Annotated in this window: 50 protein-coding genes and 1 pseudogene (1 of these 51 cut by a window edge); 37 read left to right on the forward strand and 14 right to left on the reverse strand. The window is 63.6% G+C overall.

Translation table 11 applies throughout. The annotated features are described in order from the left end of the window. Positions 1 to 95 carry the 3' end of a DUF2938 domain-containing protein gene (locus RS897_RS08905; protein WP_315836202.1) on the forward strand. The gene continues 400 nt to the left of window position 1, outside the view, so 95 of the gene's 495 nt are visible here — the last part of the coding sequence; the start codon falls outside the window, past its left edge; it ends in the stop codon at positions 93 to 95. A 21-nt stretch (positions 96 to 116) separates the two neighbouring features. On the opposite strand, the pseudogene RS897_RS08910 reads toward RS897_RS08905, so the two are convergent. After that, positions 117 to 2151, reverse strand: a pseudogene (locus RS897_RS08910) (YgiQ family radical SAM protein). 139 nt (positions 2152 to 2290) lie between these two features. Between RS897_RS08910 and RS897_RS08915 the strand changes: the two are divergent. Both RS897_RS08915 and RS897_RS08920 read left to right on the forward strand, forming a co-directional pair. Next, positions 2291 to 2947, forward strand: a complete 657-nt coding sequence (locus tag RS897_RS08915) for an HAD hydrolase-like protein (RefSeq protein WP_315836203.1) — start codon at positions 2291 to 2293, stop codon at positions 2945 to 2947. A gap of 329 nt (positions 2948 to 3276) precedes the next feature. Further along, on the forward strand, positions 3277 to 4320 hold the full coding sequence (locus tag RS897_RS08920) for a hypothetical protein (protein WP_315836204.1): 1044 nt from the start codon (positions 3277 to 3279) through the stop codon (positions 4318 to 4320). Between the two features lie 101 nt (positions 4321 to 4421). On the opposite strand, the gene RS897_RS08925 is transcribed toward RS897_RS08920, so the two are convergent. Further along, positions 4422 to 5486 carry a ketopantoate reductase family protein gene (locus tag RS897_RS08925; protein ID WP_315836205.1) on the reverse strand — a complete coding sequence of 355 codons (1065 nt, stop codon included), beginning with the start codon at positions 5484 to 5486 and terminating at the stop codon, positions 4422 to 4424. Positions 5487 to 5640: 154 nt separating this feature from the next. Between RS897_RS08925 and RS897_RS08930 the strand changes: the two genes are divergently transcribed. After that, positions 5641 to 6033 carry a TfoX/Sxy family protein gene (locus tag RS897_RS08930; protein ID WP_315836206.1) on the forward strand — a complete coding sequence of 131 codons (393 nt, stop codon included), beginning with the start codon at positions 5641 to 5643 and terminating at the stop codon, positions 6031 to 6033. 138 nt (positions 6034 to 6171) lie between these two features. After that, on the forward strand, positions 6172 to 6942 hold the full coding sequence (locus tag RS897_RS08935; RefSeq protein ID WP_315836207.1) for a C13 family peptidase: 771 nt from the start codon (positions 6172 to 6174) through the stop codon (positions 6940 to 6942). Between the two features lie 20 nt (positions 6943 to 6962). On the opposite strand, the gene RS897_RS08940 is transcribed toward RS897_RS08935, so the two are convergent. From RS897_RS08940 to RS897_RS08950, 3 genes are read right to left on the reverse strand one after another with little or no spacing between them, the layout of a single operon-like run. Further along, the gene (locus tag RS897_RS08940; RefSeq protein WP_315836208.1) at positions 6963 to 8363 is read right to left on the reverse strand and encodes an NCS2 family permease; all 1401 of its coding nucleotides are present in this window, start codon (positions 8361 to 8363) and stop codon (positions 6963 to 6965) included. A gap of 22 nt (positions 8364 to 8385) precedes the next feature. After that, entirely contained in the window at positions 8386 to 10275 is a 1890-nt protein-coding gene (locus tag RS897_RS08945; protein ID WP_315836209.1) for an adenine deaminase, read from the reverse strand. A gap of 17 nt (positions 10276 to 10292) precedes the next feature. After that, positions 10293 to 10961 (reverse strand): TetR/AcrR family transcriptional regulator, encoded by a 669-nt coding sequence (locus RS897_RS08950; protein WP_315836210.1) that lies wholly within the window; start codon positions 10959 to 10961, stop codon positions 10293 to 10295. 421 nt (positions 10962 to 11382) lie between these two features. Between RS897_RS08950 and RS897_RS08955 the strand changes: the two genes are divergently transcribed. From RS897_RS08955 to RS897_RS08975, 5 genes are all read left to right on the forward strand, one after another. Continuing rightward, positions 11383 to 11826, forward strand: a complete 444-nt coding sequence (locus RS897_RS08955) for a DUF4118 domain-containing protein (protein ID WP_315836211.1) — start codon at positions 11383 to 11385, stop codon at positions 11824 to 11826. Positions 11827 to 11931: 105 nt separating this feature from the next. Next, the gene (locus tag RS897_RS08960) at positions 11932 to 13554 is read left to right on the forward strand and encodes an oleate hydratase (RefSeq protein ID WP_315836212.1); all 1623 of its coding nucleotides are present in this window, start codon (positions 11932 to 11934) and stop codon (positions 13552 to 13554) included. A gap of 136 nt (positions 13555 to 13690) precedes the next feature. After that, entirely contained in the window at positions 13691 to 14563 is an 873-nt protein-coding gene (locus tag RS897_RS08965) for a DUF4118 domain-containing protein (protein ID WP_315838567.1), read from the forward strand. 169 nt (positions 14564 to 14732) lie between these two features. Further along, complete coding sequence (locus RS897_RS08970; protein ID WP_315836213.1) at positions 14733 to 15515, forward strand: class II aldolase/adducin family protein; 783 nt, start codon at positions 14733 to 14735, stop codon at positions 15513 to 15515. 43 nt (positions 15516 to 15558) lie between these two features. Further along, on the forward strand, positions 15559 to 16020 hold the full coding sequence (locus tag RS897_RS08975) for an SUKH-3 domain-containing protein (protein ID WP_315836214.1): 462 nt from the start codon (positions 15559 to 15561) through the stop codon (positions 16018 to 16020). A 48-nt stretch (positions 16021 to 16068) separates the two neighbouring features. Here RS897_RS08975 and RS897_RS08980 read toward each other — a convergent pair whose 3' ends face one another. From RS897_RS08980 to RS897_RS08990, 3 genes are all read right to left on the reverse strand, one after another. Next, positions 16069 to 16845, reverse strand: a complete 777-nt coding sequence (locus RS897_RS08980) for an NYN domain-containing protein (protein ID WP_315836215.1) — start codon at positions 16843 to 16845, stop codon at positions 16069 to 16071. 129 nt (positions 16846 to 16974) lie between these two features. Continuing rightward, positions 16975 to 17694 (reverse strand): DNA-3-methyladenine glycosylase I, encoded by a 720-nt coding sequence (locus tag RS897_RS08985; protein ID WP_315836216.1) that lies wholly within the window; start codon positions 17692 to 17694, stop codon positions 16975 to 16977. A gap of 38 nt (positions 17695 to 17732) precedes the next feature. Next, complete coding sequence (locus RS897_RS08990) at positions 17733 to 18032, reverse strand: hypothetical protein (RefSeq protein WP_315836217.1); 300 nt, start codon at positions 18030 to 18032, stop codon at positions 17733 to 17735. 189 nt (positions 18033 to 18221) lie between these two features. Between RS897_RS08990 and RS897_RS08995 the strand changes: the two genes are divergently transcribed. From RS897_RS08995 to RS897_RS09015, 5 genes are all read left to right on the forward strand, one after another. Beyond that, a complete protein-coding gene (locus RS897_RS08995; protein WP_315836218.1) occupies positions 18222 to 19826 on the forward strand; it encodes an ABC transporter substrate-binding protein in 1605 nt (534 codons plus the stop codon). 59 nt (positions 19827 to 19885) lie between these two features. Further along, a complete protein-coding gene (locus RS897_RS09000) occupies positions 19886 to 21292 on the forward strand; it encodes an amidase (RefSeq protein ID WP_315836219.1) in 1407 nt (468 codons plus the stop codon). Between the two features lie 219 nt (positions 21293 to 21511). Beyond that, a complete protein-coding gene (gene atzD, locus RS897_RS09005) occupies positions 21512 to 22627 on the forward strand; it encodes a cyanuric acid amidohydrolase (protein ID WP_315836220.1) in 1116 nt (371 codons plus the stop codon). Between the two features lie 164 nt (positions 22628 to 22791). Beyond that, the gene (locus tag RS897_RS09010; RefSeq protein ID WP_315836221.1) at positions 22792 to 23439 is read left to right on the forward strand and encodes a TetR/AcrR family transcriptional regulator; all 648 of its coding nucleotides are present in this window, start codon (positions 22792 to 22794) and stop codon (positions 23437 to 23439) included. 169 nt (positions 23440 to 23608) lie between these two features. Further along, positions 23609 to 24964: an extracellular solute-binding protein gene (locus tag RS897_RS09015; protein WP_315836222.1), complete on the forward strand. Its 1356-nt coding sequence runs from the start codon at positions 23609 to 23611 to the stop codon at positions 24962 to 24964. A 164-nt stretch (positions 24965 to 25128) separates the two neighbouring features. Here RS897_RS09015 and RS897_RS09020 read toward each other — a convergent pair whose 3' ends face one another. Beyond that, positions 25129 to 26307, reverse strand: a complete 1179-nt coding sequence (locus RS897_RS09020) for an integrase core domain-containing protein (protein WP_315836058.1) — start codon at positions 26305 to 26307, stop codon at positions 25129 to 25131. A gap of 304 nt (positions 26308 to 26611) precedes the next feature. On the opposite strand from RS897_RS09020, the gene RS897_RS09025 reads away from it, so the two are divergent. From RS897_RS09025 to RS897_RS09050, 6 genes are read left to right on the forward strand one after another with little or no spacing between them, the layout of a single operon-like run. Then, complete coding sequence (locus RS897_RS09025; protein ID WP_315836223.1) at positions 26612 to 27538, forward strand: carbohydrate ABC transporter permease; 927 nt, start codon at positions 26612 to 26614, stop codon at positions 27536 to 27538. A gap of 1 nt (position 27539) precedes the next feature. After that, positions 27540 to 28511, forward strand: a complete 972-nt coding sequence (locus tag RS897_RS09030; RefSeq protein ID WP_315836224.1) for a carbohydrate ABC transporter permease — start codon at positions 27540 to 27542, stop codon at positions 28509 to 28511. Positions 28512 to 28522: 11 nt separating this feature from the next. After that, positions 28523 to 29620 (forward strand): ABC transporter ATP-binding protein, encoded by a 1098-nt coding sequence (locus tag RS897_RS09035; RefSeq protein ID WP_315836225.1) that lies wholly within the window; start codon positions 28523 to 28525, stop codon positions 29618 to 29620. Positions 29621 to 29625: 5 nt separating this feature from the next. Next, entirely contained in the window at positions 29626 to 30504 is an 879-nt protein-coding gene (locus RS897_RS09040) for an FAD binding domain-containing protein (protein WP_315836226.1), read from the forward strand. Beyond that, complete coding sequence (locus RS897_RS09045) at positions 30501 to 30986, forward strand: (2Fe-2S)-binding protein (protein ID WP_315836227.1); 486 nt, start codon at positions 30501 to 30503, stop codon at positions 30984 to 30986. The genes RS897_RS09040 and RS897_RS09045 overlap by 4 nt, the downstream gene beginning before the upstream one ends. Continuing rightward, positions 30983 to 33343: a xanthine dehydrogenase family protein molybdopterin-binding subunit gene (locus tag RS897_RS09050; protein ID WP_315836228.1), complete on the forward strand. Its 2361-nt coding sequence runs from the start codon at positions 30983 to 30985 to the stop codon at positions 33341 to 33343. Before RS897_RS09045 ends, RS897_RS09050 begins: the two co-directional genes overlap by 4 nt. A gap of 63 nt (positions 33344 to 33406) precedes the next feature. Here RS897_RS09050 and RS897_RS09055 read toward each other — a convergent pair whose 3' ends face one another. Together RS897_RS09055 and RS897_RS09060 are read right to left on the reverse strand one after the other, a co-directional pair. Then, on the reverse strand, positions 33407 to 34591 hold the full coding sequence (locus RS897_RS09055) for a mandelate racemase/muconate lactonizing enzyme family protein (protein ID WP_315836229.1): 1185 nt from the start codon (positions 34589 to 34591) through the stop codon (positions 33407 to 33409). 55 nt (positions 34592 to 34646) lie between these two features. Then, positions 34647 to 35516, reverse strand: coding sequence for a sulfurtransferase (locus RS897_RS09060; protein WP_315836230.1), 870 nt, complete (start codon positions 35514 to 35516; stop codon positions 34647 to 34649). 310 nt (positions 35517 to 35826) lie between these two features. Here RS897_RS09060 and RS897_RS09065 point away from each other — a divergent pair, with 310 nt between their 5' ends. From RS897_RS09065 to RS897_RS09085, 5 genes are all read left to right on the forward strand, one after another. After that, the gene (locus RS897_RS09065; RefSeq protein ID WP_315836231.1) at positions 35827 to 36978 is read left to right on the forward strand and encodes a hypothetical protein; all 1152 of its coding nucleotides are present in this window, start codon (positions 35827 to 35829) and stop codon (positions 36976 to 36978) included. Positions 36979 to 37440: 462 nt separating this feature from the next. Next, complete coding sequence (locus tag RS897_RS09070) at positions 37441 to 38169, forward strand: QcrA and Rieske domain-containing protein (RefSeq protein WP_407654456.1); 729 nt, start codon at positions 37441 to 37443, stop codon at positions 38167 to 38169. A gap of 81 nt (positions 38170 to 38250) precedes the next feature. Further along, positions 38251 to 39981 (forward strand): methanol/ethanol family PQQ-dependent dehydrogenase, encoded by a 1731-nt coding sequence (locus RS897_RS09075; RefSeq protein WP_315836232.1) that lies wholly within the window; start codon positions 38251 to 38253, stop codon positions 39979 to 39981. 330 nt (positions 39982 to 40311) lie between these two features. Further along, on the forward strand, positions 40312 to 40761 hold the full coding sequence (locus RS897_RS09080) for a (2Fe-2S)-binding protein (RefSeq protein ID WP_315836233.1): 450 nt from the start codon (positions 40312 to 40314) through the stop codon (positions 40759 to 40761). A 2-nt stretch (positions 40762 to 40763) separates the two neighbouring features. Beyond that, entirely contained in the window at positions 40764 to 43067 is a 2304-nt protein-coding gene (locus RS897_RS09085; RefSeq protein WP_315836234.1) for a xanthine dehydrogenase family protein molybdopterin-binding subunit, read from the forward strand. A 176-nt stretch (positions 43068 to 43243) separates the two neighbouring features. On the opposite strand, the gene RS897_RS09090 is transcribed toward RS897_RS09085, so the two are convergent. Further along, positions 43244 to 43639: a PaaI family thioesterase gene (locus RS897_RS09090; protein ID WP_315836235.1), complete on the reverse strand. Its 396-nt coding sequence runs from the start codon at positions 43637 to 43639 to the stop codon at positions 43244 to 43246. 88 nt (positions 43640 to 43727) lie between these two features. Then, the gene (locus RS897_RS09095; RefSeq protein ID WP_315836236.1) at positions 43728 to 44198 is read right to left on the reverse strand and encodes an Lrp/AsnC family transcriptional regulator; all 471 of its coding nucleotides are present in this window, start codon (positions 44196 to 44198) and stop codon (positions 43728 to 43730) included. A gap of 193 nt (positions 44199 to 44391) precedes the next feature. Here RS897_RS09095 and RS897_RS09100 point away from each other — a divergent pair, with 193 nt between their 5' ends. The 6 genes from RS897_RS09100 to RS897_RS09125 all read left to right on the forward strand — a co-directional run bounded on the left by RS897_RS09100 (position 44392) and on the right by RS897_RS09125 (position 51680). After that, positions 44392 to 45114 (forward strand): aspartate/glutamate racemase family protein, encoded by a 723-nt coding sequence (locus RS897_RS09100; protein WP_315836237.1) that lies wholly within the window; start codon positions 44392 to 44394, stop codon positions 45112 to 45114. Between the two features lie 138 nt (positions 45115 to 45252). Beyond that, positions 45253 to 47550: a molybdopterin-dependent oxidoreductase gene (locus RS897_RS09105; RefSeq protein WP_315836238.1), complete on the forward strand. Its 2298-nt coding sequence runs from the start codon at positions 45253 to 45255 to the stop codon at positions 47548 to 47550. Positions 47551 to 47622: 72 nt separating this feature from the next. Beyond that, entirely contained in the window at positions 47623 to 48564 is a 942-nt protein-coding gene (locus RS897_RS09110) for a 4-hydroxy-tetrahydrodipicolinate synthase family protein (protein WP_315836239.1), read from the forward strand. Positions 48565 to 48579: 15 nt separating this feature from the next. Further along, positions 48580 to 49359: an SDR family oxidoreductase gene (locus RS897_RS09115; RefSeq protein WP_315836240.1), complete on the forward strand. Its 780-nt coding sequence runs from the start codon at positions 48580 to 48582 to the stop codon at positions 49357 to 49359. 25 nt (positions 49360 to 49384) lie between these two features. Then, positions 49385 to 50359, forward strand: a complete 975-nt coding sequence (locus tag RS897_RS09120; RefSeq protein ID WP_315836241.1) for a Bug family tripartite tricarboxylate transporter substrate binding protein — start codon at positions 49385 to 49387, stop codon at positions 50357 to 50359. Positions 50360 to 50429: 70 nt separating this feature from the next. Further along, the gene (locus tag RS897_RS09125; protein WP_315836242.1) at positions 50430 to 51680 is read left to right on the forward strand and encodes a D-amino acid dehydrogenase; all 1251 of its coding nucleotides are present in this window, start codon (positions 50430 to 50432) and stop codon (positions 51678 to 51680) included. A 1-nt stretch (position 51681) separates the two neighbouring features. Here the strand turns inward: RS897_RS09125 and RS897_RS09130 are convergent, their stop codons facing one another. Continuing rightward, the gene (locus tag RS897_RS09130) at positions 51682 to 52431 is read right to left on the reverse strand and encodes a TetR family transcriptional regulator (RefSeq protein ID WP_315836243.1); all 750 of its coding nucleotides are present in this window, start codon (positions 52429 to 52431) and stop codon (positions 51682 to 51684) included. Between the two features lie 321 nt (positions 52432 to 52752). Here RS897_RS09130 and RS897_RS09135 point away from each other — a divergent pair, with 321 nt between their 5' ends. From RS897_RS09135 to RS897_RS09155, 5 genes are read left to right on the forward strand one after another with little or no spacing between them, the layout of a single operon-like run. Continuing rightward, positions 52753 to 54084 (forward strand): ABC transporter substrate-binding protein, encoded by a 1332-nt coding sequence (locus RS897_RS09135; protein WP_315836244.1) that lies wholly within the window; start codon positions 52753 to 52755, stop codon positions 54082 to 54084. Position 54085: 1 nt separating this feature from the next. Next, a complete protein-coding gene (locus RS897_RS09140) occupies positions 54086 to 55036 on the forward strand; it encodes a carbohydrate ABC transporter permease (RefSeq protein ID WP_315836245.1) in 951 nt (316 codons plus the stop codon). Continuing rightward, positions 55036 to 55953: a carbohydrate ABC transporter permease gene (locus RS897_RS09145; protein WP_315836246.1), complete on the forward strand. Its 918-nt coding sequence runs from the start codon at positions 55036 to 55038 to the stop codon at positions 55951 to 55953. Before RS897_RS09140 ends, RS897_RS09145 begins: the two co-directional genes overlap by 1 nt. A gap of 3 nt (positions 55954 to 55956) precedes the next feature. Next, positions 55957 to 57117, forward strand: a complete 1161-nt coding sequence (locus tag RS897_RS09150; RefSeq protein ID WP_315836247.1) for an ABC transporter ATP-binding protein — start codon at positions 55957 to 55959, stop codon at positions 57115 to 57117. A 19-nt stretch (positions 57118 to 57136) separates the two neighbouring features. Then, on the forward strand, positions 57137 to 57670 hold the full coding sequence (locus RS897_RS09155; RefSeq protein WP_315836248.1) for a cupin domain-containing protein: 534 nt from the start codon (positions 57137 to 57139) through the stop codon (positions 57668 to 57670). The last annotated feature ends 1 nt before the right edge of the window (position 57671 follow it).

Consider the following 57671-nt stretch of genomic DNA (forward strand, 5'->3'; position numbering starts at 1 on the left):
ATCTCGCGCGGCTCAGGAGCCTCATCACCCACGTCGTTTTCGGGATCGGCCTGTTTGTCGCGGCGGAGGCATGGTCGCGGCTGAACGGACACTGAGCGCCCGCGCTGCGCGCCGCCTCATTTCCTGATCGGCACGCCTTTGGTGGTGAAGCGCTGGGCCTTGCCGCCGCGATGCAGCGGACGTCGGGTACCGGCGGCCTTGCCGGTGCCGGGCGGCTGGTGGTTCGGCACCAGCTGGTCGGGGCGCGGGCCGATCAGGTCGGCGCGGCCCATGTCGCGCAGCGCTTCGCGCAACACCGGCCAGTTGTCGGGGTCGTGATAACGCAGGAACGCCTTGTGCAGCCGGCGTTGCCGCAGCCCCTTGATCGCCTCGACCTTGTCGCTGGCGCCGCGGCGCACGCCGCGCAGTGGATTGACTTCGGTGTGGTACATGGCGGTGGCGGTCGCCATCGGCGACGGCAGGAAGGTCTGCACCTGGTCGGCGCGATAACGGTTCTTCTTCAGCCACAGCGCGAGGTGCATCATGTCCTCGTCGGTGGTGCCCGGATGCGCCGCGATGAAATACGGGATCAGGTAATATTTCTTGCCGGCCTGTTCGGCCGCCGCCTCGAACATCTCCTTGAAGCGTTCGTAAGCACCGATCCCCGGCTTCATCATCTTGTCGAGCGGGCCGCGCTCGGTGTGTTCGGGCGCGATCTTCAGATAACCGCCGACGTGATGGGTGACGAGCTCCTTGACGTATTCCGGACTCTTCACCGCGAGGTCGTAACGCACGCCGGAGGCGACCATCACCTTCTTGACGCCCTTGGTCTCGCGCACCTTGCGATAGAGCCGGATCAGATCGTCGTGCGAGGTGTTCAGGTTCGGGCAGATGTCGGGGAAGACGCAGGACGGCAGCCGGCACGCCTTCTCGATCTTCGGATCCTTGCAGGCCATCCGGTACATGTTGGCGGTGGGACCGCCGATGTCGGAGATCACGCCGGTGAAGCCCGGCGTCTTGTCGCGGATCAGCTCGATCTCGCGCAGGATCGAGCCCTCCGAGCGGTTCTGGATGATGCGCCCCTCATGCTCGGTGATGGAGCAGAAGGTGCAGCCGCCGAAACAGCCGCGCATGATCGTCACCGAGAACTTGATCATGTCCCAGGCCGGAATCTTGACGTCGCCGTAGGAGGGATGCGGCGCGCGGGCGTAGGGCAGATCGTACACCGCGTCCATCTCGTCCGATGTCAGCGGGATCGGCGGCGGGTTCAGCCACAGGTCGCGGTCGCCGTGGCGCTGCACCAGCGGCCGCGCATTGCCGGGGTTGCTCTCCCGGTGCAGCAAGCACGCGCGAGGCGCGGGCATAGGCTTCCTTGTCCTGCTCGACCTGCTCGCAGGCCGGCAGCCGGATCACGGTGGCCCCGGGCTGGCGGGATGCCCCCTCGTCGGCGGAGTCGAGATCGTCGGCGTGGAGTTCCGCGTAGTCCTCGGGCACCCGGCGGAATAGCACGACGCCACGGACGGACTCCAGATCACGCGGCGTCTCGCCGGCGGCAAGCCGGTTCGCGACTTCCACGACAGCCCGCTCGGCATTGCCATACAGCAGCAGATCCGCCTTGGCGTCGGCCAGGATCGAACGGCGCACCTTGTCGGACCAGTAATCGTAATGCGCGATACGGCGCAGTGACGCCTCGATGCCGCCGAGCACGATCGGCACATCCTTGAACGCCTCGCGGCAGCGCTGGGCGTAGACGATGGTGCAGCGATCCGGACGCGCACCGCCCTCGCCGCCCGGCGTGTAGGCATCGTCGTGGCGCAGCCGGCGGTCCGCGGTGTAGCGGTTGACCATCGAATCCATGTTGCCGCCGGTGACGCCGAAAAACACCCGCGGCTTGCCCAGCGCCTTGAACGGCTCGGCCGATTGCCAGTCGGGCTGCGCGATGATGCCGACCCGGAAGCCCTGGGCCTCCAGCAGCCGGCCGATGATCGCCATGCCGAAGCTCGGATGATCGACATAGGCATCGCCCGTCACCAGCACGATGTCGCAGGCGTCCCAGCCCAGCGCCGTCATCTCGGCGCGGCTCATCGGCAGGAACGGCGCCGCCTTGCCGGCGCGCGCGCGATCAAGCGCCCCGGACATCAGCGGCTTCACGGCGGTGGATGCGGTAGCCATTGCAGTGTTCATGGGGCCCACGCATAAGGCCCCGGCGTCGCGAATTCAACTGGCCGTCACCGGTCGAGGCGAAATATTGCCGACATCTCAATGACATAAATGTTCATGATTTTATTCCGAATGGTTCACCTCGGGCCCCATGCCGTACTCTCTCGTCATTTTTGATCTCGACGGCACGCTCGCCGACAGCTTTCCCTGGTTCCTCACCGTGGTGAACGGGGTGGCGCGGGACTACGAGTTTCGCCCAATCCGGGACGAAGACATCGAACCGCTGCGCCGGGCGCGTTCGCGCGATATCCTGCGCCACCTCGAGGTGCCCCGGTGGAAATTGCCAGCGATCGCGCGCCACTTGCGCGCGCTCAAGCGCGAGCAGATCGACACAATCTCCCTGTTCCCCGGCGTGCCGGCGATGCTTCGCACGCTGCGTGATGCCCGACTGACGCTGGCACTCGTCAGTTCGGACAGCGAGGACAATGCGCGGCGCCAGCTTGGCGCGCATGCCGCATGCTTCTCATCCTTCGCCTGCGGCGCGTCGCTGTTCGGCAAGGCGGCGAAGTTCAAAACCATCATGCGCCGCACCGGTGTCGCCACCGCCCAGGCGATCGCGATCGGCGATGAAGTGCGTGACATCGAGGCGGCCCGTGCCGCCGGCATCAGCTGCGGTGCGGTGACCTGGGGTTATGCGGCATCGGAAACGCTGGTCGCGATGAAACCGGACCTGCTGTTCGAGAAGGTGGACGATATCGCGGCGCAGCTAACGTCGCGGATCACAACAGGTCCAGCAGTCGGGGGTTGATTGCTCATCTGCACGCTTTGCGCGCGCTGAGAGGCCGTTGTGATCTGGATCACAATTCCTGAACATTCTTGTCTGGTAGCCAAGTCGCGTCGCTCCGATGGATTTTATCCTGGCACGGAGACGAAGGCCGGCTTGTCGCGGAGCCGGTCAAGCCTGGGACACTGACGTCGTATCAGCGCGAAGACACGACATGCCGATCAGTCACAACTCGCACGCTTTCACGAGTCTGACGCTCTTCAGGGCGGGACGGCGCACGCCCCGGCCTTGGCCATCATCCGCGTTTTGAGTTTTCAAATCGCACAAACAACCTCATTTCACTGGAGACGCAAATGTCCAATCAGATCGATTTTCCCACCAAACCCTTTTACATCATGTCCAAGATCGGACGCTCGAACTGGGTGCTCACGATCACCCCGCAAGGCGCCGTGGTGCTGCAGGCGCTCACCTCAACCGCGGATCAGATCTGGACCGCAACGCCGGATCCCCGCGGCGGCGCTTTCCTTCGCCATGTCAGCACCGGCCTGGTGCTCGCCTGCGGCGTCATCAAGATCTTCGGCATGCAGTATCCCGGCGGGCCGTTGAAGGCGGTGAACATCAGCTCCGCCGATGCCACGCAGCTCTGGCGCGCCGAGGACCTGGGCGACAACTGGGCCGGAATCAACACGTTCCTGAACTGGGAAGCCAAGATCAATGTCTACGGCTCCAATGTGCATGGAACGATCGGCGTGTTTCACTGGGATGGCGGCGCCGACAACGAGGAGTGGCGGCTGGTCACCGAGCTCGGCGAGGTCACCGTCGATTCCGTCGACTATGACATGACCAAGGCGGTCGCTGACCTCGGGATGCCGCCATCGCATTGTGCGGTGACCACCGTCGACAACACCCTGGGCGGCAAGGACATCACCAGCACCTATTCGCTGGCGCGCACGGTCACCACCCAGCGCTCGATCACGAACTCCCAGTCCGACACCATCGGGCACAAATACACCCAGACCTTCAGCATCAAGGGCGGCATCGAGAAGGTGGTCGAAGTCTCGGCATCGGCTTCGTTCGAGGAATCCGACAGCAAGACGATCTCACTGACCGACCAGAAGATCAACACGGACACCGTGACCGACACGATCACGACCCAAGTCAGCGTCCCCGCAGGCAAGAAGTACGCGTACCATGTGGTGGTGTATTACGGTAAGGTCAGCGTGCCTTATACCGCCCACATGACATTCCAGTCGTCGACGCCCGGGGCGAAGCCCGTGAAGCTTACGACGCAAGGCATCTTCACCGGCGTCAACAAGACCAACAATGAAATTGTTGTCCGCGACATCACCTCCGCGCAGCCAGACAAACAGAAGCTTGTCGAGAGCGTGCCGGCGTAAGCCGTCTGCGTCACTGATGCACCAGCAAAAAGCGAGAGCCGCCGGACCAATATCCGGCGGCTCTGAATATAGCGGCGTTCGACGCGTGTCGGGTGTGAGTGCTACTGCGCGCCGGATCCGCCGGACACGATCTTCTCGCTCAGCTTCTGATCGACCACCTGCACGGTGCGGTCGATCTCCGCATTGGGCATGTCGAGCTGATGCGAGATCAGTTTCACCAGCAGGTCGACGCGCTCGATGAAGGGCGCGCCGGCGGCCACCGCGCGGGCCGCGGACGAGGGCTTGAGCAGGCTTTCCGCCGCCTTGGCGTATTTCGCGAACGGCACCTGATCCTGCGCGTCCGCGCCCAGCTTCCGGGCGACGGCATCGACATGGTCATAGATCGACTGCGACAGATCGAGATCGCCATGCACCGCATCGCGGATCGGCCGCGGCTCCTGCGGCGTGATGCAGCGATAGTTGCCGGTCAGCAGCATCGACCATTTCGCGAGCGGCACGAACAGCGAATCGAACACCTTGAGTTTGACCGGAACGTCCTGGCCATCCAGCGTCACCGCGTCGATGTCGGCTTCGAGCTCGCGCAGCAACCGGGTGTGTTTTTCATCGGCAAAGGCCGACGCCTTGAAGTTGGTGGGCAGGCCGACATGCAGCACGTTGGCTTCTTCGTCCGGCGGACGGAAGGCCTGCGGATCTGGCGAACACAGCGTCACCAGCCCCGGCGTGAAGCGCTCCCAGACCTGCGCATTGGTGTAGGCCTCTTCGAGGTCCATCCCTTCGAGCGCCGGAATCCGCTTCAGATAAGGCAAGGGCGGCATGTTCATGATCGACAGGCACGGCAGTTTCGCCACCGCGATCTTGACCATCAGAACGCGGATGGTGTGGTTGGTGTATTGCGGCTCCTGCATCGCGAGGCCAACCAGATCGTAGCGCGACACGTCGACCTGGTCCGGCGACGTCGCGTCCAGCTTTCCCGGCAGGTCGCGCGAGAAGATGGAGCGGTGCGTCGGTTCGTCGCGCAGCTTGATGCGGACTTCGGTGCCTTCACGGTTGATCAGTTCGGCCGTCTTCTTGCGGCACACCAGGGTCACGTTGTGACCGGCCATCAGCAGCTTCGTTCCCAGCAGCGAGCCGTAGGAGGCTCCCAGAATCAGAATATTACGCGCCATGCTTCCTCTTCCAGCGATTGTGTGCAATTTTTCTGCAACTTACCGCCGATCGATGGGCATTACAATCGCATAGCGATTCTCAGGTTTCGTTCTCTGGGCTCGCAAGATTCTTATGCCGAGCCCATTTCAGGACGGGCGCGCCAAAGAGGTGAGCATGGTCGCCAGCGACAGCTTTGCCGAGTTCCTGCACGAGCAGCTCGCGCCGCTCGGTCATGTCACGATGCGGCGGATGTTCGGCAAGACCGGCGTGTTCTGCGATAGCGTCATGCTTGCCATGGTGAGAGATAACACGCTCTACTTTCGTGTCGACGACGACAACAAGGCGGCCTTCAAGGAAGCCGAAGCTTTTCCGCCGCTCGACTACGCGAAGAAAGCCGGCACCATCGACCTTGCCTTCTGGCGTGCGCCGGAGCGGCTGTTCGACGAACCCGACGAACTCATCAGCTGGGCGCGACTGGCGCTGGCGGCGGCACAGCGGGTCGCGGCCAAGCGAGAACGCGTAGCACCGCGAATGTCAAAGCCTCGACGACGAGGGCAAGCGCGCTGAAGCCGTCCCACGGCCAGACTCCATGCGAGCCCGATCTGGTGCGACCACGGCGCGATTACTTGCCCAGCCCCATGATCCGCCGCAATTCCATTGTGCTGCCATGCTATCTATGGTGGCGACCTTGAAACGAGGTTTGTCATGACGTCTGAATCTTCGAGCGGCAAGTTTTATCAATCCTGGGCCGGCCGGCGCGGCGTGCTGCTGATCGCACTCGCCTTGGCCATCGCCTCGCTGGTTTCGCCGGCGCTTGCCGTCGAGGCTGTGCGCAAGGTGAGTGTGGTCTCCTTCGGACTGTTCGGCGATCAGGGCGTGTTCCGGCGCGAGGCCACCGGCGCGGCTGAGATCGTCGCCGGCCGTTTCGGCAACGGCCCGGTCAGCGTGAAATACAATTCGAAGACCGGTGGAGCTGCGACAATCGAGACCCTGGCCACGTCATTGCAAGCGGCGGCCAACGGAATGGACGCCAACAACGACGTCCTGTTCGTGATCCTCACCTCGCACGGCTCCCCCGATGGCCTTGCGGTCAAGGCGGGACGACTCTCGCAAACACTGACGCCGTCTCGTCTCGCCGGCATGCTGGCGCGCACAGGTGTGCGACACAAGGTGGTGGTGATCTCGGCCTGCTATTCCGGCGCCTTTATCCCGCGTCTGGCGAACCCTGATGTGCTGGTCATCACCGCGGCCGATGCGGAGCATCCTTCGTTCGGTTGCGAAGACAGGGCCAAGTGGACCTATTTCGGCGACGCCTTTTTCAACATCGCACTGCGGCGCGCCGGAAACCTGAACGACGCCTTCGCTGTTGCGCGCGCGCTGGTTCGCAAACGAGAGCAGCGCGAACGCTTCACACCGTCGAATCCCCTGATGGCCGGCGGAGCCAACGTGCAGCCGCTGCTGGTTGCGCGCCCTTGAGCGGCGGCGCGGCGCCCACCTCACATCACCTGCGCCGTGACCACCCCGTAGAGCACGAACACCGCGCCGAGGCCCCAGACCATCGCGGGAATTTGCGCGCGGCGGCCGAGGGTAACCTCGAGCGCCAGATAACTCAGCGTGCCTAGCGCCATGCCGTTGATGAGGTTGTTGGTCAGCACCGTCACCAGCAGCGTCAGCACGATGGGAACGGCGTTGGAGAGCTCCATCATGTCGATGCGGGCGAGGCCCTGCATCATCAGCACGCCGACCAGCACCAGCGCCGGCGCGGTAGCCTGCGGCGGGATGATGACGAAGACCGGCCAAAAAAACAGCGCCAGACAAAAGAAGCCGGCCACCGTCAGCGAGGTCAGGCCGGTGCGTCCGCCGGCCTGCACGCCGGTGATGGATTCGATATAGGCGGTGACCACCGACGTGCCGAGCACCGGCCCGACGATGGTGGCGGTGGCGTCGGTGGCGAAAGCCGCGGTGGCGTTCGGGATCGATCCATCGCCGCGGCGCAGATTGGCGGCGCCGGTGACGCCGATCAGGGTGCCCAGCGTCGAGAAGAATTCGGCGCACAGGAAATAGAACAGCAACGGCAGCCCCGTCACGAAATGGGTGAAGAGATAACCGGCATCGAGGGCGGCGAAGGTGCTCGTCGGCCAGCGTGGCCACGACAGGATGGCGGACGGCATCGACGTCACCATCTTGCCGTTGCCGGCGGGTACAAAGAAGCCGATCACGGTGAGCAGCGCGATCGACAGGATGAGAGCGCCGGGCACGCGGCGCGCGATCAGCACCGGGGTCAGCAGCAGGCCGGCCAGCGTCAAGAGCACCGGCGGGCTGCGCAGCGATCCCATGGCGATATAGGTGGAAGGGTTCTGCACGATGAAGCCCGCGCCGCGCAGCGCGATGAACACGATCAGGGTGCCGACCGCGGCCTGGATGCCGATCTTCAGGGTTTCCGGAACATCGTTGGCGACGCGCTCGCGCAGCCGGGAGAGGCTGAGGATCAGGAACAGCACCCCGGTGAACGCGACCATCGCCAACGCTCCCTGCCAGGGCACGCCCATCTGCTTCACCAGCACATAGGTGAAGATGACATTGGAGCCCATGGCGGGCGCCACCGCGAGCGGCAGATTGGCGGTGAGCCCCATCATCACCGAGCCGAAGATCGCCGCAAGCGCCGTGGCGCTGACGAGATCGGCGCGGTCCATCCCGGCACCGGACATGATCGCCGGGTTGACCGCGATGATATAGGCCATTGCCGCGAAGGTGGTAGCCCCGGCCACCACCTCGCGACTGATGCTGGTGCCGCGCTCGGTGAGGTGGAAGAAGCTGTCGACCGTGCCTGTCTTTGGCGCGGTCGGATCGGAGGCGAGACCATTGCTTTGAACTGGTGGTGGCGTCATCTCGTTCATGCTGTCCCTCCGATCGGTGCCGTCACCAGACCACCGGATGCGCCTGGCCGGTCTGCACATTGATGAAGCCGAGCGGCGCCTGCTCGCAGGGCGCAACCAGCACCCAGCTCCATGGCGCACACGTCAGCGTCGCGAACATCAGGCGTTCCGGAAATCCCGGGAACCAGCGCGGCCGATAGGTCGGCTCATACATCCAGTCCACCTTGCGCCCCTCCGCATAGAGCGCCTGCATATCGGCATCGAGCGCTTCCGCCGGGCGGCAGCTCATCAGGCCGCCGACCTCGAAACGGACGGTCGAGACAAGCTCGCCCTCGCGCACCAGCGCCCAGCCGCCTTGCAGTTCGACCAATGCATTGACGGCCTTGGCCATCGCCGCGTCGGAGGAGCCGACCACCCAGATGTTGTGCTTGTCATGCGCCACCGAACAGGCGACCGCGGTGTCCGGCGTGCGCGGGCCGCAGCCACGCCAGAACATTTTCGAGACACGGCCTTCGCCGGAGAAACGATCGACAATGGCGAATTTGGTGATGGCCTGGCTCTCGTCCCGCTGCACCGCGCCGTCACGCACCGGCAGCTCCAGGGTGTAGAAGTCGGGATTCCAGTGGAACGGGCGGATCACCGCGGCCTTCATGGTGGCGCGGCCGGGCTCGGCGGCGAGCACGAAGTCCTGCGGCTTGATTTCGCGATTGATATTGACCGTCCTGGTCGCCCATTCCGGCCATCGGATCTCCGGCACCAGGCCGGTGTAACGGGGGCCCTCCGATACCTGTGCGCCGTCGGCCCACACTTCGGCGATGGTGAGCTTTTTGACATCCGACAGCAGCACCACATCGCCGAAACGTCCCGGCGACAGACTGCCGACATACGGCGTGAGGCGCATGTGGCGTGCCGGATTGATGGTGAGGCATTGGATTGCGATCTCAGGCGAAAGACCCGCTTCGATCGCCACACGCGCATTGTGATCGCTGGCGCCGGTTTCCAGCGTATGAGTGGCGCTGCGATCGTCGGTGGTGAACGCGATCTGCGACCAGTCCTGCAGGCCCTTCGCCAGCAGCCAGGCGACAATCTCCGCCATGGCGTAGACGCGCAGTTCGACGAACAGGCCGCGGGTCAGCTTGTCCCAGGTTTCCTCCGGCGTCTGCACTTCATGGTCGGAGGCGAGGCCGGCCGCGGCAAAGGCGTTGATGGAGGGCAGATCGCGCAGGCCCGAGGCATGGCCTTCGACCACGCCGCGCGCCGCGAACGTGGCCTCGATCATGGCCCAAATCCGCTGGTAGGAGGGATTGTCCGGATTCCACACCGCGGGCCAGTCCATCACCTCATCAAGGCCGGTGACCATCAGGCTCTGGCTCATGAAGCGCGCCTGCTCCTCGCCGCCATACCAGCCGCCGCCCCACTCATAGGCGGTGGGCGGCACCGCCGATCCCGGCTGCGGAAAGATTTTCAGCGGCGATCCCTGCTTGCGCGCCTCGAACCAGAAATCGAGATTGCGCGCACCGTTGACGTTGGAGAACTCGTGGCTGGCTTCGCAGGTCCAGGTGTTGCCGCGCGGCAGCACCAGCGCCGCTTCCCATTCCGGTGTCAGATGCGAGCTCTCGATGTGCTTGTGCACTTCGCCGAAACCGGGGACGGCGGCGAGATCCGGCCGGTGCACGCGTTCACGGACTTCGCCGGGATAGCTGCCCGCCGGCCCGACCCAGGCGATGCGGCGTCCCTTGAACACGATCTCCTGGTCCTCGCTCCAGCTGCGGCTGTGCACATCGAGCAGGCGCCCGACCCGCAGGGCCCGGTCGGCCGGACGGTGGCCCAGCGCGGTGAGCACCAGATCCTGGCGGATGCGAATCTCGTCGGGCGCGCTGATCAGCAGATCGTCCGGGATCCCGCTCCGGGATGATTTGGTTGCGGACGTCATGGTGTTTCTCCCCACTGTTATTTCGGCGCTTTCGTGCGCGCCGTTTTCGCCTTCGGCGATCGTCCGCCGCTGCCACCAGCCAGCCGCGCCGCGGCCGCGTCGCGCCGATGCACATCTTTCAACAGTGTCGTCAGCGCCCATTCCATCGCGTCCGCAATCTCCGTGCTCGACATGCCGAAATCCTCGCGCAACGCGCTCCAGGCCAGCACGTTGTTGAGATAGGCCGCCAGCGCCTCGGCCTGGCGGGCCTCCTTCGGTTTCAGGTGCCGGGTCAGCGGCGCCATCGCCACGTGATGGTGCTCGATCAGGCGCTGCCGGAAGCCGGCCCGCACGGTGCGGCCGACCCGGGTCAGTGCAATGGCGCGGGCGAGATGCGGATGGCGGTCGAAGCTTTTGCACAGCTTGCGGAAAATGCCGGGCAATTGCTCCGGCGAAGTGAACGGAACGTAGCCGAAGACATTGTGCTCGATCCACTCGCCGGCCGCCGCGAGCAGCTCCGCACGGGTCTTGAAATGCCGGTAGATGGTGCGCTCGGCGACGTTGGCCCGCTTGGCGATCGCCGCCATGGAGACGTCGTCGGCCGCCTCGTCCTCCAGAGTTTCGACAAAGGCGGCCACGATGCGCTGGCGCGTCAGCGCAGCGTATTCGTCCCGCAGGTCGGACTTCTGTCGCTTGGCTGTACTCATGTCATAAGTCTGACATTGGTCGGCGAGGGGCGGCAAGACCAGATTTCAGGCAGCGGCGCCGCGAGAGTGGGCGTGCCGGCGCATGACTCGGCGCATGACATGGGGCTCGGCAACACTTGGCGTCTGCAGCAGTGTCCAGGTGCAGGGACGCAGACGTCGTGGTTGACAGGCCACGGCCCGGATGTCCCGCGCGGCCCTGGCGTCTCCTCACTGACCCGTGAATTGTATAATTATATCGACCGCATATGCGTAGGGAACCTGAAGTTCCTATCTGGAGTTTCCACACGGTGGAGACGTCTCGGCATCGCTCAGCACCCTGGGACTTGGCCTTTGGGACTCGGCCTTTGGGACTCGGCCTCCGGGACAGTGTGGTCAAGCATGCGTCTTTTTCTAAAGGAACATCGCCATGAGCGATCAGAGAATGACGTCGCAGCGCGAGATCAGGCCACTCACCGGCACTGATCCCATTCCGGCGCTGGACCTGTTCAAGGCGCCGCTGGTCTTGCGATACCTTGCGGCATTCCTGATGACCGCCCTGGCGACGGTGGTGGCTGTCGCCGTCGACAGCAATGTGACGATCCCGAACCTCTCGCTGGTGTTCGTGATTCCCGTCATCATTGCCGCTGTTACGTTCGGCTTCGGCTCTTCCTTCTTTTCGGCGATCCTCGGCGCTCTCGCCTACAATTTCTTCCTCACCGAGCCGCGCTACACACTTGGCCAAAGCCGGAGCAATGGAACACATACACGGTCGGAACAGGCACAGAGAGAAGAGCGAAGGCGATCGTTTGTCTGCGGCTCGCATCACAAAGTTCGACAGCGTCACCAAATTACTAAACCGCTGGTCATTCAGACAACTCCTTCTTAAGTGAAAATCCGGATCGGCCGCAAACGCATTGCACTCCCGGACGGGATGCTGTCAGCTCACACATCGAAGATGCACACCAGCGACAAACGAGAAAGGGATACGAAAATGACCCTTAACGCGACGTCGGCCCAAAACGACAACGCCCACAGCATCTCGGTGGGCAGAAAAGCCTACCTGATCGGCAGCGGCATCGCCTCGCTCGCAGCCGCCGCCTACCTCATCAAAGAGGGAGGTTTTGCCGGCACTGACATCACCATCTTCGAGGAATCCGCGGGATATGGCGGCAGCCTGGACGCCAAGGGAAACCCCAGCGACGGCTACTCCATGCGCGGCGGCCGCATGTTCGAAGAGAAATTCAACTGCACCTACGATCTGCTGTCCTTCATTCCCGCCATCAGCAATCCCAAAAAATCGGCCAAGGACGAACTGATGGAATTCCATCAGGAGTTCTTCTGGAACGACAAGGCGCGCCTTGTTGCCAATGGTGCGATTGTCGATGTCGCCGACCTCGGCTTCAGCGAAAGGGATCGCCTGGATCTGGTCGAACTTTGCGCAACACCCGAGGCGCTACTCGGGACAAAAACCATCGAGCAGTGGTTCAAGCCGGATTTCTTCAAGAGCAATTTCTGGTTCATCTGGTGCACCACCTTTGCCTTTGAACCCTGGCATAGCGCAGTGGAGTTCAAGCGGTATTGCCTGCGGTTCACCCATTTGTTCTCGACCATCGACACCATGGCGGGGATCTATCGCACCCAATTCAACCAATATGACGCCATGGTCCGGCCGATCGTGGCATGGCTGACCGGACACGGCGTCAAGTTCGCGATGAACACGGAGGTGACGGACATCGATGTGGCCATCGATGGAGCCGAGAAGCGCGCGACGCACCTGCGCTATGCGCAAGGTGGCGGGGGACATGTCGTCGTACTGGCGACGGACGACCTGGTGTTCGTCACCAACGGCAGCATGACCGCCGACACCTCCTACGGCTCGAACACGGCAGCGCCTGTGCTTCGCACCGAAAAAGCCGGTAGCTCCTGGAAACTCTGGCAGACGCTGGCCGCCAAGACTCCCGCGTTCGGTCACCCTGCCGCGTTCTGCTCGGATATCGCCAAATCGAAATGGGAGTCGTTCACGGTCACCGCGCGGGATTCGACTTTCTTCGGTCTGCTGGAGGTGTTCTCGGGCAGCGAGGCCGGAAAGGGCGGCCTGGTTACCATCAAGGATTCGAACTGGCTGCTGACCGTGGTGCTGAACCATCAGCCGCATTATTACGAACAGCCCAAGGACGTCTGGGTCTGGTGGGGCTATGGCCTGTTTCCCGACCGCGTGGGGAACTTCGTTCACAAGACCATGGTGGAGTGCACCGGCGAGGAGCTCCTGACCGAGCTGCTGTCCCATCTGAGATTTACCGAGAAGGCGCCCCATATCATCGGCACGTCCAGGATCATCACTGCGATGATGCCATACATTACCAGCCAATTCATGCCGCGCACCGGCAAGGACCGGCCGAAAGTCATTCCGGACGGATCGAAGAACCTCGCCTTCATCGGTCAATATTGCGAAATCCCCGACGATGTCGTGTTCACGGTCGAATATTCGGTGCGCTCCGCCCAGATCGCCGTGTTCGGCCTTCTCGATCTGGCGAGACCGGTCTCTCCCTTCTATAAGGGCCAGCACGATCCGCGCATCCTGTTCGACGCCCTCAAAATGCTGCACCGGAGATAGCGACGGTCCCTTCGAAAAGCCCCGGTGTCGGCGAGCGGTCTTGGAAACGATCCGGCAAACACAGATGCGAGAGCGGCCGTAATTTCAGGCCATGCGGCGCCGGAACGCGCTACAATGCCGCGACGGTCTGGTGGCCATGGGCCTTGCTGAAGAGAACATTGCTATGAGCACTCAGAGAGTGACGCCGCAGCGCGAGATCAGGCCGCTCACCGACACTGATCCCATTCCGGCGCTGGACCTGTTCAAGGCGCCGCTGGTCCTGCGATACCTTGCGGCATTCCTGATGACCGCCCTGGCGACGGTGGTGGCGGTCGCCGTCGACAGCAATGTGACGATCCCGAACCTCTCGCTCGTGTTCGTGATTCCCGTCATCATTGCCGCTGTTACGTTCGGCTTCGGCTCTTCCTTCTTTTCGGCAATCCTCGGCGCTCTCGCCTACAATTTCTTCCTCACCGAGCCGCGCTACACACTCAATGTCGACGACCCGGCCAACATATGGGCCATTGCGCTGCTGTTCGTTGTCGGATGCATCGCGAGTCCCGTGGCCTCGATCGCCCGACGCAGGGCCGACGACGCGGCGCGCCTGAGACAACAAGCTGCAGTGCTCCGGAGTTATAGCCGCGATACCCTGGCGGCCGGTGGTACAAAAGCGATCATCGTCAACACCGCCAACGCTCTTGAAGCCCTCTTCCACGTCCCCGTTGCCGTCATCACAATGTCAGGGCCTGCCGTGGATCTCGTCGAGCGACGCGGCAATCTTGAGCTGCTCCAGGCAGAACTCGAGGCGGGGCAATCGACCCTGACCACCGGGAAAGCCTTCCCGGCTGGACTGTACCCGTTCGATACCTCGCGGTTCGATTTCTGGCCTGTGGCAACCTCCATGGGGCAACAGGCCATCATTGGACTGGCATTTGATCCCGACGAACGGCCGCTTAAACCCGGTGTTCTGGTCGACATTGTCGGGAGCGTTCTTGCCCTTGCTCTCGACCGGCAGCATCTCAAAGCTTGATCTGACGTGTAACTCGCGGTTCAGGTTCGAGCCGCAAACGGAGATGGGAGACCGGCCATAATTTCAGGCACGGCGCCCGCGGACCGCGCTACACTGCCGGGATAAAAGAACCGTCCGGGCGGTCCTTTGCAGAGCCGCGGCGCGGACATCAGCCTCAGGGAGAAGACCTATGCAGTTCCGGGTTTCGCCGACGTCACTCAAGGAGTGCAGTGCCGAGGAGTGGGAGGCGCGGGTTGATCTCGCGGCCGCGCATCGGCTGGCCGTCATGCACGGCTTCAACGAGGGCATCTTCAACCACCTGACCTTCGTGGTTCCCGGACATAGCGACCGCTATTACCAGATCCCGTTCGGCATGCACTGGTCCGAGGTGAAGGCGTCATCCTTCATGGAGGTCGGCATCGACGACGGCGAGGTCAAACGCGGTGCGGGCGATGTCGAGCGCTCCTGCTATTGCATCCATGCGCCGATCCACAAGGCCTTGCCGCAGGCCAAGGCGGTATTCCACACCCACATGCCCTATGCCAGCGCGCTGACGCGGCTGGAAGATCCGCGCATCAAGGAGATCGGCCAGACCGAAGTGGGGATGATGGGCCGGATCGCCTATGACGACGAATACACCGGCCCCGCCTTCGATCCCGAAGAAGGCCGGCGCCTCGCCAAAGTGATCGGCGACAAGACCGTGCTGTTCATGGCCAATCACGGCATCAGCACCGTGGGCGAGACCGTGGCCGACGCCTATGACCGGCTCTATTATATCGAGCGCGCGGCGCAGGTGCAGATCTATGCGATGTGGACGGGCCAGCCGCTGAAGCAGCTTCCCGCCGCCGTGGTCGAAAAGACCAAGCGGGAGATCGGCGGTAACCGACGCTATGACGGCCCCTCGCCGGCGCAGCGGCACTTCGATGCCTTGAAGCGTATCCTGGATCGGCAGGAGCCGGATTACGCGTCTTAATGGCCGGCGCACGGCAGCGCTCGTTGGATTGAGGGGCGAGTTGATGATCGAAGTGCCTGCAAGTGCGCGACCGTTGTTTGTCGCGGCGGGGTGGCGTCCGGGCCGGAGGACTGCTGCGGCCCCCGACGTGAGACACGACCATCCTGCTGCGGCCGTCTTGGCCGAACTCGGTGGGTTGCTGGTAGGCCACCTCACATTTCAGCCGCTCCCTCCGGACGATCTTATTTTCGACGTGTGGGAAAAACTGCTCTCCACACAGTTGGTCGGCGTAGCCGAGACCCGTCATGGCTATGCGGGGCTGTACATGGACAGTTCCGGCCGCTGCTTTGGCCACACAATTGTGGACGACGGATTCTATTTTGAAGGGGCGTCGTTCGGCGAGGCAATCGAAGGCTTGCTGCTCGGTCGACGTTCCCGGCCGATGCTTCGCCCGGAGCAAAGCACGGTATGGTGCTATGGGGAGGAAATCAGGGCTGACGATCCGAGAGTGTACAGGTATCGATAGGGAAACGATGACTGCCCGTGTCGCTCTCTCAGGTGGCCACCCGTCGCCTCAGCGACCGGCGCCTCTGGTGCGCGATCTCGTTTTCGCGGCCCCACTCCTGTTCTCTCTCTTGGCCCTGATGCGCATCTGTCCGCCTTCGACCTGCTCGATGTCGAATGCATTTGTCTTTCGGACAAGGTCGCTCAGTTTGCCGAAGCCATAGGTGCGGACGTCGAAATCCGACACCAGGTTCGACAATTGCTTGCCCACGTCGCGCAGGCGAACCCAGCCGTCTTCGCTCTCGAGTTGCGCCACGGCTTTGCTGAGAATCGGGACGGCCGCGTTCGGCGGTTCCAGTGATGTCGACTTGGAAGCCGGCTCGGGCCCCGACGCCCGCGGCTCCGGCAGCAGGTTTTCGGTGTAAATGAACCTGCGGCAGGCCTGCCGGAAACTCTCCGGGGTTTTCTGGGCGCCAAAGCCATAGACGTCGGCGCCCTGCTCACGCAGGCGAGAGGCCAGGCGGGTAAAATCGCTGTCCGACGACACCAGGCAGAAGCCATCGAAGCGGCCGCTGTGCAGCAGATCCATCGCATCGATCACCAGCGCGATATCGGACGCATTCTTGCCCGTGGTGTAGGCGAACTGCTGATAGGGGTCGATCGCAAACCGCTGCAGGATGTCCGCCCACGACTTCAGCCGCTGATTGGAAAAGTCGCCATAGATGCGGCGAACGCTGGCCTCGCCGAACTTGGCGACCTCCTCGAACAGACCTTCCGCAATCCGCGGCGAGGTATTGTCCGCATCGATGAGAACGGCAAAACGGGGCAGCCGCTGATCACTGGTCATGTCGTGACAATCCTGCTCACCAAGCGAAAACGTCGCGCCACAGCTAGGCACGAACATCCGTGCTTCACAAGGGCAGGCTTTCGCCGGCCCGGATGGCGTCGCAGCCGTGGGACTCGCGCGATCCGACCATCAATCCTCGGCCCCCATGAAACCTGCAAGCTTCTCGGCGTCGTAGTTTTCGCCGATCGACATGGCGCAAATGCGGGACAGGTGTATGTAGGGCAAGCCCGTCTCCTCGTGCCAGGCATTGAACTGGGCCTGCACCTTGGCGAGATCGCGTTTCGATGTCACGGTCTCGGCGATATCGAGCCCGGCATCACGCAGGCAGATCACCACATCCTTTGATGTGACGAATCCATCCCAGCCGAGAAATCGCAGCAGCATCTGACCGGTGTTGCCGCCAAGCCTGCTGCCGCGCTTCACCAGCAGTTCAAGCAATCCGATTTGGTCAGAGGACGGCCACTTGGCCAGCATCTTGCCGAAACTGCCGTGCTCCTTCGCGATATCACGGACGAAGCTGGCGTTGGCCCGCACCGACATGATCTTGGCGCCGTTGCGCACGATGCCGGTGTCCTTCATCAAGGCATCCCAGAACTCGTCGGGCTGCAGCGAGAGGCGGCCGGGTGCGAAACCAACAAATGCCTCTTCGAATCCCGGCCACTTTGTCTCGATCACACTCCAGGCGAAGCCCGCCGAGAACACCCGCCGGGTCATCTCGGCGAGAACGCGATCATCGCCAAGCTTGGCAAGTGCCTTCGGATTGGGCGCGGGCGGAAGCAGCAGGCTCAGCGCCTTGGGGCCGCCTTTGCGTTTTTCGGCACGGGCGCGGATGGTCTTGAACGGCGTCATGATATTCCCCTGTGAAAAATACCGCTCCTCACCTTCGATCAAGCCCGCCCGGCGTCCCGCGAGCTGACCAGGACAGCAGCGACAGTGACGACAATCAGCGCATCCATCTGGTCATCACAACGCTTAAGCGCCTCGTGCGCCAAATCGGTGAGGTCGTCGGCTGCGTCAGGTGAGGACGGGCGCCACGGGAACGCAGCCAGTTTTGTTCCTTCCATCTTGGCGCGGACTTCATCGATCAGTGACAGAATGCTTATGACGGTCTCGACAGGATTTGATGCCCCCATGATGGCCCTTTCCGACTGGTTATCCGGACCACCAAGAATGATGTCCGGCAACATTGCGCGATAAATCGTCCGACTCCGGCGCCGATTTGATCACACGCACGCTCCGGTTTCATCATCTTCGTCGCACATGCGATTGCGATCATTTGAGCGGAGACCAACCCTCGCTGGCCTGAAACTTGCCTCGTTGTCTCCGTCATACGCCCGCCGCGATCCACGTGATCGCCGCATGTCGGAGATCATCCCATGCTCATTGCTCGCCTGTCCGCCGCTTTCGCGCTCACCGCCCTGCTGCTGTCGCAACAACCGGCCATGGCCGAGACGACCCTGCGCATCGCCATGACCGCATCCGACATTCCCACCACCACCGGAATGCCGAATAACGGCTTCGAGGGCATGCGTTTTCTCGGTTATCCGATCTTCGAGGGACTGGTGCTGTGGGACCTGACCCGGACCGATCGACTGGCGACCCTGCGCCCGGGACTCGCGGAGACATGGGAACAGAACCCGGAAGACAACAAGACCTGGATCTTCCATCTGCGCCATGGCGTGAAATTCCATGACGGCACCGATTTCAACGCCGACGCCGTGATCTGGAATCTCGACCGTTATTTCAACAGCGAGAGCCCGCAATTCGAGCCGCCGGGGTCCGGCATCACGCGGTCGCGCGTGCCGCTGATGGGCAGCTACAAGAAGATCGACGACTTCACCGTCGCCATCACCACCACGACGCCGGCATCGTATTTCCCCTATATGGCGGTCTATATCCTGTTCACCTCGCCGGCGTCGTTCGAGAAGGCCGAGCGCAACTGGGGCAAGGTCGCCACCCTGCCGGCCGCGGGCACCGGCCCGTTCCGCATCACCAAGCTGGTGCCGCGGCAGGAGGCCGATCTCGCGCGCTTCGACGGCTACTGGGACACCGCCAGGAAGGCGAAAGTCGATACCGTGGTGCTGATGCCGATCCACGAAGTGAACTCGCGGCTGGCCGCGCTGCGCTCCGGCCAGGTCGACTGGATCGAAGTGCCGCCGCCCGACGGCATCGCCTCGCTGAAGTCGGCGGGATTCACCGTCACCACCGGCTCCTATCCCCATGTCTGGCCGTGGTTCTACAACATCGGCGCGACCGACAGCCCGTTCAAGGACGTCAGGGTGCGCCAGGCCCTGAACTATTGCATCGATCGCGACGGCCTGGTGGCGTTCCTCAACGGCACGGCGGAGCCGTCGGTCGGCTGGCTCAAGACCAGCGATCCGAATTTCGGCGCGCCGGTCAATCGCTATAAGTTCGACCCCGCCAAGGGCAAGGCGCTGCTGGCCGAGGCCGGATACACCGCGGCCAAACCACTCTCGTTCAAGACCATGATTTCGAGTTCCGGCTCGGGGCAGATGCTGCCGATGCCCATGAACGAATTCCTGCAGCAGAACCTCAAGGAGGCCTGCGGCGTCAATGTGCAGATCGACGTGGTGGAATGGCAGGTGCTGCTGACGGCCGCCCGTGCGACGCCGGACAGCCCGAGCCTGCAGGGCGCGATGTCGCTCAATGTCAGCTCGCCCTCGTCCGACGTCGGCGTCATGGCGCGCTATTTCTCATCGGCCAATTTTTCGCCCAAGGGCTTCAATTTCGAGCAGTGGAAGGATGACGCGTTCGACGATGCGTTGAAGACGCTGGCCGAAGCCACCGACCCCGCTGCGATCGCCCAGGCCACGCGCAAGGCGCATGAGCGCCTGATCGACAATCCGCCCTGGCTCTACATCTTGCACGACCTCAACCCGCGCGCGATGAGCCCGAAGGTCAAAGGCTTTGTCTCCCCGCAATCCTGGTTTGTCGATTTGACCCTTGTCAGCATGCAGTGATCGGCGTGCAATACGTTTGATATCGATACCAAGAAGAAAAACACGAAAGAGCAAAGCCGATGAATGACGCCAGCCCTGCCGCCACCGATCCGTCCCTGCTTCCGGCCGCCACCCTCGCGCAAGAGATCGCCGCCAGACGCCTGTCGCCCGTCGATGTGGTCGATGCGCTGCTGGCGCGTATCGAGACGCTCGAACCCAAGCTGCATGCGTTTGTCGCCGTCTATGGCTCCGGCGCGCGGCTTGCAGCGGAAGCGGCACACAAGGCGATCCGCTCCGGCCATGCCGTCGGACCGCTGCATGGCGTGCCGATCGCGCTGAAGGATCTGATCGAACTCGAGGGACAGATCACCACCGGCGGCTCCGCCAACTGGCGCACCCGCCGCTCGGCCGTGACGGCGACCATCGCGCGGCGCATGATATCGGCCGGCATGATCGTGCTCGGCAAGACCCACACCGTCGAGTTTGCCTATGGCGGCTGGGGCACCAACCAGCACATGGGCACACCCTGGAATCCGTGGGACATGGCAACGCCCCGCACACCCGGCGGATCGAGCAGCGGCTCTGGTGTCGCGGTCGCGGCGCGCCTGGCGCCATGGGCGATCGGCACCGACACCGGCGGATCGGTGCGGCTGCCCGCCGCCTATTGCGGGCTGACCGGGCTGAAGGTGACGATCGGGCGCATCAGTACCCATGGCATCCTTCCGCTCAGCACGTCATTCGACACGCCCGGACCGATGACGCGGTCGGTCGAGGATGCGGCGCTGCTCTACAATCTGCTGCAAGGGCCCGATCCGCTCGATCCGAACACCCGCGGCATTTTGCCGGCCGATCCCCAACCGACGCTGAAGCGCGGCGTGCGCGGGCTCCGCCTGGGACGCATGCCGGCGGCCGAGCGTGAGGGCGTCGCCGCGGACATGCTGGCAGCGTATGACCGCTCGCTTGACGTGCTCGCAGGTCTCGGGGCCGAGATCGTCGACATTGTGCTTCCGTTCCGGTTCGTCGATTGCGTCGCCGCCTACGCCATCGTGCAGGCGGAGGCTTATTTCAATGCCGGCCATCTGGCGCAGGACGTGTCGCTGCAACTCGGTGACGCCGTGCGCAAACGCGTGTTGGCCGGTGCAAAGGTATCCGCGCAGGATTATCTCGCCAACCGCAGGGTGCAGCAGGATTTCAAGCAGGCGATGAACCATGCGCTTGACGGCATCGATGCCCTGCTGACGCCGACCACCGAGACTGCTGCCATCCCGCTTGCCGAGGTCGACGAAGATAAAGTGCCATCGCGCTTTACCCGTTTCGGCAATCTACTGGAGATGTGCGCCCTGGCGCTGCCGAACGGCGCCACGGCAACAGGCTTGCCACTGTCGCTGCAGATCACGTGCCGCGGTTATGACGAAGCCACCGCACTGCGCATCGGTCACGCCTATCAGCAGGCTACCGATTGGCATCAACGGGCGCCGCCGGTGTGACGCACACGATGTGGAAAACTGATCAGCATATTCTGCGTCATCACCGGGCTTGACCCGGTGATCCAGCTTAAGACCTTCGCTATGATTTGGTGAAGAAAGCTGGATTGTGACAGCGACTTGGCGCAAGCCAGGTCGCTGAGTTCAAGCCCGGCAATGACGACGTGGGGATGATAAGCTCGCAAAACCCAATCGCATGTTCGATTAAGGAAGAAAATTCAGATGACACGCACGACCTCCATCGACGTCATCCGAATTCCGACCAAAGGCCCCGGCGATGTCTCGGGGCTGGTGAAGCTGATCGAAACCGGAAAGCTTCAACCATCAGCAATCCTTGCGATCCTCGGCAAGACCGAGGGCAATGGCGGGGTGAATGATTTCACCCGGGAATACGCGACAGCTGCGCTCTGCAGCGCGCTTGCGCCTTATCTCAAGCTGCCGCCGCATGACGTCGAGGCCAGGATTGCCTTCGTCATGTCGGGTGGCACCGAAGGTGTGCTCAGTCCGCATCTCATCGTGTTCACGCGCGCAGTACATGCTGAACACGCTACCGCCATCACCGGCAAACGCCTGAGCATCGGCATCGCGCAGACCCGCGATTTCCTGCCCGAGGAGATCGGACGCCAGGCGCAGATCGAGGAGACCGCCGACGCGGTGCGCCGCGCCATGGCGGATGCCGGCATCGACGATGTCCGAGACGTGCACTTTGTGCAGATCAAGTGCCCGCTGCTGACCATGGAGCGGATCGCGGCGGCTTACACGCGCGGCCGAACCACCGCGACCATCGGCACCTACACATCGATGGCGTATTCGCGCGGCGCCTCCGCGCTTGGCGTGGCGCTGGCGCTTGGCGAGATCGACAAAGCCGTGCGCGACGACCAGGTCTTGAAGGATTGGGAGCTGTTCTCCTCGGTGGCCTCCACCTCCTCCGGCATCGAGCTGATGCATAATGTGGTGATCGTGATGGGCAACTCGACGGCTGCGGCAAGCCCCTTCGTCATCGGCCATGCGGTGATGAGCGACGCCATCGATGCGGCCGCGGTGATGGATGCACTGGACAGCGTCGGCCTCGGCCGGGAGGCCACCGATCCGGCTGCACAACGGCGGCTGGTGAATGTTTTCGCCAAGGCGGAAGCCGCGCCGGACGGAACGGTGCGCGGACAACGCCACACCATGCTGGAAGACACCGACATCAGTTCCACCCGCCACGCCCGCGCCGCGGTCGGCGGGCTGATCGCCGGCCTGTCAGGCACCAGCGCCGTCTATGTCTCGGGCGGCGCTGAACACCAGGGCCCGCCAGGCGGCGGCCCCGTGGCGGCCATCGCCCGGGTTTCATGACGCAACGCAGCAAGGCATAAGTCGTCAACTGACGTCTTATTTGCTGCAAAACCTTGCGACTTGTCCCAAAATCGGGCACATCGGACCTGTCTTCGCACGCAAGCCAGGGACGACCGGCCGTGATATCGCCTTCGACGCACCGTCCGAAAAAAGCCGACAGGACAGTGGCCCGCGCTGCCGCGAACGCGCGCGAGTCGGACCGGGTGCGGATGCACCCCGAGGATCGCCGCCGCCAGATTCTGGAGCATGCCGCCGAATATTTTGCCGAGCATGGGCTGACCGGGCAAACCCGCGGGCTCGCCGCCGCCTGTGGCATTTCCCAGCGCCTGCTCTATCGCTACTTCCCCACCAAGGAAGCCCTGATCGACGAGGTCTATCGCCTGGCGATCCTCGGGCCATTCAAGGCGGTCTGGTTCGCCGAACTGTCGGACCGTAATATCCCGCTGGAAATAAGGCTGATCCGCTTCTACACGGATTATTTCGCCACCATCTTCTCGCGCAAATGGCTGCGCCTGTTCATGCACGCGTCGCTGGTCGGCGTCGACATGGCGCCGAACTACACCTCGTCCATGCTGCTGCAATTGTTCGAGATCATGGTGGGCGAGGCAGCTCATGAGCAGGGCGTCGCTATTCCCGCCAACAAGAACCTGCAGCATGTGATCGGCTGGACACTGCACGGCGCGCTGTCGCACTACGCGATCCGCCGGCATCTCTATGACTTCCCTCAACCTGTCCCCGAAGACCAGGTGGTGGCGATCCAGGTGGCTCAATTTCTCGGCGGCTTTCGCTCAGCCGTGATGGCCGCGGGCTGACGTCCACGAGCCCCGCGAATAATTCGTCAGTTGACGACTTGCCGCCTGATGTTAAGCTTTCCTTTGCCGCGAGAATCCAAAAAAACAACTCCCGGCTGCAAACCATCGACCTAGAGATGCAACCACCGTAGCGTTGGAACCGCAACAAAAGCGCTGAGGAGTGCAGGTGATGAATTCCAGCAAGACATCCGGACGGGCCGGAGACCTGATCAAGGGCGGGCTCGGACGACGCGACTTCCTGAAGACGGCGGCTTTGGCCGGCGCGGCAATCGGGATGCCGCATCTCATCAGGCCCGCATCGGCGGCCGATACACTGACCATGCAGACATGGTCGGCGGCGGTGGATGTGGTGAAGAGCCACCTTTCTGCGTTCGACAAGAAGACCGGCATTCGCGTCGACTACGGCAACGTGCCCTGGGCACAGTACCGCGAGACCATGGTGACAAAATTCGCCGGCGGCGCGCCGCTCGACATGCTGTGGGTGTCGGACGCCTGGTTGCCGGAATGGGCCGAGGCCGGCTGGATTGCGCCGATCGAGGGCTTCGATTTCCTGACCAAATACAACACCGACGTGGTGCAGTTCTGCACCGACTCGATGACCTACAAGGGCCACCAGTACGGCCTGACCTATTACACCGACTATATGGGATTCCTGTACGACTCCGAGAAGCTTGCCGCGGCCGGGTTCAACGCGCCACCGACAAGCTGGGACGAGGTCGTCACCCAATCGCTGGCGATGAAGCAGAAGGGGATCTCCGAATTCCCGATGATGCTGTCGATGGCGCAGGAAAGCTGGCTGATCGAATTCATGTCGGCCATCGTGTTCTCGCACAACGGCCGCTTCACCGACGCCGACGGCAAGGCGATCATGCAGCACCCCAAGGACGGGGCGGTAGCTGCCCTGCAGTGGATTGTCGATGCGGTGCGCAAGCACAAGATCGTTTCGCCGGCCTGCGTGGAAACCGGCGAACTCGCCGGACTGAAGGCACTCTCGGCCGGCAACCATGCCTTCGCGCTGCTGCCGAAATACCGGCTGCGGGTGCTGAACGATCCGGCCCAGTCCAAGACCGCCGGCAAGATCAAACAGGCGATGATGCCGATGGGGCCGAACGGCTCGCACGCGACCGTCGGCTGGATGCGCTTCCACGGCATGACCGCGCAGACCGCCAAGACAAAGGCGCGCGCGGAGCAGACCGCGCGGCTGATCGAGTGGTTCGGCGGCAAGGCGGACGGCCAGTACACCTTCCAGAAACTGCTGTTCCTGGATGCCGGCGCCGATTTCGGCGTCAAGCCACTCTACCAGGACGCCGAGGTGCAGGCGGCCTATACGAAGTTCGCCGACTTCAACATCATCCAGCAGCAGCAGACGCTCGCCCGCAAGAAGGACGTGATCGCACCCTGGTTCGGCGAGTGGAACGAGACCAACGGCGCGGCCTGGCAGGCCGCGGTGCTCGGCAATGTCACGCCGGAGGCCGCACTCGATCAGTCGGCGAAATCCTGGACCAAGCTGAAATCGCGCGCATGACTCAGAGGCTCCGCTGGAGCGGGAGCAGTTGACTACGACGGAACGATGTTTCTCGCGGCTCCCTCCCCCCTTGTGGGGGAGGGCTGGGGAGGGGGGTGTGATTGCTGGTCCGACCGGGTCGATTCCTGACATTTTGGACCGGGCTGATGCCTGACAGTATTCGGTCATTGTTTTGCTGTCGCTGCCGTTTTCTGCTGAACGCGGAACCGGGCGCGCGGGGGAGCAAAGCGGAGGAAACGGTGGTCACGATCGATCACCCCCAGATCCCGGTCGCAGAAGCGCAGGATGTGGCCGCCGGTGTCGCGTTCGGCGAGACCAACGAGTTCGCCTGCAAGCGCTTCACCGACGAACACGAGCTCGCCGCGCCATTTGATTTCGCCGGAGGAACGCACACGGCGGACCTCATGATAAGCATCGTACCAGGGGTCATGGAGATGGCTCGGCAGGGCGCGCGACGGCGACTGCCAGAGCTTGGCGGGCGGCGCTTGATCGAGAGCCTCGTGCGGCCGCTCCTGGTTGAAGTGGTGGCGGAAGACGTCGAACCGGCGCTGCTGCTCGGCAGCCGTTGCCGCCGGCGGTTTCGAGGTCTCAGCCTTCAGAGTGCGGTGCATGCGCTCGTGCCGGGCGTTGTCCTGCGGACTCGCCGGCGGGATGTAGTGCGGCTCGATGCCGAGCTTGAGCCACCACACCGAGAGTGCCGAAAGGCCGCCCGCCCCCGTGGATCCGAACGGTGTACCGTTATCGGAGCGGATCGCATCGGGAAGGCCAATGTCCGCGAAAACGCGTTCCAGCGCGCCTTTAACGCCAGCCCAGGTCGGATCGACGATGCGGACCTCGACAAGAAAGCGGCTCGCAGCATCCGTGATGGTGAGCGGATCGCAGCGTGTCCCGTCGCGGGTTCGAAACCAGCCCTTAAAGTCGATCGACCATTCCTCATTGGGGACGCTTGCCGGCGCCACCACCTCGCCCTGTGCAATCGCTCGACGTCGGCGACGGCGTGTCTCGACCAAGCCTTCCCGCTTCAGGATGTCGCCGATCGTCGACGCCGCAGGCCAGTCGATCTCGGGCCGCCCGCGCTCAAGCCATGCCTTGACCTTCTTCGGGCCGAAATGCGGGAACCGTCGCCGTGTCGCGATGAGGCAGTCGGCCAGTTGGCTAGCCGTCGCATGCGGACAGCTCTCCACCGCGTGGCTTCTCTCCTCGAACCAGTGCGGCTCCCCGCTCGCGCGGCGGCGCTTCCACACGTAGAAGGTCTCCCGGCTGATGCCATACCGCGCGCACAGCTCCGTCACCGAAAATGCTCCCGTCTCGTACTCCCGAAACAACGCGATACGCTCCTCCATAGGACTGCTCTCCCTGAAAGGCATCGCCTGATCCTCCATCGAATCAGACGAAGCTTGCCTGTCAGGAATCAACCCGGGTCAAATTGTCAGGACTCAGCCCAGTTTGTACCGCTACGGACCGGAATGATGATTGGCATTTTCGACCGGCATGACCTCCGACAGTTTGAGTTGAGCACACCAATCTCTCCCGCTGCGGTTTGCCGCCACCCCCCCTACCCCTCCCCACAAGGGGGGAGGAAACGACTTAACCGAAGCGCTGGAGCAAAGTCGCTGAGGAGCCCCTGCGATTAGTACGAACGTGAAAATGCCTGAATTAGACAGCGCGACGGCAGCCGGGATCTCCCGGTCCGCCCGGTCCCGCTTCGGTTATGAAGAACGCAGCGCGCTGCTGTTCCTGCTGCCGGCCATGACGGTGCTGATGGCGGTGGCGGTGTTTCCGATCCTCTATTCGCTTTATCTCAGCTTCTTCGACATCAAGCTGACGCGGCCGAACCGCGCGCCGTTCGTCTGGTTCGACAATTATGTCGAGCTGCTCGAAAAACCGTTGTTCTGGACCTCGGTGGGACACACCGTCACCTTCACGGTGATGTCTGTGACCGCGGTGACCTGCGTGGCGCTGCTGGTCGCGCTGCTGCTGAACGAAGACTTTCGCGGACGGCGCATCCTGAGTGCCGTGCTGCTGATCCCGTGGGCGATTCCCTATATCGCCGACGCCCTGATGTGGAAGTGGATCTACGATTCCGGCTATGGCGCGCTCAACGGCCTGCTCTACCAGCTCGGCTTCATCGAAAAATACAAGGTCTGGCTCGGCGACCAGCACAAGACCATGTGGCTGATCGCCAACGCCTTTGTCTGGAAGGAAGTGCCGCTGGCCGCGATCCTGCTGCTGGTGACGCTGAAATCGATTCCCGAAGACCTCTACCGCGCCGCCAAGGTGGACGGCGCCACGATGTGGCGGCGCTTCGTCCATATCACCCTGCCGTCGATGCGGCCGGGCTTCATGCTGGTGCTGATCTACGAAACCATGATCGCGATCCGGCATTTCGACCTGTTCTTCGTGCTGACGGAGGGTGGCCCCGGCAATGCCTCCCACACCTTGTCGTGGCACATCTATGTCGAAACCTTTCGCAATCTCTCATTCGGCGCCGGCGCCGCGATGTCCTACATCCTGGCGCTGGTCACCTTTGCACTGGCCTATCTGATCATCCGCAGCCTCGGGGGAAGCCGCTGAGATGAGCCGAACCGTGCAGACGCCCTCCATTGCATCACCCGCTCAGCCGGATTATCGCCGCCGCGCGCGGCTTGCGCGCCTCGCGCATCGCGGCGTGATCCTGCTGGGATCGATGCTGCTGCTTGTCTATGTGCTTGGTCCCGTGGCGTGGCTGGTGTCCTCCTCGATCCAGACCGAGAAGGAAATCGTCTCGGTGCCGCCGCACTGGATTCCCGACGAACCGACGGCACGCAATTTCCGCGCGATCTTCTCCGCAGGCGAGGAGAAAGTGACCTATGAGACCCGCAAGCAGGTCGACGCCTCGTCCGGCGGCTACATTCCGCCAAACGCCAAGAACCTGCTGCCGGCAATGGGCAACAGTTTCCTGGTCGCCACCATCGTGGTGATCCTGAACCTGCTGTTCGGCACGCCCGCGGCCTATGCCATGTCCAAGATCCGCTACTGGGGCCGCAACGGCTCGATCTACTTCATCCTGCTCACCCGCGTGGTGCCGGACATCGCGCTGGTGGTGCCGTTCTTTTTCGTGATCCGCAAACTCGGCCTGCTCGACAGCATCGGCTCGCTGGTCATCACGTATCTGGCGATCACCCTGCCCTTCACCGTGTTCATCCTGCTGCAATATTTCGACGGCCTGCCCGACGAACTGGACAAGGCAGCGCGCGTCGACGGCTGCTCGCGGCTGCAGGCATTGACCAAGGTGTTCCTGCCGCTGGCCTTGCCGTCGCTGGTCGCCGTGATCCTGTTTGCTTTTCTCACCAGCTGGAACGAATTCCTGTTCGCGCTGATGTTCACCCAGACCATCAAGTCGCAGACCGTGCCGATCATGGTTGCGGCCTTCACCTCCGATTTCACCATCAGTTTCTCGTTTATCAACGCCGCCGGCGTGGTGGCGATCGTGCCGCCGGTGATCGTCGCCATCGTGTTCGAGCGCTACATCGTGTCCGGCCTGACCGCCGGCGCCATCAAAGGCTGAGAGACCATCCGATGGCCAGCATCACCTTCACCAATGTCAACAAGCGTTATGCCGGCGGCACCATGGCCGTCGACAACCTCAACCTCGCGATTGCGGACAAGGAGTTCATCGTGCTGCTCGGCCCGTCCGGCTGTGGCAAATCGACCACGCTGAACATGATCGCGGGCCTTGAAGAGGTGAGCGACGGCGAACTGCGTTTCGACCAGGACATCGTCAACGACATGCCGCCGCATCGCCGCGACGTCGCCATGGTGTTTCAAAGTTACGCGCTGTATCCCCACAAATCAGTCTACGAGAACATCGCCTTCAGCCTGCGCATGCGCAATTACAAAACCAACGAGATCGATCGCCGCGTCCGCGATGCCGCGGCACGGCTGGAGATCTCGCACCTCTTGGAGCGGCGTCCCAGTCAATTGTCCGGCGGCCAGCGCCAGCGCGTGGCGCTGGGACGCGCCATGGTGCGCCAGCCGGCGATCTTCCTGATGGACGAACCGCTGTCGAATCTCGACGCGGCGCTGCGCATCTCCATGCGCGCGGAAATCAAGGAATTGCACCGGACCATGGCGACCACCTTCGTTTATGTCACCCACGACCAGGCGGAGGCGCTGACCCTGGCCGACCGCATTGTGGTGATGAGCAACGGCGTGGTGCAGCAGGTCGGAACGCCCGACGATATCTATGAAAAGCCGGCCAACACCTTCGTGGCGTCGTTCCTCGGCAGCCCGCCGATCAACTATCTCAGCGGGCGCATCGTCAGCAACGCCGGCGAGACGTTGTTTCAAGCCGGCGACCTGCGCCTGACCTTGCCGCCTGCAGCCGCAGAACGGCTGGCCGCGCACACTGACCGTCCCGTCCGCATCGGCATCCGCGCCGAGGATGTGGACGAGCGCGCGGAGCCGCGCTCCGGAGCCGTCCTGCGCGGTCCCGTGACCTCCGTGCTGCCGGTGGGATCGGACCGATTCCTTGGCCTGCGTGTCGAAGGCACGGAAATGTTCTTTCGCGTGAGCAAGGACATCCGCCATGTGGAGGGCGAAACCATCGCGCTGACGGCCAACGTCAACCGCCTGCACATTTTCGACGCCGACACCGGCGCCAACCTGATCTGGTGAATGGCGTGAAGCCGGCGCCATTCGACTATCATCGACCGCAAACTGTCCCCGACGCGCTGGTGCTATTGAACCGGTTCGGCGACGAAGCGAAACTGCTCGCGGGCGGCCAGAGCCTCGTGCCGATGCTGAACCTGCGCGTAGCCCGCTCGCCCCATCTGATCGACATCAACGATCTCTCCGAGATCGAGGCCATCGGGATTTCGCCCGACACCATCGAGATCGGCAGCCTGGCGCGCCATCATCGTCTGGCAACCGATCCGCGGATCGCGGAGGCTTGCCCGATCCTCTCCGCCGCCGCCGCAACCATCGGTCATTATGCCATCCGCCAGCGCGGCACCCTCGGCGGCAGCCTGTCCCATGCCGATCCGGCGGCGCAGCTGCCGCTGATCGCCACGCTGCTCAATGCCTCGATCCGGATCGGCAACCACGCCGGCGATCGCGACGTCGCGGCGCGGGACTTCTTCGTCTCCAGCCTGATCACCGCGCTCGATCCCAGCGACATGGTCACGGCGGTGCGATTTCCGACGCTCGCCCCGTCCTGCGGCTGGGGCCTTGAGATCTTTTCCCAGCGCCACGGCGATTTCGCCATCGTCTCCGCTGCCGCAACGCTGCAACTGGCGGCCGACGGAACAGTCGCGCGCGTGGCGCTGGCCCTCGGCGGGGTTGCCACGACACCCATCAGCATGGATGCGATCACCGCGGGTTTTGCCGGCCACCTCCCCGAGGCCGCCTGGTGCGCCGATGTCGGCGCCGCGGTTGGCGCGAGCATCACACCCGAGGACGATTCACGCATCCCGGCAACCTATCGCAAGGAATTGGCCGGTACCCTGACGGCGCGCGCGCTGATGACTGCGGCGCAGCGCGCCCGAAGGACGAGTCCATGACCAAACGGATCCCGATCACGCTGACGGCCAACGGCAGCGAACACGAGGTGACGGTGACGCCACGCCGGCTGCTGTCGGATGTGCTGCGCGACGATCTCGGCCTGACCGGAACTCATGTCGGCTGCGAACACGGGGTCTGCGGCGCCTGCACGGTGCTGATCGACGGCCGGCCGGCGCGCGCCTGCCTGACATTCGCGATCCAGATGGAGGGGCACGCCATCACCACCATCGAGGCGGTGGCGCGGGACGGCGTCTACAGCCCGTTGCAGCAGGCGATGCACGAAGAGCACGGCCTGCAATGCGGCTTCTGCACGCCGGGCATCATCATCACCTTCGAGGCCTATCTGCGCGATAATCCGGATCCCAGCGACGCGGAGATCCGCGAAGTGCTGTCAGGCAATCTCTGCCGCTGCACCGGCTACCAGAACATTGTCGCCGCCGTGCGCAAGGCCGCCGCCGCCATTCGCAGCGGCCACCCATGAGCGCCGCAAGCGACGGCTTCACCCAGATCGGCCGGGCGATTCCCCGTAAGGAGGACCGGCGCTTCCTGACCGGCGACGGACGCTACCTCGACGACATCGTCATCGCCCACGCCCTGCACGCGACCTTCGTGCGCTCGCCGCATGCACACGCCCGAATCCTTGCGATCGACACAGCCGCTGCGGCCGCCATGCCGGGCGTGGTGACCGTCGTCACTGGACACGACCTCGCACAATGGACGACGCCACTGCAGATGGCACCGCCGATCGAGGGCTTGCGGCCGACCGAAATGGCGACCCTGCCGATCGACAAGGTGCGTTTCCAGGGCGACCTCGTCGCCTGCGTGGTGGCGCGGGACCGGTATCTCGCCGAGGATGCCGCCGAGATGGTCGAGGTCAGCTACGAGGCGCTCGCGGCCGTCACCGATGTCACCGCGGCGCTTGCACAGAAGGCGCCACTGGTCGACGACAGCCTGCCAAGCAACCTTCTGGCGCAACAGAGCTTCAGCCAGGGTGATGTGGCGGCGCGCCAACGCGAGGCCTGCGTGGTGATCGAGGCCAGTTTTTCCCAGCCGCGCCAGACCCACATGCCGATCGAGACCCGGGGATGCGCGGCGGTGTGGGACGACGGGCGGCAGCATCTGACGTTTCACATCGGCAACCAGGCGCCGCATCCGCTGCGCACGCAACTCGCGCGCCGGCTGTCGCTGTCGGAATCCCAGGTCACCGTGATCTCGCCCGATGTCGGCGGTGGCTTCGGCCAGAAGATCGCGCTCTATCGCGAGGAACTCACTGTTGCCGCGCTGGCGCGCCACCTGAAGCGGCCGGTGCGCTGGCGCGAGGACCGTTTGGAAAACCTGCAAGCCGCCTGTCATGCCCGGGAGGAACGGTGCCTCACCCGCGCGGCGGTGGATGCCGATGGTCGCATCCTCGGCCTGGAGCTCGAGATCAGCGAGGATTTCGGCGCCTACAGCTTCTTCCCCGGCAACTACATCGCCCGTGTCGTGGCGCTGATCCTGACCGGGCCGTACCGGGTCAGCGACTATAGCTATGACATCAAGGTGGCGCTGACCAACAAGTGCGGCGTCGGGCCGATGCGCGCGCCGATGGCGATGGCGAGCTGGGTGATGGACGGAACACTCGACGCGGTCGCCCGCCATCTCGGCCTTGATCCGCTCGCCGTGCGGCGCGCGAACATGCTGCAGCCGCAGGACTTCCCCCACACCACCGCCACCGGCGAAGTGCTGGAGGATATCACGCCCTCGCAGACCCTCGAGGCCGTGGCCACGACGATCGGTTACGATGATTTTCGCGCGCGCCAGGCCGCGGCCCGCACTGCAGGGCGCCATCTCGGACTGGGCCTGTGCGTGGTGGTCGAACCCACCACCTACGGCTCACGCTTCTACAAAGGCGCGGGCATCGCCGGCTCCGGCCATGAATCGGCATGGGTCCGTATCGAGCCGAGCGGCGCCGTCAATGCCTCGGTCGGCCTGATGGGAACGGGGCAAGGCTATGAGACCGCGCTGGCCCAGGCGGTGGCGGAGGGACTTGGCGTCGACACGGCGCAGGTCCGCATCGCCCTCGGCAACACCGATGTCGCCCCCTATGGCATGGGCAGCCGCGGCGCGCGTGGCGCCACCGCGGGCGGCGGCGCGCTGTATCTGTGTGCGCGCAAGGCGCAGGATCATGTCCTGCGGATCGCCGCGCACATGCTCAGCCTCAACAGCCCCGACGATCTGCGCCTGTTCGATGCCCGGGTGCAGCGGCTGATCGCCGGCACCTGGACCGACAGCGGCGTGGCACTGGCGGATGTCTCCCGCCTCGCCTATCTCGATCCGATGGCGCTGCCCCAGGGCACGGCGCCGGGCCTCGATTTCTCGCTGAGCTACGATCCGCCGCCGCTGACCTATTCGAACGCGTCGCATGCCTGCGAGATCGAGCTCGATCCGCAGACCGGGCGCATCACCATCATGCGTTATGTGGCGGCCGAGGATTGTGGCACGGTGCTGAACCCGATCGTGGTGCGCGGACAGCAGCAGGGCGCCATCGCCATGGGCCTGAGCGGCGCCCTGCTGGAACACGTGGTCTATGACGAGACCGGGCAGAATCTCAGCAGCTCGCTGGCCGATTATCTCATCGCCACCGCCTGCGAACTGCCCGACTTCGAGATCCTGCCGATGCACACGCCCAACAAACGCACGCCGGCGGGATTGAAAGGCATGGCGGAAGGCGGCGTGATGGGCGCCATCGGCGCGCTCACCAATGCCGTCAACGACGCACTTGCGCCATTCGGCGTCACCGCCGACCAACAGCCCCTGACGCCGCCTTATATCCGTGGCCTGCTGCGCGGGCGGGTGTAAGCTCTTTATTTATCTGAGCATGATCTTTTCGGAAAACCGGTTTCCACTTTTCCGGATCATGCTTTACGGATGCGGATGGCGCGGCGGATGCGCCTTGACCGCCTCTTCGTTGACATCGGCGCCCCAGCCGGGGCGGGTGGGCACGATCAGCTCACCGTTCTCGATGACCGGCGGGTGCGTCACCAGGTCGTCCCGCCAGGGCACATCGTCGATGTCGATTTCCATGACGGAGAAATTGGGCAGCGCCGCGCAGAAATGCGCGCTCATCAATGTCGACATGTGGCCATAGAAATTATGCGGCGCGCAGTTGATCTCGTAGGTGTCCGCCATCGCCGCGATCTTCAGTGACTCGACCAGGCCATTCCAGGGAACGTCGATGATCGCCACATCCACCGATCGGTTCTCGAAATACGGCCGGAACTGGCGGCGGCCGAACAGGGATTCGCAGGACGCGATCGGCATCGGCGCGCGATCACGGATCAGGCGCAGACCCTCGGGATCGTAACTGTCGATCTCGAGCCACGCCAGACCGAAGGGTTCGCAGGCGCGCGCGACCTTGATGTAGCCCTCGGTCTTGAAATTGAAGTTGGTGTCGAGATGGATGTTCATATCGGGACCGGCGCCCTGCCGGAACGCCGCGAGTCCATCGGTGATGGCGGCGAGCACTGCGCCATCGGCATTGAGCTGGGGATGGCCCGGGCCGCGGGCAAAGCCCGGCTGATGGATAATGGGCGGATCGAGATCGAAACGAAAGATGTTGCTCTTGAGTCCCTTGAAGCCGCGATCCCTGACGTATTTGCCCAGCTTGATCAGGTCGTCCAGCGACCGCACCGGTTCGACCCCCAGCACGGCCGCATTGCTGAAACGATACCCGCCGCAATGCGACCAATAGAGCGGCAACCGATCGCGCACGGGGCCGCCGAACAATGCATGGACCGGAATACCCAGAGCCTTCGCCTTGATGTCGAGCAACGCGTTCTCGATGGCCGCGATGGCCTGCTGATTGATGCCGCCGGGCGCCTGCCGCGTGATGGCGTGGAATGTCGACGTGATGCGCTGGATCGGCCGCGGATCCTGACCGATCAGGCTTTCAGCCAGACGGCGGATCACCGCCGTGAGACCCGCACTGCCGTAACATTCATTGTATTCGGACCAGCCAATCAATCCATCGTCGGTCGTGATCTTGAGGAAGGAGAAGTCGCGCCAGCCGGCGTCGCAGTGCAGATCGTCAACTCTGGCAATTTTCATTGTGTATCCTTCTTGGGTTGCCACCTTGAACGGGTCGAACGCGCCTAAAATCACCTCAATCGGTTTCGATCGGCAGCGACGGATCCTTCGCCCACTCGCCCATCGACGCGTCGTACAAGGTGAGTCTGTCGTGTCCCAATCGGTGCAGCTGAAACAGATCAATGGTGGCGGAGATCCCGCCGCCGCAGTAAGCGACGACATCGGTCTCGCGCGTGATGCCCTGCGCTGCAAATTTTGCTTCCGCTTCGGCTAGTGAAAGGAACACCTTGGTCTGCGGATTGATCAGCGAAGCCGCCGGCACATTGACGCTGCCGGGAATGCGCCCTGGCCGTCCGTAGCGGCTCGGCTCAAGCCCGCGGTAAAACTGCGGGCCCAGCGCATTGACGACCACCGTGCCGGGCCGATCCGCGGCGGCCAGCACCGCGCGGCTGTCGACGAAACAACCGGGACGCGGCGATGCGACGAATGTCGCCGGCGGATAACCTTTGGCCGCACCGCTTTCGGTGGCACGGCCTTCGGCCGTCCATTTATCGAATCCGCCATCCAGCACCGACACCCTGTCGAAGCCGAGCGAGCGGAGCATCCACCAGAATCGCGTCGCCCACATCATGGTGCCGATGCTGTACAGCACCACATCCGCATCCGCCGCGATGCCGTGTCGACCGAACGCCGTTTCGAGCTGCGCGGTCGGCGGCATCATGAAACGAAGCTCCGTGGCCTGGTCGGAAAATTCGCCCTGCAGGTCGAGAAAATCCGCACCCGGAATATGCGCGGCTTCGAAGGTGCGCTGCCCCGGCACGGCGAGATATGGCGCATCACTGCCGGGCGGCGTGGGTTCGAGATAGGTGGTGCAATCGAACACGCGAAGCCCGGGCCTGCCGAGCGCTGTGGCGAGCTCCGCCGTGGCGATGAGTCCAGTCGGCATGTGAGCTGTCTCCGGCGAACGGATGGATCGTGGTATCGACGATGCAGGCTATAGGCGGCTCGATAGCCCGGCAAGCCAAGCTGCATCGGACAAGACACCACAGGAACGCATGACGCGAATGCATGCGCATGCCTGGCGAAGCCCTTTCGCGTACGCGAGACCGCGACGACGCGAAACATCGATGCGCTCGGAACCGAACTACTATCGCTTTGAAATATTTCGAAATATGCGCTCGTTTCATTACCAAACGCTAATTTTGCAGCCATTGGATTTTCGCCAGGCGATCCCTAGAACTAGGCGGATGAAATCCGTGGTGATCACAACCGACGTGTTTCGCTGCCGCGAATTCGGCGTGGACAGCGTTGTGCCGAATGTCCGATGGCTGCGCGGCCTGCTCTACAATGTCTTCCCCGCAACCGATTTCGTCCAGACCATCTTCGCCGGCGACTGCGACGACGGGGAATTCGACATCGCCGGCTATCGCCGCGCGCACGATCTTCCGAACGATCGATCCGGTTGGGCGAGCCTGGTCAACACGCCGATTGCGGACGTCGACGATGGTTATTTCGCCGAGTTGCTCGATGCCGCGCTCGTGATCGGATGGGGACTGACACCCGCATTGATGCAGCTGCTCGATCGCCATCGGATTCCGTTTGTCGATGTCGAGGTGGACCCAATCCGCTTTGGTGACGACCTGCTGCTGCGCGTGCGCACCAACAGTCCCGCGCTGTCCGGATACTTCTCTACCCTGCACACCGACGAAGCGATCTTCGCCACCTCGGTCGCGGGGCTGCGGGCGTTCGTCGCCCGCCTTGAAGCCGCAACGCTGAAAGCCGGCCGGCCGTTCGGACTGTTCGCCGGCCAATTCCCGATCGATCTGTCGATCGTCAGCGACGGCCGCATCGTGGAGCCTGCCGCTCGGATCGACGACATCCGCGCCATCGCTGCAAGCGTCGACACGCTGTACGTCAAACCGCATCCCGGCGACCAGACCATGCAGCACATCACGGTGCTGCTGGACACGATTCCGAACGCCCGGCTGACCCGCTCGAACATCTATCGCATCCTCAGCGACATCAACCTGAAGCATGTGGTGGCGCTGTCGTCGTCGGTGCTGGACGAAGCGGCCCAGTTCGGCGTCGCGACCACGCGACTGATCGATCCTGACCGCGACTCCAGTCCCCTGATCCCGCGGTCGATGTCCCGATGGTATCGCATCGCGGCGGAAGACCTGGCGACCACGGATTTCGTCAACGCGTTCCGCGGATCATCTGCGCCGAGATCAAATGCGCCGCGGCGGCACATTGACCTGCGCCGAAGCCTGAACACCAGCTGGGGCTTTGAGGATCTCTATACCCAGGCCGCGCTGCCGCTCAGCATCGCCCCGCGTTACTCGCAGCGCCCCTCCCGTTATCGGCGCGCCGGCCGCGCGATCAAATCGATCCTGCGGCAGATGCTCTGACGTATCGTCATCAGCGCGCTCGCGCGCTGCAAGAATTCCGTTTTCGGAGCTTGCCGCACGCGGCCGTGGCATCCCAGATTGTCTCACATCCAGGGCCGCCGGCGCGATCTGCGTCAGCCTCGATGCCACAATCACTCGACTATTGTCGATCGACGAACACAATTCATCTCATCATGATCGATGATCCTGATTGTCGCAAAATTTGCACGATGCAAATAAGCTTTCCTTTCCTCTTTGCTCTGCGCTGTTTCGTTTGGCGCGGATTACGCGCAAAAATGTATCGATCGAAAGATCATCGCGCCACGACGCTTGCCACGTCGCGCAGTCGCTGCTTAGTATCCAGGACAATACAGATCCTGAATCTCCATCGATCTGCCTGCCATACTCTCTCAAAATATCGACGGCAAAATTTTTTAGAAAATTTCACGTCGTTCATAAGCGGTGACTGAAGCCGGAGGAGAGATGCAAGACGTCGACATGGATTGCTTACCCGACGGCTCGTCCCGCCCGTTAGCGGATGCAGCGAAGCCCACGACGAACGCATCAAACGTGGCGAAAGACTCTGATACCGATCTCACTTCCTCCTGCAGCGCAAACTTCGCAACCGATGTTTCCCCCTGTCCCGGGCGGCGCGCGCTGCTGGTGACGGCACTTGCAGGTTGCATCGGCGTGATGACGAACAGGACGTCGCATGCCCAGGACGATGCGCCCGGCAGCGACGAACGGCCCCAAAAGACGGATCTTTTGGTCTTTGCCGACGGAGAACATGCAGGAGAGGTGATCAAACCGGGCGATTTGAAGATGGGCGGGCCGCCGATCAAGGCATGGCCGATGGATGCCGGCAGCAAAGTGGTGCGCAAGGGATCGCGCTTGAACGAGCTGCTGGTGGTGCGGCTCGATGCCTCGGAGATCGACGACGAGACGCGTCCACGCGCGGCCGATGGAATCCTTGCTTATACGGCGGTGTGCTCGCATGCCGGATGCAACGTCACCGCCTGGGTAAAGCAGGCGGAAGGTGACAAGACCGTCTTCAAATGCATGTGCCACAATTCCGAATTCGATCCGCGGCAAAGCGGACAGGTGGTATTCGGCCCGGCGCCGCGGCGACTTGCGGTGCTTCCGCTGACGATGGCGGATCAATCCATCACGGTGGCGGCAGCTTTTGTCGGAAAGGTAGGTTTGCAGCGGTGACGTCGCGCACCGGAAAGGCAGAACTTAAAAACAATAACAAAAGACAACGACCAAAAACATAACAAAGCAGGAGGTAGCGCTATGACCATGAAGCGATGGCTCTTATCGAGCCTGGTTGCGTCCGTATGCCTGATCCCGATGATGGCCCAGGCCGCCCCCATCGAGAACTACAGTCCGGTGACCGCCGAACGGCTCAAGAATCCGGAGCCGGCCAACTGGATGCTGTATCGCCGCACCTATGACGGCCAGGGCTACAGCCCGCTGGACCAGATCAACGCCTCGAACGTCAAGGGCCTCGCGCCGGCATGGACATTCTCCACCGGCGTGCTCGAAGGCCATGAGGCGCCGCCGATCATCAACAACGGCGTGATGTTCGTGGCGACACCGATGGGCCAGGTGATCGCGCTGAACGCCAAAACCGGTGACGAGTACTGGCGCTACAAACGGCAGTTGCCGGAAGACCTGTTCCAGTTGCATCCGACCAGCCGCGGCGTCGGGCTGTGGCAGGACAAGCTCTATCTCGCCACCACCGACGATCACGTGGTCGCCCTCGATGCCAAAACTGGCAAGGTGGTCTGGGATACCAAGGTGCAGGACTACAAGAAGGGTCAGTATATGACCCTGATGCCACTGGTGGTGGACGGCAAGGTGATCGTCGGCGGATCCGGCGGCGAGTTCGGCGTTCGCGGTTATGTGGTGGCTTACGATGCCAACACCGGCAAGGAGCTGTGGCGAACCTTCACCATTCCCGCGCCCGGCGAGCCGGGCAGCGAAACCTGGCAAGGCGACGACTGGAAAACCGGCGGCGGCTCCGCCTGGATGACCGGGAATTACGATCCCGACACCAAGACGATCTATTGGGGCGTCGGCAACGCCGCGCCGTGGCCGGGCGAAGGCCATCCCGGCGACAATCTCTACACCAGCTCGGTGCTGGCGCTGGATCCCGAGACCGGCAAGATCAAGGCGCATCACCAGTATCACCAGAACGATTCCTGGGACTGGGACGAGGTCGAAGCGCCGATGCTGATCGACCTACAGCGTGACGGCCGCACCATCAAGAGCCTGATCCATCCCGGGCGCGACGCCATCTTCTGGATCCTGGAACGCAAGGCCGATCGTATCGACTATGTGGCCGGATGGCCGTTCGTCTATACCGATGTCTGGAAAGGCATCACGCCGGAATCCGGGCGGCCGATCGTCGATCCCGCCCACAAGCCGGTGATGGGCAAGCGGATAGAATTCTGCCCGTCGCTGTGGGGCGGCAAGGACTGGCCGTCCGCGGCCTACAGCCAGAGGACAGGGCTGGTCTACGTTCCGGCCAACGAAAACTTCTGCGGCGGTTTCACCGGTGAGAAACAGCCGCTGGTTCCGGGACAATTGTGGCTCGGCACCAAACCGGAAGACATCGGCCTGACCGCCCGCCCCGGCGCAACGCATTTTGGCGAGTTGCAGGCCTGGGATCCGGCGACGGGTAAGAAAGTGTGGACGCACACCTTCGCCAAGTCGCCGCTGTTCGGCTCGGTGACGGCGACAGCCGGCGATCTCGTGCTGGTGGGCGGAACCAACGACCGCAACTTCCGCATCTTCCACGCCAAGACCGGCGAATTGCTGTGGGAGCAGAACACCAACTCCGGCATCATGGCCATGCCGATTGCCTATGAAGTGGACGGCACCCAGTACATCGCGGTGCAGTCCGGCTGGGGTGTCGATGCCCAGCGCATTCAGGACGGCATGGTGACCGCCAAGATACCGGGCGTGGAGGCCAACGTGCCGCAGGGCGGCGTGATCTGGGTGTTCGCCCTGAAGAAGTAACCGCTGCGAAACCGGGACCATGGCGTCGCGCGAGCGACACCGATCGCACCGGTGCGATTCATGAATTCCGCTCAATAGCCTATGTCATTCCCAGCGGGTTATGTCGTGAGATCGCGCTGGCTAACATCGTCCGACACTGGTGCGGCGCCGTACAACCCAAGGCGCCGCAAGACCCAAGGCGTGAAATCGACGATCACATTGATGTGCCTTTGGTTTGCCGCCATCCGGAGGCATCGTCACCGCGCAATAGAATCGTTCTAGATTTATTGTTTGTTTGCCAGCCTCCGATGGGAGGACCGGCAAATGCGTCGCACAATCGGAGGATTGATCATGATCACGCTCAAGATAAACGGTGAAACCAAAACCTGGGACGGCGATCCGTCGCTGTCGTTGCTCTGGTACTTGCGCGATGAACTCGGATTGACCGGCACCAAGTTCGGTTGCGGCGAAGCCTTGTGTGGCTCTTGCACCGTGATGGTCGGCGACGACGCAGTGCGCGCCTGCATCACCGCGGTGTCCGATGTCTCGGGCGACGTGACCACCATCGAGGGCCTGCATCCGACCGGCGACCATGCCGTGCAGAAGGCGTGGCGTCAGGTCAATGTGCCGCAATGCGGCTATTGCCAGTCCGGCCAGATCATGCAGGCGGCGGCTTTGCTCAAGCAGAATGCAAGACCCTCGCACGACCAGATCCGCGAAGCCATGGCGGGCAACATCTGCCGCTGCGGCTGTTATCAGCGCATCGAGAATGCCGTGCATCTCGCATCGACGGGGGTGTGATCATGAACAGCATCTTTCCCGTCCCGACTCCCGCCAAGGTCGAAATCATATCCCGCCGCAGTGTGCTGAAAGGCCTCGGCCTGATCGGCAGCTTCGTGCTGGCGGCCCCCGTGATGACGCGCGGCGCGTTCGCAGCCTACACCACCGGTGCCGACAAGATGCCGCATGGCACCGTGGTCGATCCGCGCATCTTCGTGGCCATCGCGCCCGACGGCATCGTCACCATCCTGGCGCATCGCGCCGAGATGGGCACCGGCGTGCGCACCAGCCTGCCGCTGATGGTCGCGGAGGAAATGGAAGCCGACTGGTCGCGCGTGCGCGTGCAGCAGGCGCCGGGCAATGAGGCCAAATACGGCAATCAGGATACCGACGGCTCGCGCAGCACCCGGCATTATCTGATTCCGATGCGCCAGATCGGCGCGTCGGCCCGCGCCATGCTGGAGGCCGCCGCCGCCAAGCGCTGGGGTGTGCCTGTCGCCGAGGTCAGGGCCACCAACCACGAAGTGGTCCATGCCAGCAGCGGCCGCAAGCTCGGTTTCGGCGATCTCGCCGCTGATGCCGCCGCGCAGCCGGTGCCGGCCATCGCGGATCTCAAGCTCAAGAGCCCGAAGGATTTCCGTTATCTCGGCAAGGGCCAGGTCAGTATTGTCGATCTGCACGATATCACCACCGGCAAGGCGCATTACGGCATCGACACCCGCCTGCCCGGCATGAAGTACGCCGTGATCGCGCGGCCTCCGGTCACCGGCGGCAAGTTGAAGTCGTTCGATGCGGCGGAGGCGCTGAAGGTTCCCGGCGTCGAAAAGGTGATGGAGGTGCAGGGCTGGCCCTGGCCTTCCAAGTTTCAGCCACTCGGCGGCGTCGCCGTAATCGCGCGCAACACCGGCGCGGCGATCAAGGGGCGCGACGCCCTGAAGATCGAATGGGACGACGGCCCCAACGCGAGTTACGATTCGGTGGCCTATCGCGCCATGCTCGAAGAGGCTGCGCGAAAACCCGGCAAGGTGGTGCGCAATGACGGCGACGTCGAGGCCGCGCTGAAGAGCGCCGACAAGGTGATTGTCGGCGAGTATTATTTGCCGCATCTCGCCCATGCCAGCATGGAGCCGCCGGTGGCGGTGGCCAATGTGACCGACGGCAAGGCCGAGATCTGGGCGCCGGTGCAAAGCGCCGGCGGCACCCGCGAGGATGTGGCGAAAACGCTCGGCATTCCCGAGGACAACGTGACGGTCAATGTCACGCTGCTCGGCGGTGGTTTCGGCCGCAAGTCAAAGTGCGACTTCGCGATCGAGGCAGCGCTGTTGTCAAAGACCCTGGGCGCACCGGTGAAGGTGCAGTGGACGCGGGAAGACGACATTCGTCATGACTTCCTGCACACGGTGTCGGCGGAACGCATCGAGGCCGGCCTCGACAAGAGCGGCAAGGTGATTGCCTGGCGGCATCGCAGCGCGGCGCCGACCATCGCCTCCACCTTTGCCGCCGGCGCCAAGAACGAAGCACCGTTCGAGCTCGGCATGGGCCTTGTCGACATGCCGTTCGAGATCGCCAACATCCGCTGCGAGAATCCGGACGTCGCCGCCTATACACGGATCGGCTGGTTCCGCTCGGTGTCGAACATCCCGCACGGCTTTGCGGTGCAATCGATGGTCGGCGAACTGGCGCATGCGACGGGACGCGACCAGAAGGACATGCTGCTGGAGCTGATCGGCAAGCCGCGGATCGTCAAGCTCAACGATTCGGTGAAGGACCTCTGGAACTACGGCGAGCCGCTGGACAGCTATCCGATCGATGCCGGCCGGCTGCGCCGCGTGGTGGAGATGGTGGCCGAGAAGGGCGGCTGGGGCCGCAGCGTGCCGAAGGGCCATGGGCTGGGCATCGCCGTGCACCGCAGCTTCGTCAGCTACATCGCGACCATCGTCGAGGTGGCGATCGGCGACAAGGGCGAGATATCTGTGCCGCGCGTCGACACCGCGATCGACTGCGGCACGTTCATCAATCCGGAACGGATCCAGTCGCAGATCGAAGGCGCCGCGATCATGGGCCTGAGTCTTGCCAAGCACGGTGCGATTACGTTCAAGAACGGCCGGGTCGAACAAGGCAACTTCGACGACTTCCCCGTGGTGCGGATGGACGAGGCACCGCTGATCACCCACGTCCATATCGTGCCAGCGGATGAAGACACCCCGCCAAGCGGCGTCGGCGAACCCGGCGTGCCGCCGTTCGCGCCGGCGCTGGTCAACGCGATCTTCGCCGCGACCGGAAAGCGGATTCGGACGCTGCCGATCGGCAAGCAGCTGGAGACGTGAGGTCGGAGTCGATCTGAAAGAATCGACGAATGAATATAAGCGGCGGATTGTCTTTAGACGATCCGCCGTTTTTCTTGATGGTGCCAGGGATGGGAATACCCAGCTCCGAATTCAATGTCATCGCCCGGCTTGCCTGCTTGCAGCGTCATGCCGAGGCAGACTCAAGGCGACTCACATCACAACACCAGTTGCGTCTGCGTCACCACCGCGACCAGTTTCCCCTCAGCCGTCGTGATCCGCGTCTGCCACACCTGCGTGCGGCGGCCGCGGTGGACCGGGGTGGTTTCGCCGACCAGACGATTGCCGAGCGGGCCGGCGCCGATGAAATTGGTCTTGCTCTCGATGGTGGTGGTGCCGGCACCTTCTTTCAGGTTGGCGACGGTGCCGATCGCGCCCAGCGTATCGGCAAAGGCCATCACCGCGCCGCCATGCACCACGTCGGGCCGGGTGCAGAGTTCGGGACGCACCACCATATGGGCGACGATTTTTTCGGGCTCGGCGCTGACCAGCTCGATGCCCAGCAAGGTTGCGAAAGGAAGCGGCCGTTCCCTGAGTTGCTGCAGCAGATCCATGTCGGCGTCTCCCCGTTTTGATTTGATATTGTGATTGCCGGCATCATGTCAGCGGCGCTGGCGCCGCGGCAAGGGGCAAGATCGAGGGTTATGATTTCGCCTTGATATAACTGGTCGGAACCGCTGTCGTGAACTTGAGCTCTTCCATCGCGATGGACGAGTTGACGTCGGAGAACTCCAGCCGCTTGATCATGCGCTGATAGACCGCGTCGTAGGTTTCAATGTCGGGCACCACGATGCGCAGCAGATAGTCGGTCTCGCCGGTGAGCCGCCAAGCTTCGACGATCTCGGGAATATCGGCAATCACCCGGCGAAACGCCTGCAGCCATGCGGCCTCGTGACGTGGCGCCTTGACCGATACGAACACCGTCATCGGCAGATTGACCTTGCGCCGGTTCAACAGCGCCACGCGCCGGTCGATGACACCATCGTCCTCGAGCCGCCGGATCCGTCGCCAGCAGGGCGCGACACTCAACCCCACCTTGTCGGCAATGGTGGCGACCGGCACCATCGCATCGGCCTGCAGGATATCGAGGATTCGGCGGTCGATCGCATCCATCACGGTCGCCCTTCCAATAGGCAGGATGCCTATTTCTTATTCTGATGAATAATTGATAATTAATATCCTATAATCAAGATTTTGAGCAATAATTTTTCTTTCCGGTCCGATTTTCGGGAAACAACGACACCCTCTTTGCAAGATCAGCTTGTTATCGTTGCGCCACGGATTCGAAACCAGAAGGCGGACGGGCATGCGGACGATCGGGCTATTGGGCGGGATGAGCTGGGAGAGCACCGCGGTGTACTACCGGCGGATCAACGAACTGACGCGCGATCGCCTCGGCGGCCTGCATTCCGCCGAGGTGCTGATGCGCTCGGTCAACTTCGACACCATCGTGGCGCTGCAGCAGGCGGATGCCTGGGACAAGGCCGGCGCAGTGCTCGCGGGTTTCGCGCGCGACCTGGAAGCCGCCGGCGCGGCTTGCATCGTGATCTGCACCAACACCATGCACAAGCTGGCCGACACCGTGCAAAGCGCCATCAGCGTGCCGCTGCTGCACATTACCGACGTCACCGGGCAGGCGGTCAAGGCCGCGGGTGTGAAGCGGCCGCTGCTGCTCGCCACCCGCTACACCATGGAGCAGGACTTCTATCTGTCGCAATTGCGGACCAAGCACGGCATCGCCGCCATGGTGCCGGATGCGGAGGACCGCACCATCGTTCACGATATCATCTTCGGCGAACTCTGCCGCGGGATCGTGCGCGACGAGTCGCGGCAGCGCTATCTGGACGTCATCGCCAAGGCGCGGGCGGCGGGCGCCGACGGCGTGATCCTCGGCTGCACCGAGATCGGGCTTTTGATCGGACCGAATGATCTGAACCTGCCGACCTTCGATTCCACGCTGCTGCATGCGGATTCCGCCGTCGCCTTCGCGCTGGCGCAGGATGACGCACCCCAGCGCAATGCCGCATAACACCGGCATGACGCCTGCATCCGCCGCGGTTCTCCATCGGACACGTTTCACGCTAAGAAGCACCCGCCCCACCCCATCGGCCCATCACCGGCGGCAGGGAATCGTCGCGTCATTTGCGAAGCGAAACACCAGGATCTGATGTCCATTGCCCGAACCCCTTCCCTTGCCCACTGGGGCGCGTTCAACGCGCTGGTGGAGAACGGCCGGGTGATCGGATGCGAGCCCTTCGCCCGTGATGCGCGGCCATCGCCGATGCTGACCGCCATGCCGGAAATGGTGCACTCGCCTTTGCGGATTGCCCGGCCGGCGATCCGCGACGGCTGGCGCGAGGGGCGGCCGCGCAGCGGCACCGACCGCTTTCGGGAAGTGGATTGGGACGAGGCGCTCGATCTCGTCGCCGCGGAGTTGACGCGGGTGCGCGGCAGCCATGGCGACAGCGCGATTTTTGGCGGCTCCTACGGCTGGTCGTCGGCGGGACGCCTGCATCATGCGCGCACCCTGGTGCGCCGCTTCCTGTTTCTCGGCGGCGGCTGCGTCGACCAGATCGGAAACTACAGCTGGGGCGCGGCGCAGTTTCTGCTGCCCCATGTGATCGGCACCTATCAACCGGTCACGGGACGCGTGACGGACTGGAACTCGGTGGTCAAGCACACCCGCCTGGTGATTGCGTTCGGCGGACTGCGTCTCGAGAACAGCCAGGTGACCTCCGGCGGCACCGGCTCGCACGTGCTGGAAACATGGCTCGACCGGGCCAAAGCCGCCGGCATCGAATTCGTCGTGATCAGCCCCAACCGTGCGGATGCGCCGGTATCGCTCGATGCCCAATGGCTCGCGATCCGCCCGAACACCGACACCGCGCTGATGCTGGCGCTGGCGCACACGCTGCTGGTCGAACAGCGGCACGACGCCGCATTCCTGGCGCGCTATTGCACCGGCTTCGAAACGCTGCAGCGCTATCTGCTGGGCGAGGATGACTCCACGCCCAAGGACGCGGACTGGGCCGCCGCAATCTGCGGCATCGATGCGGACAGCATTCTTAGTCTCGCGCGGCGCGCGGCGGAGACCCGCAGCCTGATCACCTGCACATGGTCGCTGCAACGCGCCCATCATGGCGAACAACCCTACTGGGCGGCGATCGCGCTCTCCGCGATGCTCGGCGGCATCGGCCTGCCGGGCGGCGGCTTCGCCTTCGGCCACGGCTCGCTCAGCGGCGTCGGCGTGCCGCGCGCGGACCTGCCGGGCCCGGAAATCGCGACGCCGCCGAATCCAGCCGGCAGCGCCATTCCGGTCGCGCGTATCGCCGACATGCTGCTCGACCCCAACGGCTCCTATGAATTCAACGGCCGCCGCGGCGTCTATCCCGACATCCGTCTGATCTATTGGGCCGGTGGCAATCCCTTCCATCATCACCAGGACCTCAACCGCCTGCGCAAGGCGTGGCAAAAGCCCGAAACCATCATCGTGCACGACAGCTGGTGGACGCCGACCGTGCGTCATGCCGACATCGTGCTGCCGGCGACCACGTCGCTGGAGCGCAACGATGTCGGCGGCTCCTCGCGCGATCCCTTCGTGTTCGCGATGCACCGCGCCATCGCACCGGTGGGAGATGCCAAGGATGACTTCGAAATCTTCCGCGATCTCGCGACCCGCCTCGGTTATGAGGATACCTTCACCGAAGGCCGCGACGAGATGGCCTGGTGCCGCCACATCTATGAGCGCGTGCGGACAGGCTCCGCGCGGAAGAATGTCGCGCTGCCGGACTTCGAGACATTCTGGGCCGACGGCTTTGTCGAGCTGCCGTTACCCGACGAAGACTTCGTGCTGTTCGACGATTTCCGCCGGGATCCGCAGCTTCATCCGCTGAAGACACCGTCCGGCAAGATCGAGATCGCGTCAAAGGCCATCGCCGGCTTCGGCTATGCGGACTGCCCGGCGCATCCGGCCTGGCTGCCGCCGGCGGAATGGCTCGGCAGCAGCACGGCCGAGCGCTGGCCGCTGCACCTGATCACCCATCAACCCGCCGGCCGGCTGCATAGCCAGCTGGACCCGGCGTCCGTCTCGCGCGGTCACAAGCTGCACGGACGCGAACGGATCCGCCTGCATCCGAACGACGCGGATCCCCGCGGCATCAGGACCGGCGACATCGTCCGGGTGTTCAATGACCGCGGCGCGTGCCTCGCAGCCGCCGAGCTCGACACCGCCGTGCTGCCGCGGGTCGCCATCATGGCCACCGGTGCGTGGTTCGATCCTGCACACGCTGACGGAGAACCCGAGCGGCACGGCAATCCCAACGTTCTCACACTCGATATCGGGACATCCCGGCTGACCCAGGGCCCGAGCGCGCTCAGCGCGCTGATCGAGATCGAACGCTGGGACGCTCCGCTGCCGCCGGTGGAGGCCTGGACCCCGCCACGGCTCGCCACCCGCGGGCAATGAAATACGAGACATTCGCCTGACAATCGCAACCGACAACCGCTAGACTGCCAGAAATCGAAAAGGAGACATGAGATGTCGAACAAAAAGCTGACCGGTTCCTTCGTCGCCCTGATCACCCCCTTCAACAAGGACGGCTCGGTGGACTTCGCGGCATTCCGCTCCCTGCTCAAGTTTCACGAGGACAACGGCACCAGCGCGATCCTGATCATGGGCTCGACCGGCGAAAGCTCGATGCTGTCGCCTGAGGAAAAGAAGCAGATCATCGTCGAGACCGCGAAGATGAAGACCGGCCGCATGCCGATCTTCTTCGGCTGCACCGGCAACAACACCGACACCACCATCGCCAACGTGAAGTTCGCCAAGGACAACGGCGCCGACGGCGCGATCTTGGCCGCGCCCGCCTACATCTGCGCCCCCGAAGACGATATCGAGCGCTTCTTCCTCGACGTGGCCGACGCCACCGACCTGCCGCTCGGCATCTACAACAACCCGCCGCGGGTGAAGAGCGACCTGCACTGGGATCACCTGCTGCGCATCTTCAAGCACCCGAACTATGTGGTGCACAAGGAATCCACCGGCCGTGTCGGCCAGGTGGCGCAGGTGCTGGCCGGCAAGCCCACCGTCGCCGTGATGTGCTGCGACAGCCCCAATCTCGGCCTGGTGGTGCCGACCATGAGCCTCGGCGGCCACGGCACCGCCAACATGACCGGCAATATCGCGCCCGGCGAAATGGCCACCATCTCCAAGCCATGGACCAGCTACAGCGAAGCCGAAGGCTTCAAGAATGCCTATCTCGGCCTGCTGCCGCTGCTGCACTACACTTACTCCGCGATCAATCCGGTGGCGGTGAAGTCGCTGATGAAGGCGCTGGGCATGCCGGCGGGCGACCTGCGCAAGCCGCTGACCAACCTCGAGGGCGAGGCGCTGGCCAAGGGCATCCGCATCGTCCAGGAGCTCGGCCTCGACAAGCGCTACGGCTACAACATCAAGCCGCTGTCGGCCGTCGCCGCCTAAGGGATCGACGCACCCATGGATCTCGGAATCCGCGGCCGCAAGGCTCTCTTGAGCGGCGCCAGCCGCGGAATGGGCAAGGCGTGCGCCATGGCGCTCGCCCAGGATGGAGTGGACCTGACCATCGTGGCCCGCACCCGCGATGTTCTGGAAAAGACCTGCGCGGAGATTCACGACGCGACCGGCGTTTCGGTGACGCCAGTGGTGGGCGACATCACCACGGCTCAGGGACGCGCGGACGCGCTGACTGCCTGTCCCGCGCCGGACATTTTGCTCAACAATGCCGACGGCCCGATGCCCGGCGATTTTCGCGCCTGGACGCGGGACGACTGGATCGCTGCGTTCGACGCTATGATGCTGTCGCCGATCGAGATGATGCGCCTGACCGTCGACGGCATGATGGAGCGTGGCTTCGGCCGCATCATCAACATCGTGTCGCGCAGCGTCAAGATTTCACAGGCCGAGCTCGGCCTGTCGAATGGCGCGCGCTCCGGCCTGGTCGGTTTTGTCGCGGGACTGTCGCGCCAGACGGTCGCGCATAACGTCACCATCAACAACCTGCTGCCCGGCATCTTCGACAGCGATGCGCAGGTCCGCCACATCGAAGGCATGCTGGAGCCCGGCGGCAAATCGTTCGATCAGATCTGGCGCGAGCGCGCCGCCGCCAATCCGGCCAGGCGTTATGGCCGGCCGGCCGAGCTCGGCGCTTACTGCGCATTCCTGTGTTCTGAACACGCCGGCTTCGTGACCGGCCAAAACATATTGATCGACGGGGGAAGCTATCCAGGGACCTTCTAAATGATTCAAACTGAGAGGATCCTTCGTGAGACATCTTAAATTCTCTGCCGCACTGGGCGCGGCCCTGCTCGGGCTGGCCTCGATCTCCGCGATGGCCGACACTTATCCAAGCCGCGGCATCACCATGGTCGTGCCGTATCCGGCCGGTGGCTCTGTCGATGGCGTCGCGCGCATCATCGCGCAGAAGCTGAACGAATCGCTGGGCCAAAGCGTCATTGTCGAAAACCGCGCCGGTGGCGCCGGTGGCATCGTCGGCGCCAACTATGTCGCCAAGGCCGCGCCCGACGGCTACACCCTGATGCTGACTGCATCGATCCATGTGGTGACGCCGTTCCTGCGCAAGACCATTCCCTACGACGTGGTCACGGATTTCACGCCGATCTCGCTGGTGGCGTCCGGGCCGCTGGTGGTCAGCACGACACCGGACGTGCCGGCGAAGACGCTGAAAGAATTCTTCGACCTCGTCCGCAAGGATCCGAACAAATACACTTTCGCGACCTCGAGCTTCGGGTCGGCCGGCCACCTCGCGCTCGAATTGCTCAAGCGCGAGGCCGGCGTCGAGACGCTGGTGGTCGCCTACAAGGGCGCGAGCCCGGCTTTGACCGACCTGATGAGCGGCCAGGTGCAGCTGATCGCCGACCCGATGCTGTCCTCGCTGCCGCTGGCGAAGGGCGGGAGCATCAAGGCGCTGGCCATCACCAGCACCAAGCGCGTGGCGATCGCGCCCGAAATTCAGACCATCGCCGAGTCGGGCATGAAGGGTTTCGACTTCGCCTCGTGGTACGGCTTGTGGGCCCCGAAAGGCTTGCCTGCTGATCTCGTGACAAAGATCCAGGGTGAAGTTGCCAAGATCGTCGAACGGCCGGACGTCAAGGAGCGTTTCGCGGTGATGGGTTTTGAGCCGATCGGCTCCACGCCGGACTATTTCGCCAAATACATCAAGGACGAAATGGCGAAATACGAACAGATCATCAAGGACGCCAATATCAAAGCCGAATGACGGCAACGGGAGCCTGATCGCTTCACCGGCGGATCAGGCTCTCCATCTCCCTTATCTTCCGGGCGACCCCATGAAAGTCCTCGTTCTCGGCGCCGGCGTGATCGGCACGGCCTGCGCCTATTATCTGTCCAGAGACGGCCACGAGGTGACGGTGGTCGACCGGCAATCCGGCCCGGCCCTGGAGACCAGTTTCGGCAATGCCGGCGGCGTGTGTCCGGGCTTCGCCGGCCCGTGGGCCGCGCCGGGCATGCCGCTCAAGGTGGTGCGCTGGCTGTTCGCACAACATGCGCCGCTGATGCTGCGCCCGCGGCTCGACCTGCGGCAGTGGCAATGGCTGGCCGCTTTCGTCGCCAACTGCACTGCCGAGCGTTTCGCCGCCAACAAGGCGCGCATGCAGCGCATCGCGCATTACAGCAAGGCTTGCCTGGTACAGTTGCGCGCGGACACCGGGATCGCGTACGATCACGGCACCGGCGGCGTGCTGCAGGTGTTCCAGACCGAGGACGAACTCGCCGCAGCCGTGCGAGCCACCAAGGTGCTGCAGTCCTTCAATGTGACGCATCGGCTGCTCGATGCGGCGGAAGCCCGGACCATCGAGCCGGCGCTGGCACAATCGTCGGTGACACTGAGCGGCGGTCTTCATCTGCCCGACGACGAGACCGGCGACTGCCATCTCTTCACCACGCGGCTGGCGGAGTTGCTGCGCGAGCGCGGCGTCACCTTCCAGACGAACACCACCATCCGCGCCATCTTGCGCGAGGGCGACGGCATCACCGGCATCGCCACCGATCGGGGCGTGCTGCAGGCGGATCGTTATGTGGTGGCGCTGGCCAGTGAAGCACCGATGCTGCTGCGTCCGCTCGGCATCGATGTCCCGGTCTATCCGGTCAAAGGTTATTCCATCACCATCGATGTCGCCGACAGCGATCGCGCGCCGCGCTCCTCGGTGATGGACGAACACAGCAAGGTGATGGTGACGCGCCTCGGCAACCGCGTGCGCGCCGCCGGCGTCGCCGAAATCTCCGGCTATGATCGCACCGCCGATCGCAACAAGGCCGCCAGCGTGCTGCACGCCGCCCGCACACTGTTTCCCGATGCCGGCGACTATGCGCAGGCCGCCTGCTGGGCCGGACTTCGCCCGATGACCCCGGACGGTCCGCCCTATCTCGGCACCACGCCGTTCCGCAACCTGTTGCTGAATATCGGCCAGGGATCGAACGGCTGGACCCAGGCGTGCGGCAGCGGCCGGATCGTCGCCGATATCGTCGACGGACGAGCGCCGGATATCGATCTCGGCGGCCTGACACTGGCGCAGCGATAATTTATCCGCGGCTGCGGCCACGCACCGGCTTGGCCTTTGACGATCCGATCTCCAACGGCCTGGCAATGGCCGCCATGGCGAACTCCATCACATGGGCGCGCCAGCCGTCGAGCGCGGCCTCGCTCTCCATGTCGATGTCGAGCGCGGCATGCAGCGTATAGATGTTCGAGAAATAGAAGAACGACAGCGCGCTGATCGAGATATAGAAGCGGTTCGGATCGATCCCGGCACGGAACACGCCGATCTCCTCGCCTCGCCGCAGCGTCTGGCCGATACGCTCGATCAGCGGGACATAGATCGCCCGCAGCTTGCTCGACTGCTTGATATGCCGTCCCTTGTTGTTGTTCTCGTCCGCCAGCAGCCGCACAAACGCACGGTTGTCGCGCAGGTGGTCGAACGACACGCCGACGAGATAACGCATCGCGGCCACCGGATCGAGCCGGTCGAGATCGAATTCCGGATCGTGCGACCGGGAGGCCTCATAGGCTTTCTCCAGCACGGCGAGATAGATCTTTTCCTTGGATCCGAAGTGATGAAACAGGATCTGTTTGCTGACGCCGGCCCCCTTGCAGATGCCGCCGATGCTCGCGCCATGGAAGCCCATGGCGGCGAACTCCCGATAGGCGGAATCCAGCAGGTTGCCGCGGGTGCGCTCCGGATCGCGCACGCCGTTCGACGGCTTGCGTTTGCGGGTCGGCGAAATGACATGGACGTCGGCGACCCGTCGCTGCACTTTTGTCGTCAATTCCATTGCTCCAATCGTCCGGATTCCGCGGCACGATAAACGACCATCGTCGCACCCGGCGGGGCGGCAGCGAAACATCCGTCTTCGGCGCAACGCTCCGCCCGGCGGCCCACGCCGGGCGCGTTGCCCAACAATACAGCCGGCGCCGCTCACAAATCAACCAACCGATTGATTGACTCGCGAAGAAACTTGCGCTCTGATCGTGATGTCGCCGGTCCCGAAGCCGGACTGCTTGTCTCAGTCGTTGTTTGCCCAGTCGTTGTTTACCTCAGTCGTTGCTTGCCACCTGCGGGCCGTCGGTCCGCAAACCAGGACAGGGGAATCTCCATGACGATGTCCGTTGATCGGCGTGCGGTGCTGGCGGGTCTCGGCGCTTCGGCGTCCCTGCCGTTGCTCGGATCCCTGAGCCGTCCCGCCGCGGCGGCCGGCGAGACCATCAGCTATACGGCCTGGTCGGCCGCAGTCGATCAGGTGCAGAGCCATATCCACGCCTTCGAGAAGGCGAGCGGCATCGCGGTCCGCTACGAGAATTTCCCGGGCGCGCAGTTCCGCGCCTCGCTGGTCACCAAGTTCACCAGCAACGAGCCGCTCGACCTGATCTGGATGAACGATGCCTGGACACCTGAATTCGCCGAGGCCGGCTGGATCACTCCGATCGACGATGTCCCGCAATTGATGGCGTACAACGCCGACGTGCAGAAATACTGCACCGACGCCATGCGCTACAAGGGCCGGCAATACGGGCTCGTATACTACACCGACCACATGTCCTTCATGTACAACAAGGAGATGCTGGACAAAGCGGGGTTTGAAAAACCTCCCGCCACCTGGGACGAGGTCGTCCAGCAGGGCCTCAAGCTGAAGCAGATGGGTCTCGCCGAATATCCGCTGATGCTGGCGCTGACCGCCGACGCCTGGCTGATCGAGATGATCGGCCCCTTCGTCTACTCCTTCGGCGGCACCTATACCGACCCAGCCGGACTGTCGACACTGCGTGATCCCGGAAACGGGGCCCTCGCGGCGGCGACCTGGATGCGCGATGCGATCCATACCCACAAGATCGTCTCGCCCGGCGCCGTAACCACCAGCGAGATCGATGCGCTCAAGGCTTTCGCGAGCGGCAAGAGCGCCTTCGCCATCCTGCCGTCATATCGCATCCGGGTGCTGAACGATCCGGCGCAGGCCAAGGTGGCAGGCAACATCCGCATCAATCTGATGCCAGCGGGCAGCGGCGCAAAGGCCGGCAACCATACCTGCGGCTGGGTCCGCTACTACGGCCTGACGCCACATGCCCGCGCGACCAAGGCGCGCGAGGCGGCGGTGATGAAGCTGATGGAATGGTTCGGCGGCAAGGTCGACGACAAATACGTCTTCCAGAAGATGCTGCTGCTCGATGTCGGCGTTCCCTTCTGCACCAAGTCGCTGATGCAGGACACCGATGTTCTTGCATTCTACGACAAATGGGCCGGTGGCGAGGGAACCATCCTCAAGCAGTCCAGCATGGCCATCACCAAGGACGTGATTTCACCGTGGTTCGGCGAGTGGAACGAGACCAACAACCAGTCCTGGCAATCCGTCTTCCTCAACCAGTCCACGCCCGCCGCGGGGTTGGCCGCCAGCGGCGACAAGTGGAATCAGCTGAAGAAGCAGTTCGGCTGAGATGACGGCAACCTCCTCGCCACCTGCCGAGAGAGGCGTCGCCGCCCTGGCGCGGCCGCGGTTCTCGCCGCGCGCGCCTAGCCATGACGAACGCCAGGCGCTGATCCTGCTCGCCCCGCTGCTGATCGTGCTCGCCGTCGTGGCCGTGTTTCCGATCATCTATTCGTTTTACACCAGCCTGTTCGACATCAACCTCGCGCGTCCGCTGCGGCAGCCGTTCGTCTGGTTCGACAACTATGTCCGGATGCTCGGAGAGCCGCGCATCCAGATCGCGCTCTGGCGCACCGCGGTCTTCACGGTCGTCACCGTGGCCGGCACCACGCTGGCCGCGCTGGTGGTGGCGCTGTTTCTGAACGAGACGTTTCGCGGCCGGCGCATCCTGGCGATCCTGCTGCTGGTGCCCTGGGCAACGCCCAGCGTGGTCAACGGGCTGATGTGGAAGTGGATCTACGATTCGAACTACGGCGTGCTCAACGGCCTGCTCCAGGCGCTCGGCCTGATCGACAATTACAAGATCTGGCTCGCCGATCCGGACAAGACGCTCTATCTGATCGCCAACGCGGCGATCTGGAAGCAGATGCCGCTGTCGGCGATCCTGCTTCTCGTCACCATGAAAAGCATCCCGGAGGATCTCTACAAGGCCGCCCGGGTGGACGGCGCCAACGTGGTGCAGCGGTTTCTGAACGTGACGCTGCCCGCGCTGCGGCCGGGGCTGATGCTGGTGCTGGTCTACGAGACCATGATTTCGATCCGCCATTTCGATTTGTTCATGCTGCTGACCCAGGGCGGCCCGGGCAACGCGTCCTCGACGCTGTCCTGGCAGATCTATGTCGAGACCTTCCGCAGCCTGCGCTTCGGAACCGGATCGGCGCTCGCCTACATTCTCGCATTCCTCACGCTCATTCTCGGCGCCCTGATGATCCGCCTCGGCTGGCGGCGGGAGGCGCGCTGATGGTCCGCGCAGCCGCGGTCCGCCTGGGCGGACGATCCCTGATGCTGGCGCTGATGAGCGCGGTGTTTGCATTCTACGTGGCGGGACCAGTCTACTGGCTGGTGAAGACATCGCTCGAACCCGAGGCCCGCGTCACCGCCGTTCCGCCGACGCTTTTGCCGCAGGACCCCTCGCTCGCCAACTTCAGTTCGATTTTCCACGCCAACGACCGCGTCACGTATGAAAACCGCAGACAGGCTGACCCCGCGACCGGCAACTTCGTGCCCTCCAATGCCCGCAACCTGCTGCCGTCGCTGTGGAACAGCCTGGTCGTCGGCCTCGCCGTCGCGCTGCTGAACATCGCGCTGAGCGCCACCGCCGCCTACGCCATCGCCGTGATCAAGTTTCGCGGGCGCGATGTGACGCTCTATTCCATCCTGGTGAGCCGGGTGATTCCCGACATCGCCCTGATCGTCCCGTTGTTTCTGGTGATGCGCAGCCTCGGAATCCTGGACACCAGGAGCGGCCTGGTGATGACCTACCTCGCCGTCACGGTGCCGTTCACCACCTTCATCCTGATCAACTATTTCCGCTCCATCCCGGTGGACCTGTTCAAGGCGGCACGTGTCGACGGCTGCTCGCATTTCGGCGTGCTGCGCCATGTCTACTGGCCGCTGGCCATGCCGGCCATCGTCGCCTCGCTGATGTTCGCCTTCCTGACCAGCTGGAACGAGTTCCTGTTCGCGCTGATCATGACCAAGAGCATCCAGGCGCAGACCCTGCCGATCGTCATCTCCAGCTTCGTGCTAGATTTCACTATCAACTTTTCCTTCGTCAACGCCGCCGGCGTGCTGGCGATCGTTCCGCCGGTCATCCTGGCCATCCTGTTCGAACGTTACATCGTGTCCGGCCTCACCGCCGGCGCGGTCAAGGGGTGAAACATGGCTGGGATTGTCTGCAAGGGACTCAGCAAGCGTTACGGCGCGACCACCGTCATCGACCGACTCGATCTCGAGATCCGCGATACCGAGTTCCTGGTTCTGCTCGGGCCGTCCGGTTGCGGCAAGACCACGACACTCAACATCATTGCCGGCCTCGAGGACCTGAGCGAAGGCCAAATTACCTTCGACGGCGTGCTGATGAACGATGTGCCGCCGCACAAGCGCGAAATCGCGATGGTGTTCCAGAGCTACGCGCTCTACCCGCAAAAGACGATCTTCGAGAACATCGCCTTCGGCCTGCGGCTGCGCCGCGTGCCGGACGCGGAGGTTCGCCGCCTGGTGGCGGACGCGGCGGAGCGGCTGGAGATCACCCACCTGCTGGAACGGCGCCCGGCGGAGCTCAGCGGCGGCCAGCGCCAGCGCGTCGCGCTCGGACGCGCCATCGTTCGCAAGCCGACCGCGTTCCTGATGGACGAGCCGCTGAGCAATCTCGACGCGGCGCTGCGGCTCAGCATGCGCGTCCTGATCAAGCGGCTGCATCAGACCATGGGCACCACCTTCGTCTATGTCACCCACGACCAGGGCGAGGCGATGAGCCTTGCCGATCGCATCGTGGTGATGCGCAACGGTGTCATCGAACAGATGGGGACCCCGGACGAGATCTATCGCCAGCCACGCAACACCTTCGTCGCGTCGTTCCTCGGCAGCCCGCAGATCAACCTGATCGAAGGCGTGCTGACCGGAGACGCCGCGAACCGCGGCTTCGCGCGCGGCGAGTTCAGCCTCGCGCTGAACCGGCGCGGCCTTGCCGGGCATGCGGGACGCGAGGTGACCCTGGGCGTGCGGCCGGAAGACCTTCGCGTCGCGCCGGCGGGCGAGCTGTCCGCCATGGTCGAATTGGTCTCGCCGCAAGGCTCCGAACAATACGTCAACGTTCGCATCAGTGGCATCGAGGCGATGCTGCGCCTCGACAACCATCAGAAGGTGGCCCCGGGCGACACGCTGCGCCTGAGCGTCGATCAGAGGCTGCTGCACGTCTTCGACCGGACCACCGGCGAATCGCTGACCGCCGGACTCTTGGCGCTGGACGACGCCTTGAACGGGTCTGCGGACGACAACCTGCCAGCCACGCCATTCCCCCCAAGAGCGCATCGGCGCTGAGACACTGAAAGGACATCCCATGGATCGCAAGCCCGTCACACGCGAGGAGATGCTGAAGCGAACAGCCTTTTTCGACAAGCTTCAGCCCAGCTCACGGCCGCTGGTCGATGCGGTGCTGCCGCAGTTCCAGCGGCAGATCTTCAACATCATCGGCGGCGGCGTCACCGAAGATCCGACCATGCATATCCCGATCCGCGATGCCGAAGGTTTTCACCTGTCGATCGTGAAGGCCGAACCGCAGAAGGGCACCGGTCTTCACGATCATACCACCACGGAAGTCTTCATGCCGCTGCAAGGCAGTTGGGCCATCATCTGGGGCAGCAAAGGCGAGAACGAACTGGTGCTGAACGAATGGGACGTGGTCTCGGTGCCTCCGGGGGTCAATCGCGGCTTCCGCAATGTCGGAGCCGGGACCGGCCATCTGCTGGTGGTGCTCGAGGGCACTGATCCCGGCCGGGTCGCCTGGGTGGACAGCGTGATGAGCGCGGTGCGCGAGAAGGGCTTCGACCTCGACGAGCGCGGCAAGATCGTGGGCGGCGAAGTCGGCGCGTGAC

This window comes from Bradyrhizobium prioriisuperbiae (genome assembly GCF_032397745.1).
Classification (GTDB): Bacteria; Pseudomonadota; Alphaproteobacteria; order Rhizobiales; family Xanthobacteraceae; genus Bradyrhizobium_A; species Bradyrhizobium_A prioriisuperbiae.

Bases quoted from the DNA above. Each gene is read 5' to 3' on its own strand.
- RS897_RS09075 (WP_315836232.1), top strand. From the start codon at position 38,251: ATGACCATGAAGCGATGGCTCTTATCGAGCCTGGTTGCGTCCGTATGC.
- RS897_RS08930 (WP_315836206.1), top strand. From the start codon at position 5,641: ATGGTCGCCAGCGACAGCTTTGCCGAGTTCCTGCACGAGCAGCTCGCG.
- RS897_RS08960 (WP_315836212.1), top strand. From the start codon at position 11,932: ATGACCCTTAACGCGACGTCGGCCCAAAACGACAACGCCCACAGCATC.
- RS897_RS09125 (WP_315836242.1), top strand. From the start codon at position 50,430: ATGAAAGTCCTCGTTCTCGGCGCCGGCGTGATCGGCACGGCCTGCGCC.
- RS897_RS09095 (WP_315836236.1), bottom strand. From the start codon at position 44,198: ATGGATGCGATCGACCGCCGAATCCTCGATATCCTGCAGGCCGATGCG.
- RS897_RS09140 (WP_315836245.1), top strand. From the start codon at position 54,086: ATGACGGCAACCTCCTCGCCACCTGCCGAGAGAGGCGTCGCCGCCCTG.
- RS897_RS09150 (WP_315836247.1), top strand. From the start codon at position 55,957: ATGGCTGGGATTGTCTGCAAGGGACTCAGCAAGCGTTACGGCGCGACC.
- RS897_RS08915 (WP_315836203.1), top strand. From the start codon at position 2,291: ATGCCGTACTCTCTCGTCATTTTTGATCTCGACGGCACGCTCGCCGAC.
- RS897_RS08920 (WP_315836204.1), top strand. From the start codon at position 3,277: ATGTCCAATCAGATCGATTTTCCCACCAAACCCTTTTACATCATGTCC.
- RS897_RS08980 (WP_315836215.1), bottom strand. From the start codon at position 16,845: ATGACCAGTGATCAGCGGCTGCCCCGTTTTGCCGTTCTCATCGATGCG.
- RS897_RS08985 (WP_315836216.1), bottom strand. From the start codon at position 17,694: ATGACGCCGTTCAAGACCATCCGCGCCCGTGCCGAAAAACGCAAAGGC.
- RS897_RS08955 (WP_315836211.1), top strand. From the start codon at position 11,383: ATGACGTCGCAGCGCGAGATCAGGCCACTCACCGGCACTGATCCCATT.
- RS897_RS09105 (WP_315836238.1), top strand. From the start codon at position 45,253: ATGTCCATTGCCCGAACCCCTTCCCTTGCCCACTGGGGCGCGTTCAAC.
- RS897_RS09025 (WP_315836223.1), top strand. From the start codon at position 26,612: ATGCCTGAATTAGACAGCGCGACGGCAGCCGGGATCTCCCGGTCCGCC.
- RS897_RS08950 (WP_315836210.1), bottom strand. From the start codon at position 10,961: ATGAGTACAGCCAAGCGACAGAAGTCCGACCTGCGGGACGAATACGCT.
- RS897_RS09110 (WP_315836239.1), top strand. From the start codon at position 47,623: ATGTCGAACAAAAAGCTGACCGGTTCCTTCGTCGCCCTGATCACCCCC.
- RS897_RS09080 (WP_315836233.1), top strand. From the start codon at position 40,312: ATGATCACGCTCAAGATAAACGGTGAAACCAAAACCTGGGACGGCGAT.
- RS897_RS08925 (WP_315836205.1), bottom strand. From the start codon at position 5,486: ATGGCGCGTAATATTCTGATTCTGGGAGCCTCCTACGGCTCGCTGCTG.
- RS897_RS09130 (WP_315836243.1), bottom strand. From the start codon at position 52,431: ATGGAATTGACGACAAAAGTGCAGCGACGGGTCGCCGACGTCCATGTC.
- RS897_RS09020 (WP_315836058.1), bottom strand. From the start codon at position 26,307: ATGGAGGAGCGTATCGCGTTGTTTCGGGAGTACGAGACGGGAGCATTT.
- RS897_RS08945 (WP_315836209.1), bottom strand. From the start codon at position 10,275: ATGACGTCCGCAACCAAATCATCCCGGAGCGGGATCCCGGACGATCTG.
- RS897_RS09015 (WP_315836222.1), top strand. From the start codon at position 23,609: ATGAATTCCAGCAAGACATCCGGACGGGCCGGAGACCTGATCAAGGGC.
- RS897_RS09090 (WP_315836235.1), bottom strand. From the start codon at position 43,639: ATGGATCTGCTGCAGCAACTCAGGGAACGGCCGCTTCCTTTCGCAACC.
- RS897_RS09000 (WP_315836219.1), top strand. From the start codon at position 19,886: ATGAATGACGCCAGCCCTGCCGCCACCGATCCGTCCCTGCTTCCGGCC.
- RS897_RS08995 (WP_315836218.1), top strand. From the start codon at position 18,222: ATGCTCATTGCTCGCCTGTCCGCCGCTTTCGCGCTCACCGCCCTGCTG.
- RS897_RS08970 (WP_315836213.1), top strand. From the start codon at position 14,733: ATGCAGTTCCGGGTTTCGCCGACGTCACTCAAGGAGTGCAGTGCCGAG.
- RS897_RS09100 (WP_315836237.1), top strand. From the start codon at position 44,392: ATGCGGACGATCGGGCTATTGGGCGGGATGAGCTGGGAGAGCACCGCG.
- RS897_RS09050 (WP_315836228.1), top strand. From the start codon at position 30,983: ATGAGCGCCGCAAGCGACGGCTTCACCCAGATCGGCCGGGCGATTCCC.
- atzD (WP_315836220.1), top strand. From the start codon at position 21,512: ATGACACGCACGACCTCCATCGACGTCATCCGAATTCCGACCAAAGGC.
- RS897_RS09060 (WP_315836230.1), bottom strand. From the start codon at position 35,516: ATGCCGACTGGACTCATCGCCACGGCGGAGCTCGCCACAGCGCTCGGC.
- RS897_RS09085 (WP_315836234.1), top strand. From the start codon at position 40,764: ATGAACAGCATCTTTCCCGTCCCGACTCCCGCCAAGGTCGAAATCATA.
- RS897_RS08935 (WP_315836207.1), top strand. From the start codon at position 6,172: ATGACGTCTGAATCTTCGAGCGGCAAGTTTTATCAATCCTGGGCCGGC.
- RS897_RS09145 (WP_315836246.1), top strand. From the start codon at position 55,036: ATGGTCCGCGCAGCCGCGGTCCGCCTGGGCGGACGATCCCTGATGCTG.
- RS897_RS08975 (WP_315836214.1), top strand. From the start codon at position 15,559: ATGATCGAAGTGCCTGCAAGTGCGCGACCGTTGTTTGTCGCGGCGGGG.
- RS897_RS09035 (WP_315836225.1), top strand. From the start codon at position 28,523: ATGGCCAGCATCACCTTCACCAATGTCAACAAGCGTTATGCCGGCGGC.
- RS897_RS08940 (WP_315836208.1), bottom strand. From the start codon at position 8,363: ATGAACGAGATGACGCCACCACCAGTTCAAAGCAATGGTCTCGCCTCC.
- RS897_RS09070 (WP_407654456.1), top strand. From the start codon at position 37,441: ATGCAAGACGTCGACATGGATTGCTTACCCGACGGCTCGTCCCGCCCG.
- RS897_RS09055 (WP_315836229.1), bottom strand. From the start codon at position 34,591: ATGAAAATTGCCAGAGTTGACGATCTGCACTGCGACGCCGGCTGGCGC.
- RS897_RS09045 (WP_315836227.1), top strand. From the start codon at position 30,501: ATGACCAAACGGATCCCGATCACGCTGACGGCCAACGGCAGCGAACAC.
- RS897_RS09155 (WP_315836248.1), top strand. From the start codon at position 57,137: ATGGATCGCAAGCCCGTCACACGCGAGGAGATGCTGAAGCGAACAGCC.
- RS897_RS08965 (WP_315838567.1), top strand. From the start codon at position 13,691: ATGGGCCTTGCTGAAGAGAACATTGCTATGAGCACTCAGAGAGTGACG.
- RS897_RS09030 (WP_315836224.1), top strand. From the start codon at position 27,540: ATGAGCCGAACCGTGCAGACGCCCTCCATTGCATCACCCGCTCAGCCG.
- RS897_RS09135 (WP_315836244.1), top strand. From the start codon at position 52,753: ATGACGATGTCCGTTGATCGGCGTGCGGTGCTGGCGGGTCTCGGCGCT.
- RS897_RS08990 (WP_315836217.1), bottom strand. From the start codon at position 18,032: ATGTTGCCGGACATCATTCTTGGTGGTCCGGATAACCAGTCGGAAAGG.
- RS897_RS09115 (WP_315836240.1), top strand. From the start codon at position 48,580: ATGGATCTCGGAATCCGCGGCCGCAAGGCTCTCTTGAGCGGCGCCAGC.